The sequence below is a fragment of the Corynebacterium minutissimum genome (genome assembly GCF_000805675.1).
Classification (GTDB): Bacteria; Actinomycetota; Actinomycetes; order Mycobacteriales; family Mycobacteriaceae; genus Corynebacterium; species Corynebacterium minutissimum.
This window is the reverse complement of the sequence record NZ_JSEF01000012.1, coordinates 57,084-114,505: the sequence shown is the minus strand read 5'-3', so window position 1 is coordinate 114,505 and position 57,422 is coordinate 57,084. Positions and strand designations below refer to the sequence as shown.

Annotated in this window: 54 protein-coding genes and 3 tRNA genes (2 of these 57 cut by a window edge); 23 read left to right on the top strand and 34 right to left on the bottom strand. The window is 59.5% G+C overall.

The window, feature by feature from the left end; all coding sequences use genetic code 11:
• The 4 genes from carA to pyrR all read right to left on the bottom strand — a co-directional run.
• Positions 1 to 1,075 carry the 5' portion of a glutamine-hydrolyzing carbamoyl-phosphate synthase small subunit gene (gene carA, locus NX84_RS06855; RefSeq protein WP_174519852.1) on the bottom strand. It extends 104 nt beyond the left edge of the window, so the window shows 1,075 of its 1,179 coding nt (coding positions 1-1,075); it begins with the start codon at positions 1,073 to 1,075; the stop codon falls past the left edge of the window.
• A gap of 95 nt (positions 1,076 to 1,170) precedes the next feature.
• A complete protein-coding gene (locus NX84_RS06850) occupies positions 1,171 to 2,532 on the bottom strand; it encodes a dihydroorotase (protein ID WP_039675202.1) in 1,362 nt (453 codons plus the stop codon).
• Positions 2,533 to 2,550: 18 nt separating this feature from the next.
• On the bottom strand, positions 2,551 to 3,522 hold the full coding sequence (locus NX84_RS06845) for an aspartate carbamoyltransferase catalytic subunit (protein ID WP_039675200.1): 972 nt from the start codon (positions 3,520 to 3,522) through the stop codon (positions 2,551 to 2,553).
• Positions 3,523 to 4,119, bottom strand: a complete 597-nt coding sequence (pyrR, locus tag NX84_RS06840) for a bifunctional pyr operon transcriptional regulator/uracil phosphoribosyltransferase PyrR (RefSeq protein WP_039675198.1) — start codon at positions 4,117 to 4,119, stop codon at positions 3,523 to 3,525.
• 172 nt (positions 4,120 to 4,291) lie between these two features.
• Between pyrR and NX84_RS06835 the strand changes: the two genes are divergently transcribed.
• From NX84_RS06835 to NX84_RS06815, 5 genes are all read left to right on the top strand, one after another.
• Positions 4,292 to 5,638 (top strand): TIGR01777 family oxidoreductase, encoded by a 1,347-nt coding sequence (locus tag NX84_RS06835; protein WP_039675197.1) that lies wholly within the window; start codon positions 4,292 to 4,294, stop codon positions 5,636 to 5,638.
• An 87-nt stretch (positions 5,639 to 5,725) separates the two neighbouring features.
• Positions 5,726 to 6,241 carry a YbjN domain-containing protein gene (locus NX84_RS06830; RefSeq protein WP_039675195.1) on the top strand — a complete coding sequence of 172 codons (516 nt, stop codon included), beginning with the start codon at positions 5,726 to 5,728 and terminating at the stop codon, positions 6,239 to 6,241.
• Positions 6,234 to 6,749: a YbjN domain-containing protein gene (locus NX84_RS06825; protein WP_039675193.1), complete on the top strand. Its 516-nt coding sequence runs from the start codon at positions 6,234 to 6,236 to the stop codon at positions 6,747 to 6,749. Before NX84_RS06830 ends, NX84_RS06825 begins: the two co-directional genes overlap by 8 nt.
• Positions 6,746 to 7,333: a hypothetical protein gene (locus NX84_RS06820; protein WP_052319697.1), complete on the top strand. Its 588-nt coding sequence runs from the start codon at positions 6,746 to 6,748 to the stop codon at positions 7,331 to 7,333. Before NX84_RS06825 ends, NX84_RS06820 begins: the two co-directional genes overlap by 4 nt.
• Positions 7,334 to 7,335: 2 nt before the next feature.
• Positions 7,336 to 7,815 carry a hypothetical protein gene (locus NX84_RS06815; protein WP_231913680.1) on the top strand — a complete coding sequence of 160 codons (480 nt, stop codon included), beginning with the start codon at positions 7,336 to 7,338 and terminating at the stop codon, positions 7,813 to 7,815.
• Positions 7,816 to 7,877: 62 nt separating this feature from the next.
• Here NX84_RS06815 and NX84_RS06810 read toward each other — a convergent pair whose 3' ends face one another.
• From NX84_RS06810 to NX84_RS06775, 8 genes are all read right to left on the bottom strand, one after another.
• Entirely contained in the window at positions 7,878 to 8,732 is an 855-nt protein-coding gene (locus NX84_RS06810; protein WP_039675189.1) for a PPK2 family polyphosphate kinase, read from the bottom strand.
• A gap of 24 nt (positions 8,733 to 8,756) precedes the next feature.
• Positions 8,757 to 9,512, bottom strand: a complete 756-nt coding sequence (locus NX84_RS06805; protein ID WP_039675187.1) for a sulfite exporter TauE/SafE family protein — start codon at positions 9,510 to 9,512, stop codon at positions 8,757 to 8,759.
• Positions 9,509 to 9,994: a pantetheine-phosphate adenylyltransferase gene (gene coaD / locus NX84_RS06800; RefSeq protein ID WP_039675185.1), complete on the bottom strand. Its 486-nt coding sequence runs from the start codon at positions 9,992 to 9,994 to the stop codon at positions 9,509 to 9,511. The genes NX84_RS06805 and coaD overlap by 4 nt, the downstream gene beginning before the upstream one ends.
• 5 nt (positions 9,995 to 9,999) lie before the next feature.
• Positions 10,000 to 10,569, bottom strand: coding sequence for a 16S rRNA (guanine(966)-N(2))-methyltransferase RsmD (gene rsmD, locus NX84_RS06795; protein WP_039675183.1), 570 nt, complete (start codon positions 10,567 to 10,569; stop codon positions 10,000 to 10,002).
• A gap of 63 nt (positions 10,570 to 10,632) precedes the next feature.
• On the bottom strand, positions 10,633 to 12,729 hold the full coding sequence (locus NX84_RS06790; protein ID WP_039675181.1) for an ATP-dependent DNA helicase RecG: 2,097 nt from the start codon (positions 12,727 to 12,729) through the stop codon (positions 10,633 to 10,635).
• A gap of 3 nt (positions 12,730 to 12,732) precedes the next feature.
• Positions 12,733 to 14,124: a DAK2 domain-containing protein gene (locus NX84_RS06785; RefSeq protein WP_039675179.1), complete on the bottom strand. Its 1,392-nt coding sequence runs from the start codon at positions 14,122 to 14,124 to the stop codon at positions 12,733 to 12,735.
• Positions 14,125 to 14,134: 10 nt separating this feature from the next.
• Positions 14,135 to 14,776 (bottom strand): uracil-DNA glycosylase, encoded by a 642-nt coding sequence (locus NX84_RS06780; protein ID WP_039675177.1) that lies wholly within the window; start codon positions 14,774 to 14,776, stop codon positions 14,135 to 14,137.
• A complete protein-coding gene (locus tag NX84_RS06775; protein WP_039675175.1) occupies positions 14,773 to 15,732 on the bottom strand; it encodes a thiamine-phosphate kinase in 960 nt (319 codons plus the stop codon). Before NX84_RS06775 ends, NX84_RS06780 begins: the two co-directional genes overlap by 4 nt.
• A gap of 46 nt (positions 15,733 to 15,778) precedes the next feature.
• Between NX84_RS06775 and NX84_RS06770 the strand changes: the two genes are divergently transcribed.
• Entirely contained in the window at positions 15,779 to 16,684 is a 906-nt protein-coding gene (locus NX84_RS06770) for a DUF3515 domain-containing protein (RefSeq protein WP_039675173.1), read from the top strand.
• A 7-nt stretch (positions 16,685 to 16,691) separates the two neighbouring features.
• Here the strand turns inward: NX84_RS06770 and NX84_RS06765 are convergent, their stop codons facing one another.
• Together NX84_RS06765 and NX84_RS06760 are read right to left on the bottom strand one after the other, a co-directional pair.
• Complete coding sequence (locus NX84_RS06765; RefSeq protein ID WP_039675170.1) at positions 16,692 to 17,762, bottom strand: D-alanine--D-alanine ligase family protein; 1,071 nt, start codon at positions 17,760 to 17,762, stop codon at positions 16,692 to 16,694.
• Between the two features lie 21 nt (positions 17,763 to 17,783).
• Positions 17,784 to 18,782 carry an NAD(P)H-dependent glycerol-3-phosphate dehydrogenase gene (locus NX84_RS06760; RefSeq protein WP_039675168.1) on the bottom strand — a complete coding sequence of 333 codons (999 nt, stop codon included), beginning with the start codon at positions 18,780 to 18,782 and terminating at the stop codon, positions 17,784 to 17,786.
• Positions 18,783 to 18,930: 148 nt separating this feature from the next.
• Between NX84_RS06760 and NX84_RS06755 the strand changes: the two genes are divergently transcribed.
• On the top strand, positions 18,931 to 19,929 hold the full coding sequence (locus tag NX84_RS06755; protein WP_039675166.1) for an NUDIX hydrolase: 999 nt from the start codon (positions 18,931 to 18,933) through the stop codon (positions 19,927 to 19,929).
• 70 nt (positions 19,930 to 19,999) lie between these two features.
• On the opposite strand, the gene NX84_RS06750 is transcribed toward NX84_RS06755, so the two are convergent.
• The 4 genes from NX84_RS06750 to leuC all read right to left on the bottom strand — a co-directional run bounded on the left by NX84_RS06750 (position 20,000) and on the right by leuC (position 24,492).
• A complete protein-coding gene (locus NX84_RS06750) occupies positions 20,000 to 20,980 on the bottom strand; it encodes a hypothetical protein (protein WP_126297607.1) in 981 nt (326 codons plus the stop codon).
• A 125-nt stretch (positions 20,981 to 21,105) separates the two neighbouring features.
• A complete protein-coding gene (locus NX84_RS06745) occupies positions 21,106 to 22,308 on the bottom strand; it encodes a hypothetical protein (protein WP_052319695.1) in 1,203 nt (400 codons plus the stop codon).
• A gap of 122 nt (positions 22,309 to 22,430) precedes the next feature.
• Positions 22,431 to 23,021: a 3-isopropylmalate dehydratase small subunit gene (gene leuD, locus NX84_RS06735; RefSeq protein ID WP_039675161.1), complete on the bottom strand. Its 591-nt coding sequence runs from the start codon at positions 23,019 to 23,021 to the stop codon at positions 22,431 to 22,433.
• Between the two features lie 46 nt (positions 23,022 to 23,067).
• A complete protein-coding gene (gene leuC, locus NX84_RS06730; protein WP_039675159.1) occupies positions 23,068 to 24,492 on the bottom strand; it encodes a 3-isopropylmalate dehydratase large subunit in 1,425 nt (474 codons plus the stop codon).
• Positions 24,493 to 24,540: 48 nt separating this feature from the next.
• Between leuC and NX84_RS06725 the strand changes: the two genes are divergently transcribed.
• Positions 24,541 to 25,239: an IclR family transcriptional regulator gene (locus NX84_RS06725; protein WP_039675157.1), complete on the top strand. Its 699-nt coding sequence runs from the start codon at positions 24,541 to 24,543 to the stop codon at positions 25,237 to 25,239.
• A gap of 18 nt (positions 25,240 to 25,257) precedes the next feature.
• Here NX84_RS06725 and NX84_RS06720 read toward each other — a convergent pair whose 3' ends face one another.
• On the bottom strand, positions 25,258 to 26,043 hold the full coding sequence (locus NX84_RS06720; protein WP_039675155.1) for a chymotrypsin family serine protease: 786 nt from the start codon (positions 26,041 to 26,043) through the stop codon (positions 25,258 to 25,260).
• 103 nt (positions 26,044 to 26,146) lie between these two features.
• On the opposite strand from NX84_RS06720, the gene NX84_RS06715 reads away from it, so the two are divergent.
• Entirely contained in the window at positions 26,147 to 26,437 is a 291-nt protein-coding gene (locus tag NX84_RS06715) for a hypothetical protein (RefSeq protein ID WP_039675153.1), read from the top strand.
• 106 nt (positions 26,438 to 26,543) lie between these two features.
• The gene (locus NX84_RS06710) at positions 26,544 to 27,305 is read left to right on the top strand and encodes a hypothetical protein (protein ID WP_039675151.1); all 762 of its coding nucleotides are present in this window, start codon (positions 26,544 to 26,546) and stop codon (positions 27,303 to 27,305) included.
• 64 nt (positions 27,306 to 27,369) lie between these two features.
• Here NX84_RS06710 and NX84_RS06705 read toward each other — a convergent pair.
• A tRNA-Glu gene (locus tag NX84_RS06705) sits at positions 27,370 to 27,442 on the bottom strand.
• A gap of 669 nt (positions 27,443 to 28,111) precedes the next feature.
• Here NX84_RS06705 and NX84_RS06700 point away from each other — a divergent pair.
• Both NX84_RS06700 and NX84_RS06695 read left to right on the top strand, forming a co-directional pair.
• Positions 28,112 to 28,516, top strand: coding sequence for a hypothetical protein (locus NX84_RS06700; protein WP_039675149.1), 405 nt, complete (start codon positions 28,112 to 28,114; stop codon positions 28,514 to 28,516).
• Complete coding sequence (locus NX84_RS06695; RefSeq protein WP_039675147.1) at positions 28,509 to 28,838, top strand: transcriptional regulator; 330 nt, start codon at positions 28,509 to 28,511, stop codon at positions 28,836 to 28,838. The genes NX84_RS06700 and NX84_RS06695 overlap by 8 nt, the downstream gene beginning before the upstream one ends.
• Here the strand turns inward: NX84_RS06695 and NX84_RS06690 are convergent.
• The 4 genes from NX84_RS06690 to gltX all read right to left on the bottom strand — a co-directional run bounded on the left by NX84_RS06690 (position 28,833) and on the right by gltX (position 31,320).
• Entirely contained in the window at positions 28,833 to 29,399 is a 567-nt protein-coding gene (locus NX84_RS06690; RefSeq protein WP_039675145.1) for an RBBP9/YdeN family alpha/beta hydrolase, read from the bottom strand. The two genes, NX84_RS06695 and NX84_RS06690, sit on opposite strands and share 6 nt — an antisense overlap.
• 57 nt (positions 29,400 to 29,456) lie before the next feature.
• Positions 29,457 to 29,532 (bottom strand) — tRNA-Glu (locus NX84_RS06685).
• Between the two features lie 56 nt (positions 29,533 to 29,588).
• A tRNA-Gln gene (locus tag NX84_RS06680) sits at positions 29,589 to 29,660 on the bottom strand.
• A gap of 160 nt (positions 29,661 to 29,820) precedes the next feature.
• Entirely contained in the window at positions 29,821 to 31,320 is a 1,500-nt protein-coding gene (gene gltX / locus NX84_RS06675; RefSeq protein WP_039675142.1) for a glutamate--tRNA ligase, read from the bottom strand.
• Between the two features lie 165 nt (positions 31,321 to 31,485).
• On the opposite strand from gltX, the gene NX84_RS06670 reads away from it, so the two are divergent.
• The 8 genes from NX84_RS06670 (at position 31,486) to NX84_RS06635 (ending at position 41,537) form a co-directional block, all read left to right on the top strand.
• Positions 31,486 to 33,864 carry a choice-of-anchor M domain-containing protein gene (locus NX84_RS06670; protein WP_039675140.1) on the top strand — a complete coding sequence of 793 codons (2,379 nt, stop codon included), beginning with the start codon at positions 31,486 to 31,488 and terminating at the stop codon, positions 33,862 to 33,864.
• Between the two features lie 15 nt (positions 33,865 to 33,879).
• Complete coding sequence (locus NX84_RS06665) at positions 33,880 to 34,983, top strand: choice-of-anchor M domain-containing protein (RefSeq protein ID WP_052319694.1); 1,104 nt, start codon at positions 33,880 to 33,882, stop codon at positions 34,981 to 34,983.
• Positions 34,983 to 36,467: an anchored repeat ABC transporter, substrate-binding protein gene (locus NX84_RS06660; protein WP_052319693.1), complete on the top strand. Its 1,485-nt coding sequence runs from the start codon at positions 34,983 to 34,985 to the stop codon at positions 36,465 to 36,467. The genes NX84_RS06665 and NX84_RS06660 overlap by 1 nt, the downstream gene beginning before the upstream one ends.
• A 12-nt stretch (positions 36,468 to 36,479) precedes the next feature.
• Positions 36,480 to 37,397: a choice-of-anchor M domain-containing protein gene (locus tag NX84_RS06655; protein ID WP_082013925.1), complete on the top strand. Its 918-nt coding sequence runs from the start codon at positions 36,480 to 36,482 to the stop codon at positions 37,395 to 37,397.
• Positions 37,390 to 38,118, top strand: coding sequence for an anchored repeat-type ABC transporter ATP-binding subunit (locus NX84_RS06650; protein ID WP_039675136.1), 729 nt, complete (start codon positions 37,390 to 37,392; stop codon positions 38,116 to 38,118). The genes NX84_RS06655 and NX84_RS06650 overlap by 8 nt, the downstream gene beginning before the upstream one ends.
• Positions 38,115 to 39,002, top strand: a complete 888-nt coding sequence (locus NX84_RS06645; protein ID WP_039675134.1) for an anchored repeat-type ABC transporter permease subunit — start codon at positions 38,115 to 38,117, stop codon at positions 39,000 to 39,002. The genes NX84_RS06650 and NX84_RS06645 overlap by 4 nt, the downstream gene beginning before the upstream one ends.
• The gene (locus NX84_RS06640; protein ID WP_039675132.1) at positions 38,999 to 40,354 is read left to right on the top strand and encodes a choice-of-anchor M domain-containing protein; all 1,356 of its coding nucleotides are present in this window, start codon (positions 38,999 to 39,001) and stop codon (positions 40,352 to 40,354) included. Before NX84_RS06645 ends, NX84_RS06640 begins: the two co-directional genes overlap by 4 nt.
• Positions 40,355 to 40,433: 79 nt before the next feature.
• Complete coding sequence (locus tag NX84_RS06635) at positions 40,434 to 41,537, top strand: isochorismate synthase (protein WP_039675129.1); 1,104 nt, start codon at positions 40,434 to 40,436, stop codon at positions 41,535 to 41,537.
• A 10-nt stretch (positions 41,538 to 41,547) separates the two neighbouring features.
• On the opposite strand, the gene NX84_RS06630 is transcribed toward NX84_RS06635, so the two are convergent.
• The 10 genes from NX84_RS06630 to NX84_RS06585 form a co-directional block, all read right to left on the bottom strand.
• Positions 41,548 to 42,357, bottom strand: coding sequence for a fumarylacetoacetate hydrolase family protein (locus tag NX84_RS06630; RefSeq protein ID WP_174519847.1), 810 nt, complete (start codon positions 42,355 to 42,357; stop codon positions 41,548 to 41,550).
• Between the two features lie 87 nt (positions 42,358 to 42,444).
• Positions 42,445 to 43,071 carry an exonuclease domain-containing protein gene (locus NX84_RS06625; RefSeq protein WP_039675126.1) on the bottom strand — a complete coding sequence of 209 codons (627 nt, stop codon included), beginning with the start codon at positions 43,069 to 43,071 and terminating at the stop codon, positions 42,445 to 42,447.
• Positions 43,072 to 44,928 (bottom strand): DUF294 nucleotidyltransferase-like domain-containing protein, encoded by a 1,857-nt coding sequence (locus NX84_RS06620; protein WP_039675124.1) that lies wholly within the window; start codon positions 44,926 to 44,928, stop codon positions 43,072 to 43,074.
• A 17-nt stretch (positions 44,929 to 44,945) separates the two neighbouring features.
• The gene (locus NX84_RS06615) at positions 44,946 to 45,965 is read right to left on the bottom strand and encodes a 3-isopropylmalate dehydrogenase (protein ID WP_039675122.1); all 1,020 of its coding nucleotides are present in this window, start codon (positions 45,963 to 45,965) and stop codon (positions 44,946 to 44,948) included.
• Between the two features lie 125 nt (positions 45,966 to 46,090).
• Positions 46,091 to 47,677 carry a phosphoglycerate dehydrogenase gene (serA, locus tag NX84_RS06610; RefSeq protein WP_039675120.1) on the bottom strand — a complete coding sequence of 529 codons (1,587 nt, stop codon included), beginning with the start codon at positions 47,675 to 47,677 and terminating at the stop codon, positions 46,091 to 46,093.
• Between the two features lie 44 nt (positions 47,678 to 47,721).
• The gene (locus NX84_RS06605) at positions 47,722 to 48,507 is read right to left on the bottom strand and encodes a hypothetical protein (RefSeq protein ID WP_231913681.1); all 786 of its coding nucleotides are present in this window, start codon (positions 48,505 to 48,507) and stop codon (positions 47,722 to 47,724) included.
• A 103-nt stretch (positions 48,508 to 48,610) separates the two neighbouring features.
• Positions 48,611 to 50,404, bottom strand: a complete 1,794-nt coding sequence (locus tag NX84_RS06600) for a GmrSD restriction endonuclease domain-containing protein (protein ID WP_039675116.1) — start codon at positions 50,402 to 50,404, stop codon at positions 48,611 to 48,613.
• Positions 50,405 to 50,964: 560 nt separating this feature from the next.
• Positions 50,965 to 51,978 (bottom strand): ketol-acid reductoisomerase, encoded by a 1,014-nt coding sequence (gene ilvC, locus NX84_RS06595; RefSeq protein WP_039675114.1) that lies wholly within the window; start codon positions 51,976 to 51,978, stop codon positions 50,965 to 50,967.
• Positions 51,979 to 52,065: 87 nt separating this feature from the next.
• Positions 52,066 to 52,581, bottom strand: a complete 516-nt coding sequence (gene ilvN, locus NX84_RS06590) for an acetolactate synthase small subunit (RefSeq protein ID WP_039675112.1) — start codon at positions 52,579 to 52,581, stop codon at positions 52,066 to 52,068.
• Between the two features lie 5 nt (positions 52,582 to 52,586).
• On the bottom strand, positions 52,587 to 54,407 hold the full coding sequence (locus NX84_RS06585) for an acetolactate synthase large subunit (RefSeq protein ID WP_039675110.1): 1,821 nt from the start codon (positions 54,405 to 54,407) through the stop codon (positions 52,587 to 52,589).
• A 310-nt stretch (positions 54,408 to 54,717) separates the two neighbouring features.
• Between NX84_RS06585 and NX84_RS06580 the strand changes: the two genes are divergently transcribed.
• The 3 genes in view from NX84_RS06580 to NX84_RS06570 are tightly spaced (at most 10 nt apart) and all read left to right on the top strand, a layout consistent with a single transcriptional unit that may run on beyond the window.
• On the top strand, positions 54,718 to 55,251 hold the full coding sequence (locus NX84_RS06580) for a PH domain-containing protein (RefSeq protein ID WP_039675107.1): 534 nt from the start codon (positions 54,718 to 54,720) through the stop codon (positions 55,249 to 55,251).
• Positions 55,252 to 55,253: 2 nt separating this feature from the next.
• Positions 55,254 to 57,107 (top strand): dihydroxy-acid dehydratase, encoded by a 1,854-nt coding sequence (ilvD, locus tag NX84_RS06575; protein ID WP_039675105.1) that lies wholly within the window; start codon positions 55,254 to 55,256, stop codon positions 57,105 to 57,107.
• 10 nt (positions 57,108 to 57,117) lie between these two features.
• On the top strand, positions 57,118 to 57,422 hold the 5' portion of the coding sequence (locus NX84_RS06570; protein ID WP_039675103.1) for a glycosyltransferase family 87 protein. Its footprint extends 964 nt past the window's final position; the window shows 305 of its 1,269 coding nt (coding positions 1-305); it begins with the start codon at positions 57,118 to 57,120; the stop codon falls past the right edge of the window.

The following is a 57,422-nucleotide window of genomic DNA, read 5'->3' as shown; positions in this document are numbered from 1 at the left end:
AGGCCATGCCATTCTTAAGTGCAACGCCTTCGATGGTGTTGTCATTGAGGCAGGTGTGGGAAACTACTGCTGGGCCGAAGTCAGTATCGAATTCCTCGCCGGCAGGGTCTTCCTTGCCGGACGGGCTGGCTAGGGCAAAGCCATGATTCTGGGAGGTGATATCGATCTTGCCGGTGAGTTGGTTGCGCACCGGCACGTTGATGCCGCGGTGGCCGAATTTCAGCTTGTAGGTGTCCATGCCCAGCGCACGGCCGAGGATTTGATTGCCAAAGCAGATACCGAAGAACGGGTACTCGGCCGCGAGGATGTCGCGGACAATGCCCACCATGACGTCGGCAGTTGCCGGGTCACCCGGACCATTGGAGACGAACACGCCATCCGGGTTGTACTGTTTGATCTCCTCGAACGAGGTATTTGCGGGTACCACGACGGTTTCAATGCCGCGCTGCGCAAAGTTGTTCGGCGTTGCAGTCTTAACACCCATGTCATAGGCCACGACGGTAAAGCGCTTCTCCCCGACTGCCTCAATCGTGTACGGCTTGTCGGTGGAAACCTCCTCAGAGAGGTCAAGCCCAGCCATGGATGGCTGGTTCTTCACCTCAGCGATGAGCTCCTCGACGTCCCTCTCGGCAGCCTCGCCCGAGAAGATACCGGCCTTGATGGACCCGTGGTTGCGGAGGTGGCGCACCAGGGTGCGGGTATCGATACCGCCGATGCCGATAGTGCCCTGCTTCTCCATCTCCTCCGGCAGGGAACGCTTCGCGCGCCAGTTGGAGACGCGGCGGGAAAGGTCACGGATAACGAGGCCGGCGACCCAGATTTTATCGTCATGGGACTCGTTGTCCTCATCGTTCCAGCCGGTGTTACCGATTTGTGGTGCGGAGGTCACCACAATCTGGCGGTGGTACGACGGATCTGTCATCGTTTCCTGGTAGCCGGTCATGGCAGTGGTAAACACGGCCTCTCCCAGGGTGGTGCCGGTAGCACCGAAGCCGAAGCCGCGGAAGGTACGGCCGTCAGCCAAAACCAGGATGGCGGAAGTGGGCTTCGTGCCGGGACGCGCCTCGCTGATCAAGGTTGCAGTTGAAGTCTCTGTGGAAGTCACGGTGTGTGGTGGCCTTTCGAATAGAAAGCGTTGATTGCTCGTGGTGTCTTTATCTATTGTCCCGATTATTCGGCGGTGAGGTCGTAGGTCACCGCTCCACGCAAGATGGTGTGCGTTACGCGTGCGCCAAACTCTTCACCTTCATAGGGGTTGTTCTCCGACTTCGAAGCCAAGCGCGTGGAGTCAGAAACCCAGGAGTGCTCTGGGTCAACAATGGTGAGGTTGGCCGGCTCGCCCTCGGCGATGGGGCGACCGTGGCCCGGGAGGCGGGTAATCTCAGCTGGGCGTTCGGACATGACGCGGGCGACGAAGCGCCAGTCCGCCAAGCCTGTCGCGACAAAAAGCTTAGCGATGACAGCCAGGGAGGATTCCAAGCCCAGCATGCCGGGCTTGGCGTTTTCGAACTCCACGCACTTGTCTTCGCTGCCGTGCGGGGCGTGGTCGGTAGCGACGACGTCGATAAGCCCATCAAGCAAGGCCTGACGCAATGCCTCGGTATCGGACTGTTCGCGCAGCGGCGGGTTGACGCGGAAGACTCCGTCGTAAGACAAGAGCTTGTCATCCGTCATCAGCAGGTGGTGAGGAGTGACCTCCGCGGTGAGCGGGATGTCCTGCTCCTTGGCCCACTTGAGAAGCTCGACGGTTCCCTTCGTGGAGGCATGGCAGATGTGCATACGGTTGCCGTAGTCACGGGCCAGGAGTGCGTCGCGCGCCACGATGGATTCCTCAGCCACGCGCGGCCAGCCACGCAGGCCCAAACGTGCGGCGACCTCGCCTTCGTTGGCGCAGGCACCTTCAGTCATGCGGTGGTCCTCAGCATGCTGGGCGAGGAGCACATCGAGGCCCTTGGCGTATTCCAACGCACGGCGCATAAGCTGCGGGTCCTCAACGCACTTGCCGTCATCGGAGAACATACGGACCTTGGCGTCAGAGCGGGCCATCATGCCGAACTCCGTGAGGGTCTTGCCTTCGAGGCCCTTGGTGATGGAGCCGACCGGGTGGACATCGCACAGGCCCAGCTTTTGGGACTTGGCCCATACAGACTCGGCGATAATCGGCTGGTCAGTCACGGGCATGGTATTCGCCATGGTGAATACAGCAGTGAAGCCGCCCTTGGCAGCAGCACGGGAGCCCGTCTCAATGGTTTCAGTATCTTCACGGCCAGGTTCGCGCAGGTGAACGTGCATATCCACCAGGCCCGGCAACAGCACGTTGCCGCCAGCATCAATGGTGCGGTCTGGGGACGTGTTGCCGGACTCATCGCCCGCGGCACCCGCCCCGACGGCCCCAGCACCGATCGACGCGATAACGCCGTCTTTGATGAGGACGTCGGTGGGGTCGCCCTCACCGTAGGGACGCACGTTGGTGATGAGCAGGGTGTCTGCCGCTGGGGCGGAGAGCACGCCGGTGTCAGGATAAGTAGTCATATCTAGGTATCTCCTCGTCTAGATTCCGGCGTTCTCGCCATTGGTAAGCAGAGTGAACAAGGTAGCCATGCGCACGTGAACACCGTTGTTGACCTGCTGGAGCACAGCCGAATTATCAAAGTCTGAAACGGCGTAGTTAATTTCCATACCGCGGACCATGGGCCCTGGGTGCATGATGATGGCGTCCTTCTTCATCGCCGCAGCGCGGTCCTTCGACAGGCCATATAGCGTCGCGTATTCGCGGTGCGAAGGGAAGAAGCCGCCATTCATGCGCTCGGCCTGAACACGCAACATCATGACCACATCTGAGGCGGGAACCTCCGCATCGAAATCGTGGGATACCCGTACCGGCCAGTTCTCCACGCCGAAAGGCAGCAAGGTAGGCGGCGCCACTAGGGTGACGTCAGCACCCAGGGTGCTCAACAAGTCCACGTTGGAACGCACCACGCGGGAATGCAGGCAGTCACCCACAATGGTGACCTTGAGGCCCTCAAATCCCGTACCAGAGCCGGATCGTTCGGAGTCAAGACCTAGGCGTTGGCGCATCGTGGTGGCGTCGAGAAGCGCCTGCGTTGGGTGCTGGTGCGCCCCGTCACCGGCGTTGATAACACTCGGCCCCTGGCCTTCTGGGGCAACCCAGCCGGCCAGCTGCTGTGCCGCACCCGAAGAAGGATGGCGGATGATGATGGCATCCGCGCCAATAGAGGTCAGCGTCAAGCCTGTGTCCTTCAAAGACTCGCCCTTCTTGACCGAAGAGCTGGACGCAGAGAGATTAATGACGTCAGCAGACATCCACTTACCTGCGGTTTCGAAGGAGGAACGAGTTCGCGTGGAGTTCTCGTAGAACAGCGTGAAGACGGTGCGACCGCGCAGGGTCGGAAGCTTTTTAACCTCCCGGCCGTTGAGCGCTTCGCGGAAGCGGTCCGCCTCATCCATGAGCGCCAAGATTTCGGCAGCGCTCAAATCAGCGATATTAATGAGGTGTTTCATTTAGTCCTCCTTGCCGGGCTCGGCCGATGCGGTAGAGCGAGTGAGCACGACGGCATCGCGACCGTCAATGTCGGCGTTGTAGACGGTGACGTCCTCATCACGCGCGGTGGGGATGTTCTTGCCCACATAATCCGCGCGGATAGGAACCTGGCGGTGGCCGCGGTCCACGAGGACGGCGAGCTGGATGATGTCGGGACGGCCAATATCGGCGAGGGCATCGAGCGCAGCACGAATGGTGCGGCCAGAATAGAGCACATCATCCACGAGAATGACGGTGGCGCCATTGATGCCACCATCAGGCACCGTGGTGGGCTTGAGCGCGCGATGCGGGCGCGAATACAAGTCATCGCGGTACAAGGTGATGTCAAGGGAACCCCAGGGAACCTCCACCCCAGAGAATTCCTCAATCTTGTCAGCGAGGCGTTGTGCTAGCGGCACGCCACCAGAGGGAATGCCTAAGAGCACGACCCGAGGAGAATCACTCGAATCAAGCGCAGTTTTTTCAATGATCTGGTGCGCGATGCGTGCGACGGTACGCGCGACGTCGGACGAGCTCAATAGCTCATTGGACTCCGCGTGAATGTCGGTTTCACTCATCGTGACCTCCTTCCCCGCCTCACAGTGCGGTCTTTAAAGGATGTCGGACAAGGGTTACTTAGACTGTCTATGCTTGAAAGTCAGCACCAACCATAGCACTTTTCCCTTGCTCTTTTGAAGGCTCGCACCGAGCTTTCTTACCCCCAATCACCGTGAGGCAGGTCTTTACACAGTGAGTTTCACCACCCAGCACGTTGTTCCAGCACCGCGCGAGGAGGTGTGGCAATGGCACGAGCGCCCCGGAGCACTGACAAGGCTCAACGCACCGTTTGGGTTCATGACCCCTCTGCAGCAAGCACAATCACTGGCCACTGGCACCTCAGTGCTGGGACTGCCGGGCGGACTGAAGTGGGTTGCGCGCCATGACCTAGCTGGATACCAACCACAGAAGTCCTTCCGGGACGTCTGCATCAACGCGCCGTTCCGCGCCTTGGCCCATTGGCGCCACGACCACCTCTTTGCGGATCACCCAGAGGGCACGCTCATTACGGACAAGGTGGATACCCGAATCCCCACCGCAGTTATTGAGTCCATGTTTGCCTATCGTCAGCACCAGCTCGTGGAGGACTTCCGTTTCAAGCAGCGCTTGGGCGTGTTGAATGATAAGCCATTAACGGTGGCTCTTACTGGCTCGCACGGCACGGTGGGAAAGGCAGTGTCCGCGCAGCTAAGTACACTGGGCCACACCGTCATCCCGCTCGTTCGCTCGAACCCAGGAGTCGGCGAACGTTTGTGGCGCCCGAATCTTCCCGCCAAGGATCTCCTAGAGGGCGTCGACGTCCTCATCCACCTCGCCGGCGAGCCCATCTTTGGGCGTTTTAACTCCTCTCACAAGGACGCCATTCGGGATTCCCGCGTGGGCCCAACGCACTTGCTCGCACACGTTGCCGCCACTACGGATTCTGTGCGCGCGATGGTGTGCGCCTCCGCCATTGGTTTCTATGGCCCTGACCGCGGCGATGAAGAACTGACCGAGAACTCTGAGCGCGGTGAAGGTTTCCTTGCCGATGTCGTCGAAGCATGGGAAAACGCGTGCGCACCAGTGCGCGATGCCGGCAAGCGTTTGGTGAATATGCGCACAGGCATTGTGCAATCAGGAAATGGCGGCATGCTCCCGCTGCTGCGCGCGGTGTTTTCAACCGGCCTCGGCGGCGCGTTTGGCAAAGGTGAAATTTGGTACAGCTGGGTGGCCCAGGATGATCTGCAGGACATGTATGTTCGCGCCGCCCTTGACCCGGAGTGGGAAGGACCCATTAACGCTGTCTCCCCCACCCCAGTCCAGAATCGCGACTATGTCGACGCTTTGGGTCGCAAACTGCACCGCCCCACCGTTATTCCCATCCCGAGCCTGGGCCCCGCCTTGCTCCTTGGCAAAGAAGGCGCCCGAGAATTGGCACTAGCCAACCAGAAGGTAGTCCCCGCCAAATTGGAAGAATTGGGCCATGTTTTCCGCTATCCCGAGGTGAGCCAAGCTCTGGCGCACGAGCTGGGCGGCGAGGAGCTCTTCCAGACCCCCTAGGACGTACCCGGCCAACCTGGCTCCGGTAGGGTCGGGGCGTAAAGAAAAATGTGGTTGTTAACCAAGCGAAGTGAGTGAGACAAAAAATTGACTGACGCGAATAACCAAGGCGGTGCGCAGGAGCGCGTCCTGCTGCCCGATACCCCAGTGGAGGACGTAACGCTCGAGCGTATTGCGGAAATCTTCGATTCCGAAGGTTTGGAGTACCGCATGGAAGAGCAGCAAACTGAGAAGCAAGGCACCGTTAAGCTACTGCGCACGGGTTTCTCCAACGCGGCCATTGCCTTCCAGCTCGTCGGCTCCTCCCTCATCGTGGACTCCGTCTGGCGTGGCTCGGTACCTTCCTCCGAGGCACCGAACCTGCTCATGCACATCAACTCGTGGAACCAGGACCACTTCACACCGACGTTCCGCTTCTTTGAGGCCCCTGACAATGCCTTGGCAGTTTCTGGTGCCCGTGAACTCGACACGTCGCATGGCGCTTCCCGCAACCAGCTGGGTGCCTTCGTGATGTCCACCTTGGATGCCATCCTGCAGTCCTTCGAGTGGATTGAACAGCACTACCCGCAGCTTGTGACCTGGAAGGAGCACAACCATGACTAAGCCGGCTCAAGATCCTCATGCCTTGCCCGACGTCACCCTCGATCGCATCATCGCCGCGATGAAGACCTTCGACATTGAGCTCGAACCGGTCACCGGCCGCACCGACGCCGCCACCGCCAACCTCAACGGCCTACCGTGCATGTTCGCTGTGCTCGACAGCGTGGCCATCGTGCGCTGCGACGTGCCGACGGACGCTGAGTATGCCAAGGCAGACGCTGGGCTTTTCTTGGCTGCCAATCAGATCAACTCGGTAGCAATGGGCGCCAGCGCAGTCATTACGGACTTCGACGGAATGCTATTGGTGCGCACTGAGTCTGATATTCCGTGCGCCGCCGGCATGAATGACGAGCAGCTTGCTTCTGCCCTGCGTGCCTCTGTGGATGGCGTTATCAACGCCCAAAACGCCATGGTTGCTGCCGCTGAGGAGATGGCCAAGCTCGGTTCCGAATCCGCCGCACAGGCCGGCGAAGGCAAACCCGAAGGCAGCCCTGAAGGCGCGGAGCAGTGACCGACCTCCACGCTGTTGAACCGGTAAGCATCGATAGGCTCGCGCAGCTGTGCGAGCTTATCGACGCCGACTATGCCATCCTCGAAGCTCCCCGTTCTGCCAGCGATGCGGGTACCGATGTGGATACTCAAGCGGATCGGGCTGCCGATGATGACGCCGAGGAAAAATTCCACCGCGTTCTCCAGACTGGTATCCCTCACATTGCAGTGCACTGTGACCTCAATGAGGAAGGCGATACCTTGAGCGCCTTCGCCACCTGGGAAGGCACCCTTCCCGAGTCCGCGGAAGAAGAGGTTGCGGCCACCGTCGCTGAGCTCAACTGGGCCAGCGTTGCGCCAACGTTGAGCTACTTCGTCACAGACGGTCCAGAAGAGCCATCAGATGGCGCCGAGGTCCAGTTGTGCGCCAATCGCGCCATGGCTGTGGGCGAAGGCCTGTCCTTGGCGCAACTTGGTCACTTCTTGCTCAGCTCCCTGGCGAGCTTTGCCGAGATTTTTGAGGTTGTGGCCGAGCGTTTCCCACAGGCAGTGACATGGAATGCAGCGACGTTGAATGACATGCAAGAACAGGAAGCAGAGGACTAATCGTGAGCGCTGATCCCTACGAGATTCTGTCTGGCTCTGCCCTGCCGGCGGTCACCCGTGATCGCGTCCTGAGCCTGCTCAATGGCGCGGAACTCGACATGGCAGCTACCGCTCATCCGGAGGATGCCACCGCCGCTGTCGCTCGACTCAATGACCTGGATTGGGTCATTACCGTCGAGGAAGGCCTTGTGCGTCTGGAATGCGTTCTGCCCACTCAGCTCGGCGAAGAGGTCATTTCCCTGTTCCACGTGCTGTGCAATGAGTTCAACTCCGGTGCCTTCGATGGCCGCGCCCTCGTGGGCACCGATAACGGCAACATTGAGCTGCGTGGCGACGCCTGCTTCGTCACCACCGCGGGCTTGAGCGAGGACCAGCTTTTCCATGCCCTCAACGTGGCCATCATTAACGCCCAGGAGGCACTGCTGTCCGTCCTGGATACGTTTAACGTCACCGCCCGCGAGCTCGCAGACAGTGACGACTAAAACGCTGTCAGGTTAATAAACCGAGCCAGATTAATAAATCGGACAGAGTATAGAAACAGCACCTAGTCGGCGTTCTCAATGCGCTCGCGCTCGACTTCTGGGTCGAAGTCGGGCGCGGGCCACTCCAGGTGAAGGTGGCGCAGGAGATCTACAATCAGGAACTTCAACGCCATTCGGGCATACTTCTTGTTGTCAGTGGGGATGACATACCAGGGAGCGTAATTTTCATCCGTGCGCTGAATCGCGTCTTGGTAAGCCGCCATGTATTGGTCCCAATATGCGCGTTCCTCAACGTCTGAAGGGTCGTACTTCCAGAACTTATCTTCGCGCTCTGTACGTTCAAGCAGATTTTCCCTCTGGGCTTCCTTGGAAATGTGCAGGAAGATTTTGATCACCTTCACACCTTGAGCAGTGAGTTCTAGCTCGTAGTCACGGATAGCCTCAATGCGGCGATCGACTTCTTCTTCATCTACCCACTCGTGCACACGCTGGATGAGCACATCCTCATAGTGTGAACGGTCGAAAGCCACGATTTGGCCTGGCTTCGGATCGTGTTTGCGGATGCGCCACAGGAAGTCGTGCTTTAGCTCTTCTTCGGTAGGTTTTCCAAAGCCGACAGTCGTCGTCCCTTGCGGGTCAAAAGTGTTAAAGACGTGGCGGATAGCACCTCCTTTGCCGGAGGTGTCCATGCCTTGCAGGACGATGAGTGCGGCCGGGGCATCCTCACCGTACGCACGCCCGTTGGCAAAGAGACGTTCTTGCAGCTCGTAGAGCTCATCATCGTACTTGGAAAACCGCGCATCAAGCTCGTCTTTATCCCCGTCAAAACCCGGGGTGCTCGAGGGATCTACCGAGTCGATCTGGAAGCTTTTGCCCGCGCGTAGGTTGAGTGCGTCTTCAATCTTGAATTTAGCCATGGCGACCAGCCTACAGAAGCCTCCCTAGGCTCCTAGCGTCATGAGCCCACGAATCAGCGCGCTCAGGGAGCCAAGGCTCGCTACGGTCAGGGAGAGCTTGCGTGCGTGTTCACGGGACACTCGCCCAGCAATCTTCGTGCCCACCTGGATTCCGATAAACATTCCAATGATGCCGAAGGGCCATACTAGCCAGTGCAAGCCCTCAAAGCCGCCAGCACCTAGAAAGTACTTCGTGAGTACCGAGAACAGCCCGCCGACGAAAAAGCAGGGCTGAAGCGTAGCTGCGTAAACTGCCTGCGGCCAGCGCGCTGCTTGGGCATAAACGGTGATAACGGGGCCTGCCACGCCAGCCAGGGTATTGGTAAAGCCACCCAGAATACCGGCGGACACCGCCGGACCCGTTCCATGCAACTCGGGCACAAAGTGCCGGCCAAAAGACACTACGCCCAGTGCGGTGAGGAGCGCACCACCAACGAGGATGAGCAGCATGGCTGTATCAATCCGAGCAATGAGCAGAGCCGCCGGGATAGAGCCCAACACCATGAATGGAGCGATGCGCACCCATTTGCCCCAGTCCACGTCCTTGCGCATGGAATAAGTCGTAAGGACCGCGTTGAGGCAGGCCAGCACATTGGTAACCATGATGCCTTCCACCGGCCCCAACATAAGGGTCAAAATGGGGCCACCGATAAGCCCCAACCCCATGCCGGACACGCGCTGTAGGCACGAGCCCACAGCCACGATGAGAAGGATTGCGAGGGGAATGACCAGTGCGGTCACTGCTGCTGGTCCCGATAACGTTCCATCACTGCCTTAGCCACGTGCTCAGGGAACATGCCCGTCACATCGCCGCCGTATTTCGCCACCTGCTTGCACAACGACGATGAGATGTAGCCGTATTTCTCGTCCGTGAGAAGGAAGACGGTATCAATTCCGGACAAGCGGCGGTTCATCTGCGCCATGGGCAGCTCGTACTCATAGTCCAATGAAGAGCGCAGACCTTTAACGAGGGTATCGACGCCATGCGCGCTGGTGTAATCCACGAGCAGGCCACCCCACCAGTCCACCTCAATCTCCGGCGAGACGGTTTGGCGGATGAAGTCGACGCGTTCCTCCACGCTGAACAAGCCGGAGGGTTTATCCGGGTTCGCGGTGACGAGCACGGTGACCTTGTCAAAAAGTTCAGCCGCGCGTTTGAACACATCAACGTGTCCCAGCGTGATGGGATCAAAGGATCCAGGGCAGACTGCGTGGGTTGGCATAGTGCTTAGATCTCCTCGCTACGGTGATAAATGGCCATGTCAAAACGTGCGATACCAAACGTACGCTTCTTAAGCTTCTGCCCGGTAGGTTCAAACCCTTCGGGCCACTCCGTCTGGGGTGTATCGACGTGGCGTTCAATCACCACAAACGCATCATCATCCAGCACAGGTTCGATGGCTTCGAGCAAGCCATCAACGTCGTCGAACTCGTAGGGCGGATCCGCAAGAACGATGTCGAAGTAGCCGCGTGGTGCGGTGGCCAAGTAGGTCGAGGCTTTCATCTCCCGTACCTCGACTCGGGGGTGCTTGACCACGCCAATGTTGTGGCGAATCACCTTGACCGCGGCAGGACTATGTTCCACCAGCACCACCTCTTCGGCACCGCGACTCGCAGCTTCCAGGCCCAGCGCACCGGAACCGGCAAACAGGTCAAGCACGCGGGAATCGTTGAACCCCCACCGCACGTCAAGTGAAGAAAAAAGACCCTCACGGGCGCGGTCGGACGTCGGCCTCGTCCCCGACTCGGGCACCTTGATGCTGCGGCCGCGGGCTTCCCCAGCGATGATTCTCGTCATGGCCTCTACCCTATCGCCCTTGACCCCAGTGGCGGGACGTCTCCCCCAAAAGTTCGGTTCGGTTTAGTTCTTCTCCAGAAAGTCTTGCTCGTCGGCAGTGAGGTTGTGTGTCAGTTCTTCTGCTAGTTCAGGGTTGCGCTCGACCAGCGCGGCGGCGTCGGCGTGGGTGCGCTCGACAATCTCACGATCGTTGCTCAAGTCCAACAACTTAAGCGTGCGCTTGGTGCCTGATTGCAACGTGCCCAGGATGTCTCCCTCATGGCGCTGCTTAAGGTCGAGCTCGGCTAAGTCAAATCCTGAAGGTGTATCTGCGATAGCCGCCACACGTCGATAGGACTTAGAGTCTGGCAAAGCGGTGGTGTGCAGCAGGCAGACTGATGCATTGCCGCCGCGGCCCACACGGCCACGCAGCTGGTGAAGCTGGGAAACACCGAATTTTTCTGACTCCCGAATCAGCATGACCGTAGCATTGGGCACGTCAACGCCGACTTCGATGACGGTCGTGGACACAAGGATATCGATGTCGCCACGCGCAAAGCTCGCCATGACCTCGTCCTTATCCGGCATCTTGCCGTGGAGCATTTCTACACTCAGCCCACGGAACGGCAGGTTGCGCAGCTGCACGGAAAGCTGTTCGACCCCACCATCACCTTCGATGCGTGGGCACACGATATAGGCCTGGTGGCCCTTCTCTACCTCTTCACGGATGCGTTCGATAGCACGGCGAACCCAATCGGGTTTCCACTCCGGAACCACCGCCGACAGGATAGGTTTGCGTCCACCGGGCAGCTCCTTGAGTGTGGAGACGGCCAAGTCACCAAAGACGGTCATAGCAATGGTGCGCGGAATAGGCGTAGCCGTCATCACCAGCAGATGGGGGCTGGTGCCCTCCCTAGTCTTGGTGCGCAGGCTATCACGCTGCTCAACGCCGAATCGGTGCTGTTCGTCGACGATAACCAGGCCCAAGTCAAAGAACTCGACGGTGTCTTGAATGATGGCATGAGTGCCAATGACGATATCTGCCTCGCCGGACACGATTTCTAACAGCGCCTGGCGTTTCTCCGCAGTCTTCATCGACCCGGTCAGCACGGTGACGGTTACCCCTTCGGGAACGCTGGCGCTTATCGACGTCCCATGCTGCACCGCCAGCACCTCCGTCGGGGCCAACAGCGCTGCCTGTTTACCAGCATCCACCGCCTGCAGCATCGCGCACGTGGCAACGAGCGTCTTGCCCGATCCGACCTCGCCTTGCAGCAGGCGCATCATCGGGACGGTGCCGGAAAGATCAGCATCGATCTCCCCTATTACGCGGCGTTGACCATCCGTCAGCTGGAATGGAAGCTCTGACAGCAGCTCATCACGGTAGCCGTCAATAATGGCCGGCATCGGGGTGGCAGTACGCGCTTTGACATCGCGTTGGCGCAGCGCCATCACCAGACCAATGGACAGGGCCTCGTTGTACTTGAGGCGCTGAATGGCTCGTTCCGGCCCGGTCGGTCCCGGCTCGTGAATCTCGCGCACTGCCTGATCCAGTGTCACCATCATGCGGTAATCCAACGGCTCTGGGATCGGCGGAGTTTGCTCCAGCACTTTGTGGATAGCGCCCATGACATACCACGAGGTTGCCGACCCACTGGCTGGATATACCGGAATCCACTCGCGCTTCAGGAAGGTTTCGAGTGAGCCAAACTGCGCGAGTTTCTTCAGCGAGCCGCTGCCTTTTCCGGCAGCCTTATCCCACATCGAATCCTGGAGGCTACCGGGGTCCAGAATGAGGAAATCTGGGTGCTGCAGGCTTGGTATACCGCGGAAATACTTCAGCTTGCCGGAGAGCATAATGCGCATGCCGCTGCGGAGAATGCGCTGGACAAAGTAGGCGTTGAAGAACGCCGCCTGGATCCCGCTATCCATGTACAAGGTGAAGACCACGGTCTTGGAGGTGTGGCGAGTGCGGACATCGCGGATTACTCCGGTGATGGTGACTTGATCACCTTCCTCAGCGCCACCCAGGCCTACCTCCTTGTTGTGGCGGATGTAGTCGCGCGGATAGTGACTGAGCAGCTCACCGCACGTGGTGTAGCCAAAGGCTTTCTTGAGTGCTGATGCATCCTTCTTGTCCAGCACCTCAGTGAGTTTGCGGTCATCCTGCCACCCCAGCACGGTCTATTCCACCCCAATCTCAGTGCGCATGCCCGGCACACGTACGACGACCACATCCACGCCCAAACGGTGCGCGAGTCCCTCTTCGGAGACGTCGAGTGCTGTGAGCACGGTGACTTGTTCACCGCCGTCGGCTAACAGTGACCGGGAGGCCTGTTCGACTGCGTCCACGGTTTCTTCTGCTGGATGCCCCACGCGCATGGACCGTGCTGCATCACCCATGGCTGCAACGACCTCAGCAGTATCCGGGTTGTGTGGTTCATAGACTGACATGGCAGCTAGGCCATCCACAAGAGAGTCGGTAGGAATAACAATGGCCTCCCCCGCATCGCCTCCGTACCCATTGGGCAAGTAAAAATCACCGGCAACGGCTGCTCCCACCGTGGCACCGGGCTCGACTACCTGTACCCCAACCTTCTCAAACAACTCCTTGACCGCACCGTCCGGTACGGCAGCGAAGATTCGGCGCGCTGACTCCCCTGCGGTAGTCTTCGCCACCTTTTCTGCTGCTGGTAGCGCTTCCAGCCGCAAGTCACCGACCTTGCCCAGCGCGTAGGCCTTTTCGATCACCGCTCCCACCTCGGCGCTGTGGATGTGCACACTCGCTGTTTCATCGGTTGCGCGCGCAATGACAAGGCTATTGCCCATGGAGCTCAATTCTTCCTGGAGCACATCCAGGTCGCCTTCATAGAAGAAAATGGCTTCAATCTCGGACCCAGATGTCTCGGCCTCTACGTGTGTGCTGCGCTTGAGCTCATTGGCCTTGAGTGGTTGCACCTCGGGTTCCTCGCCGGTGACCTGAGCCAGCAAGCACTCCAGCAGGATTACCAGCCCCGCACCACCGGCGTCCACGACGCCCGCCTCCCGCAGAGCAGGCAGCTGCGATGGGGTCTCAGCAAGTGCGCGGCGGGCAGCATCGAGTGCAGCGACGAGAATGCTGTGCAGCTGCGCACCGGGCCTTTCAGACTCAGCCCGTGCAGCATCACTGGCAGCACGCAACACAGTGATGATGGTGCCTTCCACGGGAGCCGCGAGGGCACGGTCGACGAGTTCGACGGCGTGCGCAAGCGCGGCGGCCAACACCGAACCATCTACGCGCGATTGCATCGTCACCTCAGCTACACCGCGCAAAACCTGCGAGAGCACCATGCCTGAGTTACCGCGGGCTCCCCGCACGGATCCCAGCGCCAGCGCTTCGGCTACGTCCATCTCACCTTTGTCCGCCTCCGCCAGGGCGGCTTCCATGGTGTGCGCCATATTGGATCCGGTATCGGAATCGGGGACGGGAAACACGTTAAGCGCATTAATCTCAGCGCGGCGGCGTGTAAGTTCCTCCACGGTGCGCGCAGCCCAGGCATGCAGGCCACGCGCGTCCAACTCGGCGGGATACGACATGTGGGCTAGTTTACAAGCGCCAGTCCACGGGCGTGACGCCGCGGGCCTCAAGGGCTGCATTGGCACGGGAGAAAGGCTTCGAGCCAAAGAATCCGCGCCGCGCTGACAACGGTGAAGGATGCGGTGAGGTTATGCACTCAGTACCGGGAAGAAAAGCTTGGCAGCTCTGGGCATCACGTCCCCACAGTATGGCGACGATGTCACGGCCCGCCAGCGCCCGAATTGCGGCTTCCGTAATCGGCTCCCATCCAATGCGTCGGTGCGAGCCCGCTTGACCGGGTGCCACGGTTAGAACGCGGTTGAGCATGAGCACGCCCTGGTTGAACCAGGCGCGCAGGTCCCCGTCCGCACGGCCTTGAATACCCAGGTCGTCGTGGAGCTCAGCGTAAATATTCTTCAGTGACCGGGGTGCGGCCACACCTGGCCGTGTGGAGAAAGACAGGCCCATCGCATGCCCTGGGGTGGGATACGGGTCTTGGCCCACGATGAGTACGCGGACCTCATCAACTGGCAGCGACAATGCGGCGAAAACATCTTCAGCTGGCGGCAGATAACTCTGTCCAATGCGCTGTTCAATGCGCGGAAGGTTCTCCTCAAGCGCCGCACGAATGTGCGGCAACCAGGAATAGTGGATGCGCGAGGTATCAATCATGCAAAACTCTCCCAACCGCCGGTGAAGCGCGGTGCTTCGCCACCTACTGTCACGCCCGTTCCGCGCAGGACCGAACCTACTGCGCGGAAGCCAGAGGGAGCTTCCTTGAACGTCGTGGCCAGCAACGTGTGGTCCTCACCGCCAGCGAGGACCCATTCCCATGGATCCACCTCCAGCACCGCACCAGCGGCAGCCAGAAGAGGGTCAGGCGCAATAGCTGCCGGGTCCAAGTCGATGTGCACCGACGAGCGCTGCGCCATCAGTCCTACATCACGCACCAGCCCATCGGAGTTATCCGTCATTGCGGTCGAACCAGTAGCGCGCGCAATGACCCCTCGACCAGGGGTGAGGGTGGGGGAACAGTGAGCGTCGACAAGCGGCCACAAATCCTCCAACTCCTGCGGTAGTGCCCGTCCGAATCGCTCGAGCAAGGCCAGCCCGGCTGCGGAGTATCCAATCTTGCCGTGCGCCACGAGGGTTTGCCCCGCGCGCGCCTTATCCAAGGTCAACGGTGCACCACTTCCACCGAGCGAACCAAGCGCCGTGACGTTGAGCACGAAGTTATCGCTGCGGGTGAGGTCGCCTCCGACGAGCTCAGCGTTGTACATCGCACAGCGCTCGGCGATTCCCTGCGCAATGCCGCGCACAAAATTCACCGGTGTGTCCCCAGGAGCCGCAATGGCGAGGAGAGCCGCGGTCGGGCGCGCACCCATCGCCTCAATATCCGCAAAATTGCGCACAATCGCCTTCTGCCCGACCTCTGCAGCCGTCGACCAGTCTCGGCGGAAATGGCGGCCTTCCACCATCATGTCCGTCGACGCCACAGTGCGGGAATTCGGTGCTGCTGGATACAGCACCGCGGCATCGTCGCCGTTGAGAGCGCTGGGCGCAGCGGCGACGATCTCATGAATGACGTGCCTTTCCCCGGCTTGCTCGAGCGTGTGCGACAAACCCATCGTCTCCTTCTCTCTTTTCCGGCTTCGGGGGTTAGGATATGCCCCTATGGATACCCAATTTAACCGCACCGCCATCTACGTCTCACTCGGGCTAGCCATCAGCATGGTGTTTGCGGTGTTGTTGGGCGCCAAGTTCGTCTTCACCAACGCCGCGCAGCAACCGGTAGCCTTGCCTCCTACCCCCTTTGAGGCAGCGGACTCCCCCGAATGCGCGCAGCTGGTGGAAACGCTTCCTGACGAGCTCTTAGGCCACCCTCGCGCCGAACTCGCTGAGCCCGCACCTGCTGGCGCTGCCGCGTGGTCGAGCTCCTCTGAGGAGCGCGTTACTCTTCGGTGCGGCGTGGATTTGCCCCAGCAATACACGGAGTATTCACAAACCACTGACGTCGATGGTGAGGCCTGGCTCCAGGTCGTCGACGCCACCCCAGGTTCTCATCTCACCACCTGGTACACCACTAAGCGCAGCCCCGCTATCGCAGTGACGACCACAGGTGACAAGGCACCGCAAGGGCTTGGCGACGCCCTCTCGTCCCTCCCCCAAAAATCCCTACAGCCAAACCCTGCCCCGCTGTCGAAGCTTGCGTCCGGTCCGGATTCCATGTGCCCGGACCTTGAGGCGGCACTGCCAGAATCCCTCGCGGAGGGCTATACACGCCGCGAGGACGTAGGCGATGACAACACGTGGGTCTTTAGCGCACCGGGCCGCGAGGAGATCGTCGTGCGCTGTGGTGTAGCCGCCCCAGAGAATTACGCTGCCGGTGCGCAGCTGCAGCAAGTCAACGAAGTGCCGTGGTTTGAGGACACAACCTTGGGCGAGGGCACGACGGCCGGCACCTGGTTCGCCTTGGGACGCGCTGAAGACCTCGCACTTTCAGCTCCGCAGGATGCGGCGAACTCGGCACTGGTGCGGCTTAGCGACGCCCTTGCCGAGGCCACCCCGGAACAGTCATAACGCTGTATCAACCGCGCGCCAGCGCGGTCTGAACAAGCGTATCGAGAAGCTCCGCATAACTCACGCCATCGGCGGCAAAGACCTGCGGGTACATCGAAATCGGGGTAAAGCCCGGGAAGGTATTGACCTCGTTGATGTAGTAGGTGTCTTCGGTGATGAAGAAATCTACGCGGGACAAACCTGCCGCACCTAGTGCGCGGAAGGCTTCGATAGCGCGCTCGCGGATTTCGGTGGTGAGTTCCTCGCTCAGCGGTGCGGGAATTTCAGCGGAGACTCCTTCATCAAGGTACTTCGCATCGAAGCCATAGAAGCCTTCCTCGGACTCGGTGGTCCCCAGTAGCTTGGCCGGGACAGACGCTTGAAGGGTTCCGTCCGGGTGCTCAAGTACGCCGACTTCGACTTCGGCGCCGCAGATTTCAGGCTCCACGAGCACCTTATCGTCGGATTCGTAGGCCAGCTTCACGGCCGCCTCAAAGTCCTCCCAGGCCGAGACCTTGGAGACCCCGATGGAGGAACCACCACGTGCCGGCTTCACAAAAACGGGAAGGCCAAGGCGGTCTTTCTGGACGTCGTCCAGCGCCGTTTCTCCAGTAAGCACCACCTGCGGTGCCACGGGCAAGCCCTCAGCCACGAGAAGCTTCTTGGTGAATTCCTTGTCCATCCCCACAGCAGAAGCCAACACTCCGGCACCCACGTAGGGGATGCCCGAAAGCTCGAAGAGGCCCTGCACCGTGCCGTCCTCGCCGAAAGGCCCGTGAAGGACCGGCACGATGACATCAACCTCGGTGTAATGCTCGTGGCGGGTGACGTTGTGGATGCGTCCACGGGTGGCCGGGTTAAGAGAGAGCGCAAGCTCATCGTGGAGCTCAACTTCCGGCATGCGGCCATGAACAATCTCAAGCCCCTCACGGGTGCCCTGGGTCCACGTGCCATCACGGGTAATACCGATGGGCACAACGTCATACTTCGCCGGATCGAGGTGCTCCATGATGGCACCGGCAGAAATGCAGGACACCGAGTGCTCGGAGCTGCGCCCACCGTAGACAACGGCCACGCGCACAGGTTTCGCTTCAGTCATACCCGGCAACTTTACTCGGCTTTACTCCGCCTTCTTGGTGCGACCCATCAGAGCCACGATCATGTCGTCCACACTGACCCCTCGATGGCACACGCCATAGACGGCCTGGGTAATCGGCATCTCGACACCCGCGCGCTGTGCAAGGCGGAAAATCGAGTCAGAGGAAATCACGCCTTCCGCTACCTGACCGTTAGTGGCAGCCTTGGCTTCCTCCAATGTCCCGCCTTGGCCCAGGCGGTAGCCGAAGGTGCGGTTACGCGAAAGTGTTGAGCTACACGTGGCCACAAGGTCACCCATGCCAGCCAGACCGGAGAACGTAAATGGATCTGCTCCCAGCTCCACGCCAAGGCGCGTTATCTCTGCCAAGCCGCGGGTGATGATGGTGGCCATGGTGTTATTGCCCAATCCTTTGCCGGAGGCCATACCGCAGGCGAGGGCGATGACGTTCTTGCAGGCACCGCCGATTTCTGCACCGATGACATCGGTGTTCGTATAAGGGCGGAAGTACGGCGCTGCGGCCGCGTGCTGGACTTCCTGTGCACGGTTCTCGTCGGTACAGGCAATAACGGTAGCGGCTGGTTGCTCCTGGGCCACCTCTTTGGCCAGGTTCGGCCCAGAGAGTACGGCGATACGGTCTTCTTCTACGCCTGCGGCGTCGGCGATGACCTCACTCATCAGGTTCAGTGTTTCCTTCTCCACGCCCTTGGAAATAGAAACCAGCGTGGCGTCTTTAGGCAACAAGGGCGCCCACGTTGTCAGGTTGCTGCGCAAGGTCTGGGAAGGCACGCCGAAAATCACAATGGACGCACCGCTCAATGCCTGTGCGGGATCCGTCGTTGCCTCGATGCTCTCGGGCAGTGGCAGGTCCGGCAAGTAGTCAGGATTCTCGTGGCGGGTATTAATAGCTGCGGCCAGCTCCTCACGGCGTGCCCACAGACGGACCTCGTTCCCGGCGTCCGCAAAGACTTTGGCCAGCGTGGTTCCCCACGATCCAGCTCCCATCACAGCCACATTAACCATGTGCCACCTCACTTTTAGAACAGGTTTGTCGGTTTTCACCATTAAAGCACGCTCCGCTTTAGAGCACGTTCGGCGCGTAAGACTGCATCCTTGTGGTCAGTGGAGGAAAATGGGATACGCGAAAAACACCGGCGTTTGAAGGAGCAGCATGCCCAAGGCAAAAAACATGCACGAAACGGACAAGGACGTTCAGTCGGAGGTGTTTATTTCCGGCCGTCACCAGGAAGTTCCTGTGGATCCGGCCGATGAGTTCAAGCGCACCACTCTCGCTGCCGGTGCCGTTTTGTGGCGCGGCGATCCGCAAGATCCGGAGGTCGCCCTCATTCACCGCCCGCGTTATGACGACTGGTCCTTGCCCAAGGGAAAGGTTGACCCGGGCGAGTCTCTCCCCACAACAGCAGCGCGCGAAATCCTTGAGGAGACGGGCTACACGGTGCGTCTAGGCAAGCTCATTGGCAAGGTAGCCTACCCGGTCCAAGGCCGTACAAAGGTGGTGTACTACTGGATGGCTCGCGTACTGGAGGGCACCTACACTCCCAACGATGAGACCGATGAGCTGCGTTGGATGAAAATTGATGAAGCCTGCGAACTGCTCTCCTACGAAGTAGACACCCAGGTCCTCGCCAAGGCTCAGAAGCGCCTGCGCTCGGCACCCACGACGCGCGTGCTCTACGTTCGTCATGCCCATGCGCATCAGCGCCGTTCCTGGGAGGGCGACGATGACTTGCGCCCGCTCGATAAGAAGGGCCGCCGCCAGGCAGAGATGCTCGTGCCCATGCTTTCCCCGTATCACCCCACGGCCATCTACTGCGCCTTCCCGCAGCGTTGCCAGCAGACTGCTGCTCCACTTGCTGACGAGCTGGGGATGGACATTGCCATCAACAAGGCCTTCGGCGATGAAGTATTTGATGCCAATCCCGATGTCGCGCGCGCGGCTTTTCAGCGCGTCGTCGACGGCGGCGGAGTCCCCGTCATTGTCAGCCAGGGACTTACTATTCCCGGCATCATCGAGTCCTACGCCCCGAAGTTCATCACCACTCCGATTGAGGAGCTGAAGTTTAAGAAAGCCTCGGTCTGGGTTCTGTCCTTCAACGATGGCGAGCTCACCGGCGCGGACTACCTAGCTAGCCCACTACCAGTGCGCTAACTACTCACTGGAAGGTTTGCTCACGGGGAGGAATTCCGTCTTTTGGCTCATGCCTCCGCCGCCCTCACGATTATGGCCATAGCCTGCACTGCTGTTGTGAGAGGGCACGAGCGGCAATCGCGAAACCCAACGCCGTAATGGGAAAGGCGGGGATGAGGCCGATCAACGGCATCAACGAGAAGGCGAACTGTATCAGCCCGAGCAGAACGACAATGCCCAAAGAGGTACCGAAGTTCTGGCGCACCATCTGTTGGGACAGGCTCAGGCACTGCCCCACAGAAAGGGAGGGTTCTTTGGCCTTAATGACCGGTGCTGCCCAGAACAGCACCATCGCAATAATGCCGGGGATGATGAGCACAAAGCCCACGGTGACAATAAGTCCTACGCACAGAAAGACCTTCATCAGACCAGCGACGGATTTGAACTGAAAGAAGTCTCCGAAAGTGAGTTTTTCACCGTCCATCGCCTTGTTGGCGGCAAAGCAAAAGTTTGCCTGCATCCACAACATGCAGGCAAACACGCAACCAAAGATTGCGCCGAACGTCAGCAGCAAGGCGACGACACCCGCAAAATTCAAAGGTTCAGAGCCCGCGGTTGAGGAAACGCTGCCCATAACAATGGCGACGATGAAGGACACCGCCATCACGGCAAAATTGACCGCAAAATAGACAGCGGTAAGTATGCCCAGATGGGCAAGGATACCCACGATCCACTCCGCGGCAGCATCCCCGAAGGCTTTAAAAGACTGCCCAATAATATAGCCGGGCTCTGCCTGCGGCACCCCCATCATCACTGGGGGCTGCTGCGGCCATGGCCCTTGTTGATACGGGCCGGTTGCGTTGAAGTGGTTCCCATAGGAGCCCGAGTAGTTTCCGCCGCCATAGGGCCCCGGCTGATAGGGGCCACCGTGTCCTGAGTAGGGCGGCACCCCTCCTCCCTGCGCTCCATAACCAGATTGGTGTGGCCCCATGTTGGAGCTGGAGGAGCCTCCGAATCCGCCATTCCCGGCGTACCCGGATGGCCCGTCATATCCTTCGTATGGGTTGCTCATGCACTGGAGTTTATAGGGATTCTCAGTATCGGCGAGCTGAAATACGCCTTAGCTGCGATCTCTGGGTCCCATTCCCCACGCCGAGCAGACACTTACGCCGGGCAGACACTTACGCCGAGCTGCTGTTAGGCCCAGCGCATGGCCGGACGCTGACGCACAGCGCGCACGAAGAGGAACTCGCCCAAGCCCCTGAGCGGGAGAGCACAGAGTACACCAACGATGGGGATAAGCATGAACAAACTCACCACGATGGAGAACACAATATAGAACAGCAGCATTTGGCCGAAGTTGCTCGTGACGAGGTTCATCGATTCTTTGAAGCAATCACCGATGCTCTTTTCGGGATCGTCAGCCTTGATACCTGGCGCCGCCCAAAAGAGCACAGCCGCCACGATGCCCGGAATGATGAGAAAGGAACCGATGACAACGATAACGATGTAGCAGAGATGCACACCGAAGATGCCCTTTAGGTTGTCACCCTTGAAGTAGTCGACGAAAGAGACTGTTTCACCATTGGCAATCTTGCGCGACGCGGAGTAACAGCCAGCGTACATCCACGCAGTGATAAGGATCGCCGAGAGGTAGACAACAATGAGAACGAGAATGCTCAATACACCAAGACCCGCAGCACCGCCGCTGGAATAAGTATCGGTTACCGGGTCATAGGAAGTTGCGGCAGTAGACGCCGCGCCGATGCCGAAAACAAACATGGGCAAGAAAATCCCAATGCCCATTACTGCGAAGTAAGCAAGAGCGGCGAGGGCACCAGGCATAGGCTGCTTGAAATAGCCCTTAAACGCCTGACCGACGGAATCCATGGCGTCAGGCGGCGAGACAGTCAAACCATTCTGCTGCTGGTACCCCGCAGCATAAGCGCCCTGCTGCTGGTACCCCGCAGCATAAGCGCCCTGCTGCTGGTAGCCCGCGCCATAAGCGCCTTGCTGCTGGTAGCCCGCGCCATAAGCGTTGGGATCCTGGTAGCCCTGACCGTACGTATTCTGGCCGGCACCGTAGGAGTTCTCTCCATACGAATTCCCGCCGTAGGAGTTGGAATTCCCACCATACGAGTCACCGCCGTAGGCGTTGTTCCCATAGCTGTTCTGGTCGGAGCCATAGGTGTTTCCGCCATAGGAATTGTCACCGTAGGAGTTTCCTCCAGTGGTGTTGTTCCCAAAGCCGCCTTGGTTGCCGCTTTGATCGGAGCCATAGGCGTTACCGCCGTTGGAGGTTCCGCCGTTGGAACCGAAGGAACCGAAGCCGTTCTGGCCGTTGTTCCCGCCCTGCTGATTGCCGGACGGGTCTCTATTGCTATCAAAAGGGTTGGTCATGCGGAAAATACTAAAGGCACCCTGTTAAGGGTGCCACGCGAGATGGGGAATGCTACCCCTTCGTTTTCCTCAAGAGGGGTTAGCAGCGGTTAGTCCTTAGCCCTTTTCTTTCACGACGAACGCTATGACGCGCCCACACGCGGCTTGAATGAGGAACGGCCAGCTTCGAAAGCTTCAATGTCCGCCTCGTTACGCAGGGTAAGGCCAATATCGTCGAGGCCTTCCATGAGGCGCCAACGAGTGTAGTCATCGATGTCGAACGTATAGCTGTTGCCACCAACGGTCACGGTGCGTGCCTCAAGATCAACGCTCACCTGAGTTTCACCGGCCTCCAACTGCTTCCAAATAAGCTCGATATCCTCCTGTGCCATCAACCCGGTCAACAGCCCGGCTTTGCCGGAGTTGCCGCGGAAGATATCAGCAAAGCGCGAGGAAAATACGGCCTTGAAACCGTACTCCGCCAGCGCCCAGACTGCGTGCTCGCGGGAGGAGCCCGTGCCGAAGTCTGGACCGGCGAAGAGGACTGAACCATCTTTGAATTGTGGCTGGTTGAGCACAAAGTTCTCATCCGAGCGCCAATTTGAGAACAGCCCCTCAGCAAAACCCGTGCGCTTGACGGACTTGAGGTAGCGAGCCGGAATGATCTGATCTGTATCCACGTTCGAAGCGCGCAGCGGAACACCTACACCGGTGTGGTTTAAAAACTTGTCCATTGTCTTCTGCTTTCTCCGTATCTTCCTTGTACTTCCTCGTGGCTTCTTAGCCGTTGATGTCGGCCGGTGATGCCAGGTGGCCCAGAACCGCGGTGGCTGCTGCGACAGCTGGGGAGACTAGGTGGGTACGCCCGCCAGGGCCCTGACGGCCTTCGAAGTTGCGGTTGCTTGTCGACGCCGACCGTTCCCCCGGTTTCAACTGGTCCGGGTTCATGCCCAGACACATCGAACAGCCAGCCGTACGCCACTCCGCGCCAAAGTCGGTGAAGATCTTGTCCAGACCTTCTTCTTCAGCTTGGGCCTTAACTACAGCAGAAGAAGGAACAACCATCATGCGAGTATCGGCAGCAATGGTTCGACCCTTCACCACCTCGGCGGCTGCGCGCAAGTCCTCGATGCGCGCGTTGGTGCAGGAACCGAGGAATACGGTGTCGATCTGGATGTCTCGCAGCGGAGTGCCCGGAGTGAGAGCCATGTAGGCCAGAGCCTTCTCGGTCGCCGCCTTCTCACCTTCATCGCCGAACGATTCCGGATCCGGCACTGAGGCGCTCAACGGCAGGCCCTGCCCCGGGTTAGTTCCCCAGGTAACGAACGGGGTCAGAGCGGAGCCGTCGATCTCCACGACGGTATCGAACTCAGCGCCTTCATCAGTCGGCAGCGTCTTCCAGTACTCCACGGCGGCATCCCAGTCTTTACCCTTCGGGGAGAACTCACGCCCCTTGACGTACTCAAACGTGGTCTCATCTGGGGCCACCATGCCGGCACGGGCACCAGCCTCAATAGACATGTTGCAGATCGTCATGCGAGCTTCCATCGACATCTTTCGAATAGCTTCGCCGCGGTACTCAATAATGTGGCCCTGGCCGCCGCCGGTGCCGATCTTGGCAATAATGGCAAGAATCAAGTCCTTGGCAGATACTCCTTCAGCCAATTCACCAGAGACCTCAATGGCCATGGTCTTAAAGGGCTTTAGTGACAGTGTCTGGGTAGCCATGACGTGCTCGACTTCGGAGGTGCCAATGCCCATCGCGATGGAGCCGAACGCGCCGTGTGTTGAGGTGTGGGAGTCACCGCACACGATGGTCATGCCAGGTTGGGTAATGCCGAGCTGCGGGCCAACGGTGTGCACGATACCCTGCTGTTCGTCACCCATCGCATGCAGTCGTACGCCAAACTCCTCGCAGTTCTCGCGCAGGGTGGAAACCTGGGTACGGGATACCTCGTCCTTAATCTCCAGCAGGTTACCGGTCTTGATACCCACTGTAGGAACGTTATGATCTTCGGTGGCTAGGTGCAGCTCTGGGTGACGCATCGTGCGTCCAGCCAGGCGCAGCCCATCAAAGGCCTGCGGGCTGGTAACTTCATGCAGGAGCTGGAAATCGATAAAGAGGAGATCTGGCTCCCCATTCTCGCCCTTGCGCACGATGTGGTCACGCCACACCTTCTCTGCCAGTGTCAGTTTCTCAGTCATAAGCCTCTCCACTTGAAATCTCAATTAATGGGACGTAGATTTCATTGTATGGGAGAGTATAGCGCAGTATCAGGAATAAAGGTATTGGATCGCGCCGTCGCAATCATGATGGCCGCAACCAACCACCCCTCCACACTCAACGAGCTCTGCGAGACCACAGGTTTACCACGAGCCACCGCCCACCGTCTGGCGACCGCACTGGAAGCACACCGCATCCTCACCCGCACCGCTGACGGCAAGTGGGGCGCGGGCCCTGCCCTGCCGGGAAACCGAGACCGCATCATCGAAACCGCCGGCCCCATCATGGAGGAACTCCTCGAGGCCACCGGTGAATCCGTCCAACTCTACGAACTCTCTGGCACAACACGCACCTGCATCGCTACCCGCGAGCCGGAGTTTGGGCTACACAACGTAGTCCCCGTTGGCCGCCAACTACCCCTCACGTCTGGCTCGGCAGCACGCATCTTCGCCGCTTTTGGGGACGTCCATGTATCAGACGCCCTCTTCAGCGAGCGCGATGTTGAGCTCGCGCGCGAGAATGGCTACTCAGAATCTATCGAAGAGCGCGAGTCTAACCTCGCCTCCGTGTCCGCCCCCGTCTTCGATAGCGCAGGGACGTTCATTGCTGTTCTCTCTGTGTCAGGCTCAGCAGATCGCTTTCGCCCCTCCCCGGCGGAGAAGTTTGCGCCTGTGCTAGTTGACGCCGCCAAGCGCCTCACCGAAGCACTCTCCACTGATGGCGTCTAGGCAAGCCCGAAGGTCCTCCTACATACTCAAGCCGAAGTAGGCAGCAAGTCCGCGCAGCCCTTCAGGGCCCTTACTACTCGTAGAAGAGAAGGCCTCTCCCCTTTCCTGCACTGAACGCACCACGTTGGCCGGTTCACGATTCGGGCGACGCGGCACATAGCCCTGGTGCGGCAGTCGCGCGAGCTCGTCTGCATGCGGCATACGGGCATAGTTGGAAAAGGTTATCTCCTGACCATTGCGGTTGACCACGGTAATGCCCTGATAGATGCCTACAACCCCAGGACGGCCTTCAATAGAGACTGACCCGCCGCTATCGCCAGGGGCAAGCGAGAAACCTGCAGCATAGTGCATTCCCGGAAACACTCCTGGACCCCGCACGGTCGGCCCACAGTGGCGCCCCGCATAGCGGCCATCCATACACACCCTGGTGCCTTCACCTGGCGGAGTCGCCATTCCGTCACCTGTGATCGGGTTTCCGCCAGAAGAGGTTCCACCAGCGAACTGAACATAGGCCAAGTCGTGGCTTGCAGCGCCGGACGGGCTAAACCATCGCAACGTACCCACGTGTTGTCCAGAATCGGTATACACCTGCCCACCATCAAGCCCACAATGAGCCGAGGTCCAGGCGCGGGTTGGTTCAACATAGCCGACAGTGCATTCAGCGCCATCCGAGGAGATGATCTTCTGCCCCTGCGAGATCTGAACTGTGGCATCGGCGACAGCAACTGGTGCAATTAATACCGAAATCGACACGGCAAAAGTGCTGGCAGCGGCCATCAGGCTACGCGTGAGTTTCGTCGTCATGCATTTACTGTAGCACCCCCACTACCCCCGCTATTGAAATCCTAATGAAAAAGCACTTAAATGAAAACAGACTGAAAACACACGGGTTCACTAAGGAGAAGTCATGACCCACACCATCCACGAGGAACACGCCCACACCCACGGTGAAGGCTGCGGCCACGTCGCTTTCCCGCACGGCGATCACATCGACTACGTTCACGATGGCCACATCCACCGCGAGCACGAGGGCCACTGGGATGAGTGCGAGACGGCCGAGCACCACATTCACGAGGATCACGATCACGAGCACGGCGAGGGCTGCGGCCACGTCGCCATTCCGCACGGCGATCACGTCGACTACCTGCACGATGGCCACCGCCACGCCGCTCACGACGGACACTGGGACGACCACTAAATCCCAGCCGCTTTCCACACGCTGCCCGGCTACAGCACTCCACTGAGCAGGGCAGCGTTCCCCGTTTTCCCACACCATATGGCTAGGCAGGCGTTAGTGTGGGGCCATGACTTCCTCACAGACCCCCTCCTCCGCACGCCGATTCCTCACGGCACTGACCGCCGTAGCCACCGCGGGCCTCCTCGCAACTGGCTGCTCCTCTACCACCACCGAGACCGCCGCCCCAGCCACCTCCGAGGCAGCAGAGCCATCATTCAAGAACACCTACCCGGCTTTTAAACCGCTTAACGACGACGCCCACGTCGACGTACCCGCGGGACCCGAGCCCACCATTCCTGGCGGCCCCGCCCCAGAAGGACAAGCAGGCGCTCAACCGCAAGCTGCGCAGCAGCAGGGCGCACAACAACCCCAAGCAGCCCAGCAGCAGGCCCCACAGACGACACCTCCACACCTCCAGGGAGTAGAGCCCGGACAGTATGTCATGCCACCTGGAAGCCGGAAAACGATTGAATCCGCACGTATTGGTTCCCTCAACCACATACACGAGCAACTTCCAGAGAACCAGATTAACGGCGCCAAAGTCGACGTCTTTGGCACCCCTGCCACGATGTGTCAGACAGGTGATGGCTACAACATCACCTACGTCCTTGCAGGGCCAAATACCAGCTGCGATTTTGCCCGCTCGACCGCTGGCCACCTCATGAGTCTTACTATCAGCTCTTTGGAAGACCTTCGCGGATACGTTCCACCACAGATTTCCGTCACCAGTCCGGTGACCCATCAAACTTACAACCTTGCCTGCAGGACCGACGACCGCGAGATCATCCGCTGTACCGGCGGCAACAACGCCGAAATCATGATTGTCTAGAACCCTAGAAGTCGGGAAAGCGACAAAGCGCTAAGCCACATGAATGGCTTAGCGCTTTTCGTTGTACCCCGTACGGGATTTGAACCCGTGTTACCGGCGTGAGAGGCCGGCGTCCTAGGCCGCTAGACGAACGGGGCTCGTTTAGCTGTCCTTTGCGGACTTGCTAAACACTATAGGATCTCCAAAAGAATGCACAAATCGGCAGGTAATGACACTTTTAAACAGATAGAATCCCGAACCTCGTTGCCCTGTTGTGGCTGCGGTGACTACTTGAATTCTCTCGGCCTGGGTGCGGATCGAATCAGTGGTTATTCCGCTGGCTTACCGTGGGCAGCTAAGGCCGGAACACTAGTGTGCAACGCTGGAGGTTCGGGAGGACACGTGCGCTAACAGCATGTGGTGCAAGGCTCCTACTTCGCTCGAGTGTTGGCTTTAAGAAGTTATGGATTATGGCGATGCCGCCTAGTACTATCTGCTAGAGTCGCGTCGGCGATAGTGATGATTTTCAGCTTCCGCCATCCGCTCTCCTTTCTTCCGGGAATGTCCTGTACCTGCAGTGTAAGCCCGGCGCACGCACACCGGAAGCACTTAGACCAATTGGACACTGGTTTGCCCCCTGGTCCTTAAATTCAGTTCCCTTGAACCTAGGCTCTCCCCTCACCGGTATGGGGCACAACAAGACCACTGCCCTCCTAAGCCAAGAGAAGCGACCCCGTCTTTCCTGTCAATGCTTCTCACGACATCCCTTTACTTGCACCACTTGCAAGTGCTAGTCTTGCACTAGTTGCAAGTAAGGGAGCTAAACATTGAGCGACGATCTAAGAGTCATTGAGGAAGCCCAGAAACGCACCGCCTGGACTCAAAGTCCGTGGGCGGTTGCGCTTGTCGCGCTCGGCATCGGATGTGGCCTCGCGGTGACTAAGGTGTCCTGGTGGTACGGTCTCGCAGTTCTCGTACCGACCTTTATTCTGGGCTATCTCCTCAAGGACAAGATTGCGAACCCATTCGTGCGCCCCGATCCGAATATGGGGCCAAGTAACAACCGCGCGACCTGGTCACGGGTGCTGCTGCCCGGTGCAATGATCATGTCCACCACCCCAACTCCGGACTCATGGCCGTGGATGGTGGTCTGCGGCGCAGTTGTCTCTGCGGCAACGGCGTGGATGCTGTATGAGAACCGTAATGCCGCCGTAAAGGGCGTCAATGCCTAAGGAATCTACGCACCATCCAGCCGAACTGGATCCGATCATCCATCCCATTAATCGGCTCAAAATCTGCGCCACGCTATTCTCCGCAGGCGCTACTGACGGTCGGCAGATGAAATACAGTCTGCTTGCTGACCTCACGGAACTTCCCGCCGATACGCTGTCGAAGCAGTTGAAGCACCTTGAAGACAACGGCTATGTCAGCCGTACGCGCGAGTACGGCTCCACGCGGGCGAAGGATACCGTGTGGGTCACGCTTACTGAGGCAGGGGCTCAGGCCTACACGCAGCACGTGGAGGCCCTCAAAGCGATGACTAAGGGCCTATAGACTGCGCAGCCACTGCGTGAGGCGCTCCCCTAACTGTGGAAACTCGGTATAGCCGTCGCTTTCGAGGAAATGCCCCGCCTCGTGGATGGTGATGGGGGTGGCCGAGAGTGCGTCGGCAAGCTGCTGCGTTAAGACTGGGTCCACGAGGATATCGTTAGTGGACACGAAGACCTCTGTGTGAGCAATGTGGGGCTTGATAGCAGGCAGGTCGACATGTGCTTGGCCGATGAACTCGTCGAGTTCTGGAATAACGCGAAGCTTTTCCACGAACCCAGAGACGATAAAGAGCCCGGGAAGCTCCCACTCGCCTTCTAATGCCGTGAGATAGTGCAGCAGCGCGATGCCGCCCAGGCTATGCGTAATGATGCAGGTATCAGAATCTGGACGCCCAATTTCGTTGAGTATCGCCTCAACCCACTCATCCAGCTTCGGCGCATTCGGGTCTGGCAGCGCAATGGTATGAACAGCGTGTTGCCCATCGGCGGTCAGGCGTTGCTCGAGCCACGGGAACCAATGGCTATCAGGACTGGCTTGGTATCCATGAACGATATAGAAGTGCATGGTCACCGATCATAAAGAAAAAGAGTGGCAAGCACCTTATGCTTGCCACTCCTTAAGTGGTACCCCGTACGGGATTTGAACCCGTGTTACCGGCGTGAGAGGCCGGCGTCCTAGGCCGCTAGACGAACGGGGCATAGAACTGTGACGACTTACTTTAACGTGCGGTGCAGCGTTAAAGTGTTATCACTGCTGGCCTACCAGGACTCGAACCTAGAATGACGGTACCAGAAACCGTTGTGTTGCCAATTACACCATAGGCCAATATTGCGGTGAACTCGCTTAGGGCAGAACCCCTCGCTGCTCGCTGCAACGGTTTATAACTATATCCAGCGCACCCGATCCACACAAATCGCCAGGCTAGAGGGAATTTTCGGGGCGCTAAGAGTGAACTCGAACGCTCCGAAATTACACCTCTGTGAGCCTATTCAGCGCTCCACGGCGTGACTGCCTGAGCAGCCTTGAGGCGCGCCAAGGTGGACTCCTTGCCCAGCAGCTCCATCGACTCAAACAGCGGCGGGGAAACCTGCTGACCAGAAATGGCTACACGCAGGGCACCGTAGGCCTTGCGGGGTTTGAGCCCGAGGTCGTCGATAAGCGCGGTGGAGAGAACCTTCTCAATCTCTTCAGTCTTCCACTCCCCGAGTTCCTCCAGCTTGGCAATGGAGACCTCGAGTGGCTGAACCGCATCCTCCTTAAGGTTCTTGCGCGCAGCCTTCTCATCGAGCTCCAACTCTGCGTCCGGGGTCGTCAAGAAGGACATGAGGCCATAGGCATCCGAAAGGGTCTTGATGCGGGTCTGTACCAAGTCTGCGATGAAAGCAAACTTCTCCTCCGGGTAATCTGCCGGGAAGTCGGTGTACTCGCTCAGGTAGTCACGAAGGCGCTGCGCAAAGTCTTCCGGCTTGAGCAGACGAATATGATCGGCGTTGATGGCCTCCAACTTCTTCTGGTCGAAGCGAGCCGGGTTGCCCAGCACGTCGTGCACATCGAAGTTGGCAATAAGCTCATCTACCGAGAAGATATCCTGATCCGCAGACAGCGACCAGCCCAGAAGGGACAGGTAATTGAGCATGCCCTCCGGGATAATGCCGTTGTCGCGGTGATTAAACAGGTTGGACTGCGGATCGCGCTTGGAGAGCTTCTTGTTGCCCTCACCCATCACGAACGGCAGGTGGCCAAACTCCGGAATCTGCTTAGCAATACCCAGCTCGATGAGCGCTTCATAGAGGGCAAGCTGGCGCGGCGTGGAAGACAACAGATCCTCACCACGCAGGACGTGGGTCACGCCCATCAGCGCGTCATCAACCGGGTTAACCAAGGTGTAGAGCGGGGCACCATTGGAGCGAGCCACGACATAGTCCGGCTGGGTCTCCGACTTGAAGGTCATGTCGCCGCGAACCAGGTCCGTCCAGGACCAATCCTTATCCGGCATGCGCAGGCGCCACACCGGTCTGCGCCCTTCCGCCTCAAAAGCATCAATCTGCTCCTGGGTGAGGTCGCGGTCAAAGTTGTCGTAGCCCAGCTGCGGGTCGCGGCCGGCCGCCTTGTGCCGCTCCTGGACCTCCTCGTTGGTGGAGTATGCCGGGTAGACGTAGCCGCCATCCTTGAGCTTCTGCAGGACATCGGCGTAGATATCCATGCGCTGGGACTGGCGGTAGGGCTCGTCGGGCCCACCCACGTTAACGCCCTCATCCCAGCCCAGGCCGAGCCAGTTTAGGGAGTCAATGATGGCCTGGTAGGACTCCTCGGAATCACGAGCGGCATCGGTGTCCTCGATGCGGAAGATGAGCTTGCCCCCAGTGTGGCGGGCATAAGCCCAGTTGAACAGGGCCGTGCGGACCATGCCCACGTGGGGCGTGCCGGTCGGTGAAGGGCAGAAACGTACGCGGACGTCGGAAGTTTTCTCAATCATGTTCCCCATCGTAGTTCAGCCCCTCCGCATCGCACCGCCCGCCCCACTTGGGGGTAGATGAAAGCAGTTTCCACTAATTGCGTGCAGGGGTTTTCCAACAACACTATAGGGAATGATAATCATTACTTATAGTGAAAATCTCCCACTAGAACTCAAGAAAGGTTTCACTCCACCGTGGCACGACTCCGCACTGTGGCGCTTCTTACCTGCGCCACCCTCCTTGCCTCCCCCGCACCTGCGCTCGCTGGCCCTGACGACGGCAAGCACGTGGCCACACAAACCCACATCGACTCACCAAAGTCGTTCTGGGAGAACAACTCCCTCACTTTAAAGTCTCACTCGACGGATGCTGATCATGCTCTCGACGAGACTGTGGCATGGGTCGGCAAAGGCTGGGGCCAAAACGGCAAGAACCAATACCAGTTCACTGTCCCCGAGGATCCTGCCCTCTCCTTCGCAGGTCAGGCGGGAAAGACCTACTACATGGCCCCCGCCAGCGTGAACGGCACCCTCGATCCGGTCTGGATGGGTTTCGGTGCGGACACTGAGCTGCCTGTCGACGACTTCCGCGACAATATCGCCTCTCTCGACCTTCTCAGCGTCGATGGCCCGGGCGAGGTCGAAATGTTTGGTTACTACCCCGGCCCTGGCGGCCTGCAGCGTTTCTTCGGCACCTCCGAGGATGCCCCGCATGCAGCGTGGCTTACTAGCGGCACGCATACTCACAATTACACGGTCTTTTCCAAGCCGGGCCGCTACGAGCTCACCTACCGGACCACCGCTCGAAGCAAGGATGGCAAGCTCATCGCGTCCGAGCCGGTCACCACGTCTATCCAGGTCGGCGGCGAACGCCCGCTCAAAGAGGCCACGCCGTCACTGCACGAGCGCTTTGACGCGGCATCGAGCGGTGACGCCTCCGCCAAGGACTACCAGCTCACCATCGCTCCGAAGAAGGACAAGGAGAAGGATGGTGATGAGAACCTCTCCTCCATCGACTTCTCCGGCGGCACGAACGGTACCCTGACACTGCTTATCGACGGCTACTTCCTCACCGACCTCCCCGTCACTGACGGCAAAGCTCACTTTGATGAGTTCCTCGGCCCCGAGGCCTCAAAGATCCAGGCCGTCTACACCCCGGAGGATGACTCACCTCGCTGGGTATCTGAGGAGCTCGACTACGCCGAGGGCGCGAAGCTCAGCACATCATCCAAGAAATCCGCCGATTCTTGGACTGAGACCTCCAACCCTCGCGAGCTTTCCTCCGGTGAGGAAATCTCCGTGTCAGATCCGAGTATCACCGCTCGCGCTGTTCCTGAAGGTGATGATGCTACGCGCATCATCGTTGAGGCTGCCGATAAGAAGCTCGACGGTTATGTCCACGGAGGATTCTTCAGCGGGGACAGCGACTACGCTGACATTCCTTTCGACGGTGTCATCACGGGCGGCCGCGCCGAGTTTGTCGTTGGTGCCGACAAGAACTTCAACGGCAACAAGGTTCGGCTCGATATCCTCCCGCACCCGACGGTGACGCAGAACTCCGGCTCCATTACCCTGACGGATTCCTTTGACTTCGGTCAAAGCTACAAAGCTACCGGTGAGCTCGGCAAGGAATCCACCGCGCCGGATACGACACCGGGCGACAAGGGAAATGCCTCACCTGGTTCCAGCCCCCGCAGCGGAGTCTGCGCAAACAAGAAGTTTCTGGACCACGGCCACGTCGACATCACAGCCGCCCGTGACGGCGACTCCTTCGCCGCGCGTATCAAGGATGAAACCGCCATTGTGGATAAGAAGACCGTTGAGCGCCCGCTCGATGACGTCGTCCTTGCTATCCACGACAACGCTTTGCGTGCGCGCCCAGAGGTTCTCAAGGGCAAGGAGTTTGATTACTTAGGCGAGGACAAGTTCTACCTGCTGCCGCAGACTCAAGAGCAAGGCATCATCTGGCCTGGTTACAATACCCAGAGCCTGAATTATGACGATTACAAAGACGGCACGGTGACGCTCAACATCAAGCCCACCGACATGCCGGAAGGCGGCAATGTTGGTCTCTTTACTACCGAGGGACTTGGCAAGTCCTTTACCCCACTGGTGAATTCCGCTGAGGGTGACTATTCCATTGAGACCACCTTCGCTTCGCATACGCACACCAACTGGGCGTTCACCAAGCCGGGCATCTACAAACTCGAGATCACCTACACCGCCACCACGAAGGACGGCAAGGACATCACGTCTGCACCCCAGGCGCTCACCGTGGCCGCTGGCGACGCCGCGATTAAGGACTGTGTGAGCGCGAAGGGCGAGGGCGGCTCCAAAGACGAGGGCGGTTCCAAGGGCCAAGGCGGCTCCACGGGTGACGGCACGAAGCCAGAAAACTCGAGCAAGCCTGACGCTTCCTCAAAAGATTTGAAATCTTCGAAGCCGAAGCTCCAGGGACTGTGGGGCCTTGTGCTTCCCGTCGTCCTGGCCATCGTGTTCCAGGGCTTCCTCAACTTCTATAACGACCACCGCCAGGACATCACGGCCCGCCTCAACGGGCTCTTTCGCCGCTAGATAAGGAGTTTCACCGTGAACTTTATCTCTCACCGCACGGCTGCCGCCCCCGTGGCGGCAACGGCCTCGCTATCCCTCATACTCATGGCTTCCCCGGTGCCCACGGCCCTTGCAGAAGGCGAGGTCTTCGATTCCGGCCATGTCGATGCTTTCTACGTCACCGCTCCTAATGGCGAGCTCACCTTGTCTCTGAAGGAGGACGTAACCGGCAGCGGCGTTGTCCACCCCGGAGATGATGTCACCCTCAAGGTTGCCGAGGAAGCATGGAACGACGCCACTGAGCGGATCGACGGCATTGGAACACCTACTTACTACTTGCCGCAGACCCAGGACAGCTCCCTTTTGTGGCCGGGATGGGATACCCAGCCAGCGCAATCCGCAGGGTACAAGGACGTTGACCTCGAGTTCGTTGAGGTCACGGGCCCTGGAGATATCTTCGTCTTCGAAACTGCTGGTTTTGGTGACATTCAGCCAGTCACGGAGGAAGGCGCACTGGACCTAGTCAGCGGTGATGTCATCAACCAGGCCTACCCGGCGCACCGCCACGTCAACTGGGCGTTTACGGATCCGGGTATCTACACCATGACGGTTCAGGCCGTGTCCAATGGTGATGCCAGCAACCAGGTGACCTACACGTGGGACGTCGGCGATGGAGAGATGGCACCGCAGGATTCAGGTACGGCTGAGCACGGTTCTGCTGACGCCGGCGTCAGTGACAATGACGGTGACAGTGAAGAAGCTGCTCTTGGCAGCGACTCTTCCAACCCTCAATCCCCTTCCGCTTCGGGTGGCGAGTCTCGCCCGGGTACTGGCAGTTCCCAAGGCATGGCCGCCGGCCCTGCACCTGCAGCGAATGCCACGGGCACTCATAAGCCTAAGGAAACCAAAGACAGCGCGGACCGGAAAGAGCGCACTGATCGAAAGGATCGCAAGGAGCGCAGAGCTGAGCGCACTGCACACACGAGTCCTTCTGCTGAGAATGTCGACACCGTGGCCGCTACCGGCTACTACGACAGCGGACAGAGCCTCCTGCCGTGGGGTATCGGAATCTTGGGCCTCGGAATGCTGGTTCTCGGCCTGGCTGTAGCACGTCTAGCCTTGGCGAGGGGCCGCGACTGATGCCCTTGGCAACTCTACGAGCAGCGCGCCGCGGAGCTCTGCTCATCACGCTAACCACAGTGGCAGCAGTACTTACCAGCTGCGCGAGCACCGCTGCCGGCGATAATGCTTCCGATGGGGGCATGAAGGTGGTGGCGACGACGCCGATACTGGGGGACGTCGCCAAGCACATCGCCGGACCTGACGCCAAAGTGACCACGCTGATTCCTGCAGGCAAGGACCCACACACCTTCGAGCCGAGCTTGCGCACCGTCAGGGATATCGCCACCGCCGATGTTTTGCTGGCCAACGGCCTGCTCCTGGAGCCGCAGAACCTCATGAAATCCATGAACGAATCCTCCGACGTTCCCGTGACGGAGGTAGCGGACCAAGCGTCTACGCGCGGCGCCACGCTCGTGCCGCTGGTGGAAAATGTGGCACTGGATGCCATCTGGCTGGGTCTGCGCGTGCGCAACGCACCTGCCGGGCGCAACAGTGTCACAATGCAGCTCCTCGACGCCACAGGTCCCGGTGATGTGGCCGCCTACGTGGTCTCCACTTTCGGTACCCCAGAACCGTTGTTCAACACAGCCGATGGTGTCAGCGAGCGTGAGGATTCCACCACGCTGCCGGCCAACGCTCATACCCATGTCTCATGGGCATTTAGCAAGCCCGGCATTTATCGCCTGACCTTCGGCGCAACGGACTCGGCATCACAAGTCATCACGGTCGCCGTTGGCGTTACACCACCGGAGGGGATGCACTCACTGGGTGAAGGCCACGTCGACATCACCGCGGACTTAGGCACAGGCAAGCTGGGCCTTGAAGATCAGGGTGAACGCTTTGACCCCGCCACCACAGCACTCAGTGTCCCGTCCTCGACCTTGCAAGAGATTCCCCCGGATCCCTCCTACCGCTTCCTCGGTCGGCCCGGCGGCGAAACCTACCTGCTCCCCCAAGCAGTGCTGGGCAAGCACATCCACGGTGAAGTCGACCCACACCTGTGGCACAACGCTAAGAATGTCATTGCCTACGCCGAAGTTATCGCCGACCAGCTTGCCCTGGCGGATCCTTCGCATGGCGCCGAATACCGCGCCCGGGCCCAAGAATATGCCGAGAAGCTGCGAGATACGGACTCTTATGTCCGTGACCTTCTGACTGCTATTCCTGAGCGCCGCCGTCACTTGGTGACCCCACACCACGGCTACGCCTACCTCGAGCAAGGCTATGGCATTGACATCGCCGGATTTGTCACCCCGAACCCCGCCATCGAGCCTTCACCGCGCGACGTCATTGCCTTGCGCCGAACCTTGGAGAACCTACAGCTGCCCGCTGTCTTCATCGAGCCCACGCAACAGGCCAGCGCCGATGTCATCAGAGAAGCCGCGCACTCCCTAGGGATTGCGGTGTGCCCCATTTACGGCGACACTCTCGATGACGCTGTCCCCACTTACCTCGACCTCATGCGATTTAACGCCGAGTCACTCAACCGCTGTCTCTCATAAAGGAAATAAGAAATGACCATTACCGTTACCCGTTCACGCTATGCCCCGCGTCTCATGACAGCGCTGGCAGCAACTCTAACCGCTGCATGCCTAGCGATTGCCCCATCCGCCGCCTGGGCTGGAGATCTGGCGCAGGTTGTCAGCGCCGACGAAGACGTCGCTGCACCCGGTACCGAGACCACTATCGACCACGGCCACGTGGATCTAGGTCTGCAGGTCATTGACGGGCAGGCGAACTTTCTAGCCCGCGATGATTCGGCCGAGAAGCCAGTCTGGCGCGAACTCGATGACGTTGTCTTTGATGTCAGCGACGATGCCCAACTTACTCTGCCGGAGGACGAAGCCTTTTCCTTTGTTGGCGCAGACCCAGGTTCTCACGTCTGGGTAGTTCCCCAGACCGAACAAGCCGACGTTCCGTGGCTGGGCTGGAATACGCAAGCGCCGTCGCTCAACGAGAACGTTGACCGCGGCCTCACTATGGAGTTCATCGGACACCAAGGGCCAGGTGATTTCTCCCTCTTCCTGCAAAATGGAGGCTTTGAACCGCCGCAGCTGCTGTGGTCCACCGCCGACGCCGCTACCGAAGGGTTCTGGGTGGACTTGGGCACGCATACCCACGCCAATTGGGTCTTCACCGAGCCCGGTATCCACCAGGTTCGAGTGCGCATGACGGGCGAGGGCTCTGGCGATAGCGCTGGTTCTGAGGTTTCTGCGGAGGCCACATTGACGTTCGCGGTGGGCAACGACACCGACGTGACTGAAGCACAGGCCACCGAGTGGGATGACTCTGCTGCGGCCATGAATGCGAACGAATCTTCCTCCCCCGGTGCCGTCCCAGTGTGGGTATGGGCTCTTGCGGGCCTTGGTGTGCTTGTGCTCGTAGCTGCTCTCATCGCGGCCGCACGCACGAAGGGAGGACACCGTGACTAGTCCCCTCATTTCCGTAGAAGATTTAAGCGTCACGCTGGCCGGCCGCCGCGTAATCGACAATGCCTGCCTGACCGTGAACCCAGGTGAGTTTATCGGACTGCTGGGACCCAATGGTGCCGGTAAGACCACACTGTTGCGCGCTATATTGGGCCTCGTTCCATCCACTGGCACGATTGACGTCACCACCTCGCTGGGCTACGTGCCCCAACGCCATGACGTGGAGTGGGACTTTCCCATCTCGGTGGCTAAAGCCGTACTCAGCGGACGCACGGGGCTCGTGGGCTGGCTGCGCCGACCCAGCCGTGCGGACAAGGAGGCCGCTCGCCGTGCGATGGAGCTCACCAACCTACAAGATTTAGCACGCCGCCCCATTGCGCAGCTTTCCGGCGGCCAGCGCCAGCGCGTCCTCATCGCGCGTGCCCTGGCCACCGAACCGGACGTGCTGCTTCTCGACGAACCTTTTACCGGCCTCGACGCCCCCAACACCGAAGAGCTGTTGTACCTCTTTGACGAGCTCACCGACCAAGGCACCAGTGTGGTCATGTCGACGCACAATCTCTCTGAGGCGGCCCACTCCTGCTCGCGCCTCGTGCTCTTTAACAGGGGCATTGTGGCCGACGGTACTGCCGCGAAGCTTCGCTTGGACCCCAAGCCGTGGAGCGACACCTTTGGTGTATCGACCTCATCGCCACTGTTGTCTGCGATTGGGGTGGCAGCATGATCGACATTTCACTGTTTGAGTTTTTCCAAGACCTCACCAACCCGCACTTGGACTTCCTTGTCCGCGCGGTGGGTATCTCCATCCTTGCTGCCATCGTGTGTGGCGTGGTGGGATGCTATGTCGTGCTGCGCGGCATGGCGTTTATCGGGGATGCAGTCTCCCACGCGGTCTTCCCTGGCCTGGCCATCGCATTCGTACTCCAAGGTTCTGTGCTCTTGGGCGGTGCCGTCGCTGGCTGTGCGGTAGCCCTACTGATTGCCTGCTTCTCACAGCGACGCACAGTGCGAGAAGATTCCGTCATCGGCATCTTCTTTGCCGCGTCCTTTGCACTCGGCATGGTGATCATCTCCCGCGTGGAGGGATATACGGCATCCCTGACCAGCTTCCTCTTCGGCTCACTGACCGGTGTATCCCGCACGGACCTCTACACGGCACTCGTTGTCACCGTGCTCATCGTGGGTGTCATCATCCTTCTCGGCCCACAGCTCACCGCGACGTGCTTGGACAAAGAGACCGCCCGTGCCATGGGCTTGCCGGTCTTTGCTCTGGATATCGTGCTCTACCTGTGTGTGACGGGCGCGGTAGTGATTTCGGTCGGAACGATTGGCAACATCCTCGTTCTCGCATTGCTCATTACACCGGCGGCGACAGCACGTCTGCTTTGCGACTCACTAGGAACGATGATGCTGAGCTCTGCTCTCATCGGGTCACTGGGCAGCTTTTTCGGTATCTACCTAGCGTGGGCCATTGACCTTCCCGCCGGAGCCACCATCGTTTTGCTGCTCACCGCCTGCTTCCTCGTGGCATGGGTAGCGTCTCCCTTCCTGAGTTCCCGCCGCGCTACTGCTCTAACCCCTCAACCTAAGGAGTCCTTGTCCGCATGAATCGCTTCATCATCCGCCCATTGACCCTCACCACCGCCGCGGCCTTAACGCTCGCCACTCCGCTTTGCGTTGCTGCTTCCCCACTGGCCTGGGCTGCTGACTCTGCCGAAGACAACTCCACGTGCGATGCCGATTCGCAGCACGCCTTTACCCGTGGGCACCAAGACTTGGCGCTTATAGGGAATAGCGGTGATCTAGACTTCGTTGCCCGCGACGATGAATCCGGGCGTGACTATTCCTCGGGCGATTTCTACGTCGAAGTGGGATCGAACGCAGCCTTCGAAGATTCCGCCGGCGCGGACATTCCCTCCCGCGGATGGCAGATTCCTCAAACTCAAGACCCGGACATTCCCTGGCTGGGATTCAACACCAGTTACATCGACGAGGACACCGCACGGGATGCAACGCTGTCGATGACCCTGCACAGTGGGCCCGAGGGTGGGCGCGTGGTGGGTTTCCAGAACGAGCTGGGCGGTGCACCGACAGTGTTGTTCGACTCGGAGAATCCTGATGTGAGCTGGGACTATCCTGACCACTTCCACAGCCATACCGGCATCGTCTTTACCGAGCCTGGCGCTTATGCAGTTACCTTCACCTTCACGCTCAATGACGGCTCTGAGTACTCTATCGACGTGCCCTTCCTTGTCGGCGGTGCAGATTCTTCTGAGCTGTGCCAGTTGGACTGGGGGTCGGCGTCGGGAAGCGGCGAAGGCTCGGGCTCCGGTAAAGCCAAGAACCGCCCACAGCAGCTGGCCAAGGACATTAACGACACGTCGAAGGCTATTGCGCAGCTAGACAAGACGATGGACAAGACTTTCAAGGAAGCTGATGCCTTCCTCACCGGCGGCTCTCCGTCTGAGTCGAAAGCTCCGCGTGAATCGCGCCGGAGCCGAGAGTCTCGCGACTCGGAGCGCTCCAAGGCCAAGGAACCTACGCAGCAGGAGAACAAGGCGACGCAGGAAGAAAAGTCGGACAATAAGGGGAATTCTATCCGGAGGCAGGACAGTAATGCCGCTCCCCGTCCAGCATCACAGCGCCAGGAAACACAGCGCAACGCACCAGCCCACAAAGAAAGGGCACAGAGAGATTCCGCACAACGCGACCGCTCTGAACGTAACCCCAAGGACGACGATAAGAAGACTGCTCGCGACCCCCAGCGGGCACAAAACCGCGCAGCTGCAGAAGACAGCGATACCATGCCGCAGGCTGAAAACATCCAGGCTATGAGCTATGGCGCACCGATGGTGGGCTTCTGGGCGGGGTTCCTCGCCGGTATGGGAGCGCTGTCTCTTTTGCTGGGAATCGGGCTGTTTATCGCAGTGCAGTTCTTCCGGCCTCGTCGTCGTGACTAGCTTCGCAACCAAGGCTTCGCAAATATAGCTGCCGATCTCATTTTAGCAGGAACAGTTAAAGGAACTAGAATTGTTCCTCATGTGTGTTCACAGACCCTCCACCGCCCCAGATTTCCTCCTGTCCCGTGCGACGGGGTCTGTGCGTACCCAAGGATCGGTAGCCACCTTTGACGAAGTAGATGCCGCTGTGTCTGCACTGCGCAGTGGTGAGGCGGAGATGGTCGTCGGCGCCCTTCCTTTTCACAAGGGAGAGGCTGCAGCACTCACCGTGCCCGAGAGCATCATCCGGGAAGATGGTCCGCTGGAGCCGCATGCCTACTACCGTAGTGGCGCGCTCGAAGCTCGCGTTACCGGATTCGATCCGGAACCCGAAGAACACCTGCGCCGCATTGAAGCAGCCATCGCCACGATTGAAGCGTCCAAACTGGGTAAGGTCGTGCTGGCACGCGCGGTCGATATCGAGTTCTTGACCCCGGTGGATCCGCTGTTTGTTGCGGCACGCCTTATTGATCTGTCTTCGCACCGTGATGGGTTCATCGCCGATCTCAGCCCTGCAGGACGCCCAGGAGCAATGCTGGTGGGTTCCTCCCCGGAGGTGCTCATCAAGAAGCAAGGCTCGACGGTAACGGCCTTTCCCCTCGCGGGTTCTGCTCCGCGTCATGCTGACCGCGCACGCGATATCGTAGCCGGTCAGGATCTCCACAATTCTGCCAAGGATCTGCGCGAACATGCCTTTGTGGTCGACCACATTCGCCGCATCCTGCAGCCACTGTGTGAGAGTCTTGATGCACCTACCTCGCCGCAACTGACCTCCACCAACGAAATGTGGCACCTGGGTACCCCGATTGCGGGCACGCTCAATGACCCCAGCATCACAGCGCTAGAGCTGGCCGAGCTTGTGTACCCCACCCCTGCAATTTGCGGCACGCCGACCGAGGCAGCGCAGGCGCTCATCGAAACCGCTGAGACCGACCGTGGCTTCTATGCCGGCGCGGTCGGATGGTGCGATAGCTCCGGCGATGGCGAGTACATGGTGGCCATCCGCTGCGCAGAAGTCGCTGGCGATGGCCTCTCAGCACGCGCATGGGCCGGCGGCGGCATCGTCGTGGATTCCGAGCCCGAGGCCGAGCTTCAGGAAACCACGGCGAAGCTGCGCACCATCCTGCGCGCGCTTAATCTATAGCTCTACAGCTCTACGCGTGGGTCACCGGGTTGGTGAGGCTGCCGACACCCGGAATCTCAATTTCAATCGTGTCGCCCGGAACCATCGGCGCGGTACCTGCGGGCGAACCCGTAGTAATGACGTCACCCGGCAGCAGTGTATACGACTGAGAAATTTCGGCGATGATGCCGCCCATCTTCACGATCATCTGGTCGGTGTTTGAATCCTGCTTCTGCTCACGCTTGCCATCGTGAGTCAGGTAGGCATTGATCTTCTGATCATCCAGGTTGATGCAATCCAAGTCCGTCTCAATCCACGGGCCGAGCGGGCAGAAAGTATCGATGCCCTTCGCACGTGCCCACTGGCCGTCCTTAAACTGCAGGTCACGAGAGGAGACGTCGTTGCAGATGGTGTAGCCCACGACGTGGTCGCGCCAGTTTTCCGGGTCAATATTCTTCGACACCTTGGAGATGACGACAGCGAGCTCGCCTTCAAACTCAACGTTGGTAGCGAATTCCGGAATCTTAATTGGTGCACCCGGCCCAATGACAGCGGTGGAGGGCTTGATGAAGATGGTCGGCGGCAGATGCTCGGCAGACTCTTTGAAGACCTCCGCCACGTGGTCGGCATAATTGCGGCCCAAGGCCACGACCTTAGTGGGCAGAGTCGGTGCCAGGAGGCGAACCTCACTGAGCGGCCACTCACGGCCGGTGGGCTCGGGCGGGGTAAATGGGGTGCCAGCGATCTCCTTGGCTACTAGCTGCTCCAGTGGGGCATCAGCAGGGCCATCGATGATGGCGAAACAGATTCCTTCAGTATGGGCAATTCGTCCTAAACGCATAACGGACATACTACTCGTGAGGATCATTCACACCGCATCGAGGCTATGTTGTAAATCCTGTTAATGTGCCGCGCCCATGGAGAAAAGTTAACGCAGTCTCACATCTCGCAGTGTGACAGCGCGGGTAATTCCTCGCTGGGCTACATATAGCTCAGCGCACGCAAGTGCATCACTAAGCGCATTGTGGTTGCCATATCGCGGCAGGCCATAGCGTTGGCGCACGCGCGCAAGGCGCAGGTCTTCTCCGCGAGGGTAGGTTCCCATGCGCTCCATGTGGCGGCGTTCTAAGGCGAATGTGTCAACGACGGCCAGCTCCGGGCGCTCACCAAAGACCTGCTGGGATATCTTCTCAATGAACCCCACTTCGAGCTGTGCAAAGTGTGCAAGGAGTGCGCGGCCCTCCAGCGCTTGCCGCAGGTGTGTTGCCGCCTCCTCCAATTCAATGCCACCGTCCACCATGTCTTGGGTCAGCATGTGCACGTGGGCATCCTCCCCTACCTGGGCGCCACGAACGATGAAATACCCGGCGCCGGAAAGGTCGATTGTTCCGCCATTGACCGGCACCCAGCCGATAGAGACGATGTCCCCGGTACGAGGATCCAGATTCGTGGCTTCCATATCCACTGCGAGCAGAGCGAGGTCATTCACCGGAGTCGAGGAATCCGGTGCTCCCCAGTCTGCGCGGCGTCGCGCACGGCCCCATCTCCCCCACATCTAGATGTTCCTCACCGGATACTTGGTGGCCAGCGCATTCTGCATCGACTTGATGGCACGGAAGGCATCGCGCAGGCGCTCGCGCTCAAGGCGCCCAAGACTCTTTGGATCGATGTGATAGTCGGGCTGGACGCCTTCGCGCAGTTGGCGAGCTTGGTGCTGAAAGGACAGGGCGCGGAGGAAGTCGAAGGCGTCGAGAAGCTCTTGAGCGCCTTGTCTGCTCACCGCATCGCCCGCCGCTTCACGGAGACGCTGCCGCGTATCCACCACCGACGAGCCGGATGCCAAGGCAAAGAGCCGACCCATCTGCACGATGCCCGCGGTACCGCCCTTCTTGATATCAAGCGTATTGGCATAATCGCCGTCACGCTCGACGACAAGCCCGCGGAAGAAGGTCAGCGGCGGTTCGCGACGCGCAGCCAAACTAGCCAGGTGGGCATGCAAACGCGTGGCCCCCTTTCCCATTTCTACGGCAGCGGTGTGCACACCGCGCCCGAGGTGCTCACTTCCGTAGAGAACGCGGAAGTCAAAGAAGATTTGGGCATTGAGCAACGCATCCGGCTGTGGATCGCGGATCCATCGGCGGAAGGTCTCGGTCCATTCCGAGCACGTCATGCGCCACTCAGGAGTCATAGCCATCATGTCACCGGGACACAAGATTTGGCCAGCGTCAGCGAGGCCTTCGCACACGAAGGTGCTCAGGGCAGCAAAGTACTCACCGTGAACAGAAGCGTCGTAATCATCCGCAAGCACGAGGGCGTTGTCTTGGTCAGAAGCTAGGGCCATCTCACAGCGGCCCTGAGAACCTACAGCCACGAAGGCATACTCCACCGGCGGCGGCCCCAATTCCTCCTCAGCTAAGGTGCACAGGCGGCGCGCCACCGCATCGGCAGCGAGGGTCACCAAGCTAGAAGCCTCCGCTGGGGTGGAACCACGTTCCACAAAACGTCCTGCCAGATGTGTGGCCTCAGTAAACGCGCCAGTGAGTTCCTGCCGGCTGGTTCGGCGTGACAGATCTGCAGCCAGATAGACGGGATCATTGTGAAGCAACCGCGTCACATCGGACTGGGTAACGATGCCGTGAAGACGGCCATCATCCACCACCGGAAGATGGTGGATGCCGCGCTCAGCCATATGGAGCAGAGCTTCCATGGCAGGTGCATCCGTAGAAACCGTCAGCGGGTTCGGGGTCATAATTTCCCCTACAGGCTGTGCCGGATCGAGTCCGGCTGCCAGCACGCGTGAGCGCAGGTCACGGTCGGTCACAATGCCCTCGAGTTGGTTGTCCGTGCGTGTCACCAGTAAAGAGGAAACTCCGCGGTCGGTCATAAGTTGGGCCGCTTGTGCAATCGTAGTGTCCGCCGATGACGTCAGCACATCGGTGCGGGTGAGCTCAACAAGTGGCGTGCGGAGGACGTCGGTCGGGGCGGCGTCGGCAAGCTCCCGCGCCGCCGCGCGCACCTGGCGTGACTGCGCCGAGAAGAAACGCGCGATATCGGGATTGCGCTGGGCCAGAGCACTAAAGGCTTCCTGCGGAAGAGTAAAGACAAGGCTATCCTCTACCGCGACCATGTCATAGGCGGAGATTGGCTCGCCCTGCAGGGTGGAATACCCAAAGGTCAGTCCAGCTTCGCGGCGGTCCAGCAAGACCTCATCCTCACCGAGCACATCGACGGCGCCCGTACGGATGATGTGAAGCTTCTCGTTGGTTTCCCCGCGATGAACGGGTCTATCACCTCGGCGCAGGTAAACAATGCTGAGCTGGGTGGACAGTGCAGCGAGCTCCTCCTCCGGCAGGTGGGAGAAGGGCTCATGATGGGCGAGGAAGCTTACGACCTCGTCTAATTCGACGCTCATGCGCCAAGACTACAGGCTTAGGATGCTAGTGCGGAGGCGATTCGGTCACCAATCTCAACAGTGCGCACCGGAACATCGCCCCGGGAGGAGACATCCTGCGCGACTGCTTCCTCCACACGCGCTGCATTGTCTTCATCGCCAAGATGACGCAGCAACATAGCTGCGGACAGAATGGCGGCGGTGGGATCGGCAATACCCTGGCCCGCGATATCGGGAGCAGAACCATGGACGGGTTCGAACATGGACGGGTTGGTGCCAGAGGCATCGATGTTGCCGGAGGCAGCCAGTCCGATGCCACCGGTGACAGCACCGGCAAGGTCAGTGAGAATATCACCGAAAAGATTATCGGTGACGATGACGTCATAGCGAGCCGGATCGGTCACCATGTAGATGGTGGCGGCATCAATGTGGTTGTAGTCCACCGTCACCTCAGGGTATTCCTCAGCTACTTCATCCACGGTGCGCTGCCACAAACCACCAGCGTTGACCAAGACATTGGTCTTGTGCACGAGGGTGACGTGCTTGCGGCGCGACATGGCGCGCTCAAAGGCATCGCGCACGACTCGCTCCACGCCAAAGCGGGTGTTCTGGGACACTTCGGAGGCCACCTCGTACTCCGTACCTTCCCGGAGTGTGCCACCATTGCCGCAGTACAGGCCCTCGGTACCCTCGCGAACAACGACGAAGTCAATGTCGCCCGGGTTCGCCAGAGGCGAGGTGGCCGTGGGATAGAGCTTAGATGGGCGCAAGTTAACGTGGTGATCCAGCGCAAAGCGCATCTTGAGCAGAAGGCCGCGCTCCAGTACACCCGGCGGGACCTCACCAGGGGCGCCGATAGCACCAAGCAAGATGGCATCGTGCTCACGCAGGGAAGCCAGATCCTCATCGGTGAGAAGCTCGCCGTTGCGCAAATAGCGACGGGCTCCGAGGTCATAGTCGGTAACCTCAATGTCGTCGCGCACGGCACGCAGAACTTTAAGCGCCTCCGCGGTTACCTCAGGGCCGATGCCGTCGCCGCCAATCACTGCCAGTTTCATATTGTGGGAATCCTTTCTCACCTGTTGGATACATGTGAGAATACCACCGCACCGGTTATCGGACGGCGAAATCGCTCAATCGCTTCACACTGCAGACAGCACTAAGGGCCATCTGCTGCATACCTTTAGGCGCCGAAGTCGAGCTGACGGCAGCTAGCACCCAGCGCAGCGTTGATTTCTTCGATGAGCTCCTCCGGAACCTCGCGCTCAACGCGGAGGATGAGGACAGCATCATCAACTTCCTTGCCCTGAGTCAGCGCCGCAGCAACGATATTGATGCCAGCAGCTCCGAGCTTGGTGCCCACGGTGCCGAGTGCGCCCGGGGCATCCTTGTAGGAGAAGAAGAGGTTGCGGCCGGTCGCGCGCATGTCCACGCCGCGGCCGTTGATACGGACGATCTTCTCGACGCCATCAATACCAATGAGCGCACCGGTCAGCTGCGACACTTCACCGCCGGAGCCGATAATCTTCACGACGACGGAAGAACGGTGCCCCTTAGACTCAACGTTGGTCTTGACATCCACGTCGACGCCGCGGCTCTCTGCAATCTGCATGGCATTAACGAAGGTCACGGTTTCCGAGACCACACCGGAGAAGAGACCACGCACCGCAGACAGGCCCAAAGCTGAGACGTCTTCGTTGGCGAGCTCGCCGCAGGCTTCCACCTCGACAGCCACAGGAGCGGAGCCCAAGAGACTGCCAGCAACGAGTCCGAGCTTGCGGGTAAGGTCCAGCCATCCAGCGACCTCTTCGCCTACCTTGCCACCTTCCACATTGACGGCATCCGCCACGAACTCACCAGCGAGAGCCTTGAGCACAGACTCGGCAACGTCAGTACCGGCACGATCCTGGGCATCAACGGTAGAAGCGCCCAAGTGCGGGGATACTGTCACCTGTGGAAGCTCAAAGAGCGGGGAGTCCGTGCACGGTTCGGTGGCATACACGTCGAAACCAGCACCACGGTGGTGACCCGACTTGATGGACTCTGCCAGGGCTGCTTCATCCACGAGACCACCGCGGGCAGCGTTGATGATGATCTGGCCCTTCTTGGCCTTGGCTAGGAGCTCCGCGTCGAACATGCCGCTGGTCTCCGGGGTCTTGGGAAGGTGGATAGTGACGAAGTCAGCGCGCGCCATAAGCTCTTCTAGGCTCACCAGCTCCACACCAAGTGCTGCGGCACGGGCCGGATTCGCATACGGGTCGTGCGCAATGACGGTAGTTTCGAAAGCCAGCAGACGCTGGGCAAACAACTGACCAATGTGGCCGAAGCCGACGATACCAATGGTCTTGCCAAAAACTTCCACGCCCTTGAAAGAAGAGCGCTTCCACTCGCCCTGACGTAGGGACTGATCAGCGGCCGGAACCTGGCGGGCGGTAGCCAGCAGCAAAGCGATGGCCTGCTCACACGCGGAGTGAATATTTGACGTCGGCGCATTGACTACCATGACGCCGCGCTCAGTGGCAGCCGGGATGTCGACGTTATCCAGACCAACACCGGCACGGCCCACGATCTTCAACTTGCCAGCCGCACTAAGTACCTCTTCATCGACGGTCGTGGCAGAGCGCACGAGAAGCGCATCGGCGTCCGGGACCGCTGCGAGAAGCTCCTCGCGGTTTGGGCCATCGACCCAACGGACCTCTACGGTGTCTCCCAACGCGGAAACGGTGGATTCTGCAAGCTTATCGGCAATAAGTACGACCGGCTTCGACATAACTTCCTTCACTAGGCTGATGAGTGGATGCCGTGAAGTGTAGTTTATTCTTTCCAACCCTGATCTATTTTATGCGTGAATTCTGTCACTGAACCGAATTCCGGTCCGAGCGCCACGATGGGCCCATCCGCAAGTCCCGCGGTCATCGCCGCTCCGACCTTCGTCGCAGACGGATCAGGATTCGGCATCACCATAACGCTACCGCCATACGCATTAGCGTTCACCACGTTGGCCACGGGGCTATCCACGGTAGCAACGATAACTGGTGCCATTTGCGCATCGCGCCGCGCTTCCGCGGGGATTGCGGGCATCTTTTCCTTCGTCATGTACTGCGGCAGCGGTTCCCATGCCGCCTTGAGCTCAACTTTCGCGGAGGAATCCAAATGCGCAATGTTATCCACCATTCGGCTTGGATCTTTCACGACCTTTGAAGTGAATTGAAAGGCCGTGTATTCCCCTAAGGCTTTCGTATTGCCTGGGTCATGGATGACCTCCTGGAGGCCCGATTGACTAGCCCAAGGGACATTACCCACCACGAGGATTTGCTTGACCCCCAGATCCGACGCCAGTTCCGAAATCTTGCCCCGAATGGATTCGTCATAGGTCACCATGGGAACGCGCTGGGACACACTCAGCGTCGCTGCACGCAAAGCAGCGGCGTCTGTGTTTTCAGCCAAGATAAGCGCGTTGGTGTTTTTGAAAAAGAGCCGTGCGGATTCCAATCCCCAGGGGTCGTCGAGAACGACCACCATATCGGCGAATGTGGGATCAATAAGCCGCAGTCGGTTCTCTTCACTGGCACGTGCAAGGTCAATTTCAGCGTCAGGCACTGCCGTAATGTCCTGTGTGACAAGCTGTTCGCCCCGGCCCATCGACGAACAGCTAGAAGCGCTCGCAGCGAGACTTCCCACTGCGAGCGCCACCACGAGTGCTTTAGTGCGCAAAAGCCTGCGGGCCCTCCTCACCACCAGACAAGTTGGCTTCATCGACGTCACGAATGACGGCCTTATCCAAGGCATATTCTACGATGCCCACGAAACGCTCGCGGCGATTGGCAAAGAACTGATACGCCGTCTTGGACGTCAAAAGCTCCGGTTGCAGCTCATGGGAGGCCAGCACGCTATCGAACTCGGCGTCCTCCATGATGGACTTGGACTGTACGCGCGGAAGGTAGCGCTCCGGCGAATGCCCATCGAGGACAACTTCGGTGCGCTTGCCCATCGGCGTGCGGTTGAGCACAGAGTTGGCCAAGACAGCGCTGACCCCATGACGCTGGCACCAGGAGAGCGGGAAGATCGGGAAAAAGCCCGGCTTAAGATCCTCAAAGGTATGACGAGTGAAGGGCTGCCCGGTGCGCCAATCCTTCGCACCGCGAGCCATGAGCAGTGCATAAAGTCCGTGCCACACGCCGTCGTTCTCGCTGACGGATAGAAGGCGTGATTCGCGGAAAGAAGCATCGCGCACAGTCTGGGGCACGACCTCGGTCTCCCCCGCTACCCATGCGGTGACCTCGTCAACATCACGTGCGGCACGCAGCTTGACGGCCGAAGAACCATAGAGTTCACCAAAGACACCGCTCCAGAACCACTGGTTGAGGCGGTCCCAGGAGTCCTGTGTGGAGAGCACACCGTTTCGCTCGGCCAGACGCGCGAGGATGACCGCGAGCGGGATAATCTGCTCGTTGTACGGCACCTGGTCCAAGGACAAGATGCAACGCTCAGCCAAGAATTCCGCAACCTCACGGAAGGTAATAACGAGTGTCGACGAAGCCGCGCGGTACTCAGCCAGGTTCAGCTGCAGGATATCCTCGCGCTGACCGCCGGCTGTGCCTTTCTTACCCGAGACCAGCAGGGACACTGCGGAGAGGAACTCATTGCGGCCAATGCCATCGAGTGCTGGGAAGGCACGCAGTTGCTTCTCGACGTCCCCCCAATGCTCCGCCAAGTGGAAATCCGGGTCCTCGGACGCGAAAACCGCGGTGAGCAGGTCAAAGACGTCCATCTGCAATCCAGCGGAGTTCACTTGGGCAAAAATGGAACCGATACCTGCTTGTGCAGTCTCGCGGGACAAGCGAATCATGGGCACGTCATAGCCCGAAAGCGGACGCAGGATGCGGTTATTAAAGGCAGCGACAACATCGCGATTCACACCATTGTCGGCAGCAGCCAATTCGAAGAGCATGCTCGTGCCTTCTTCGCTCAGCAACGCGGAGACAGGGATGCAGCACGCATCAATAGCGGCCTCACGATTCGCCAGCGAGCCCTCAATCTCCGGAGCAAAGTGGGACTGCAGCTCGCCATGCTGATTCACCGCAAAGACAGCCTCATCCGGCATGATGTCCTCGCTCGTGGCCGTGCGCAGATCAACGTAGAACTTGCGGGAAACCTTCTTGGAGCGGAAATCCGTCGTGTCCACGAAACCATCGCCACGGAAGCAGTGGTACAGCGATGTGAGGCGCTGCTGACCATCGAGGAGAAGAAGGCCCGGGTTCACTCCGGTATCGGGTGCACCTGCGAGCGCGCGGGGACGGAAACGCATCGTCTCATTGCGAGTATCCAGCGCCAAAAAGGCACCCAGCGGATAACCGCGCAGCACAGTCACGATGAGAGAGCGGATGCGGTCCTCGTCCCAGGAGTAGGCGCGCTGGAAATCCGGAAGCTGGATATCCCCACGGTCAATGCGAGCAAAGAGGTCAGAAAGGTCATAGCTTGGCGTCGTGAAACCCATGGTTCCGAGCCTACTCGCAGATGTGAGATCGTGCCCGTTTATGAGCGAATCTCACATACTAACCCGAAACCATATCCCTACGTCGCGTTGGTCGGGTGCCCCCATGTCCAAGCCTTCTGATTTCATCACCATTGAGGAGCGAGTCATCTCAATGAACCTACCCCGGTAGTCGAGAAACTGGCCCTCCACTCTACATCGAAACTTGCAGAGTAAGAACGACGAAACAACAACGCCTCAACCTCGAATACTCGCAAAGCACAGGAAGCAAAGTTAGGATATGAACCATGAATCTTCGGACGGCACTCAGCGACATGGGAAAGATCCACATGTCTCAATCAGAAAGAGTGAGCTCAGCCGCCAACCAAGCGCGTCTTCGCAACCAGACCCGCAGAACTCGCGCATATCGGAAGACAGCATCAACGATCCGCAGACAAATAGCGATTCGCTCCCTAGGCTAGGTTTACACCTTGTAAACGCCGAAACCGCCCCTCGTGCTTGACTGTTAAAAGTCATCAGCACTAGGGACGGCAGAGTGTCATCAACCAGAGGTTGACTTATCCTTAGGCAGTTGCGTCCAGCGGATTCTTAACCCAGCTCATGAGGTCGCGCAGCTGGGAGCCGGTCTTTTCGATCGGGTGGTTGTTCACCTTCTCACGCAGCTCCTCAAGCTCCTTGTTGCCACCTTCCACGTTGGCGACGAGGCGCTTTACGAAGGTGCCATCCTGAATGTCGGTCAGGACGTCCTTCATGCGCTCCTTAACGGACGCATCGATAACGCGCGGGCCGGAGAGGTAGCCACCGAACTCAGCGGTATCAGAGCAGGAGTAGTTCATGTTCTTGATGCCGCCCTCAACGATGAGGTGCACGATGAGCTTCAGCTCGTGGCAAACCTCGAAGTAGGCCATCTCCGGCTCGTAACCGGCTTCCGTGAGGACCTCGAAACCGTTCATGATGAGGTACTCCACGCCACCACACAGGACTGCCTGCTCACCGAACAGGTCGGTTTCAGTCTCATCCTTGAAGGTGGTCGGAATGACACCGGCACGAGCGCCGCCGATAGCGGCCGCGTAGGACAAGGTCAGCTCGCGGCCTTCACCCTTCGGGTCCTGCTCGGTAGCGATGAGGCAGGGAACGCCCTTACCGTCGACAAACTGGCGGCGAACCAAGTGGCCCGGGCCCTTCGGAGCGACCATGCCGATGGTGATGTTTTCAGCCGGCTTGATCAGGTCGAAGTGAATATTGAGACCGTGGCCGAAGAACAGGGCGTTACCGTCCTCCAGATTCGGCTCGATGTCGTTGGTGAAGATGGATGCCTGGGAGGTATCGGGAGCCAAGAGCATGATGACATCAGCCCACTTGGCAGCCTCGGCGTTGGTGAGAACCGTGAAGCCAGCTTCTTCTGCCTTTGCGCGGGACTTGGAGCCTTCGCGCAGACCGATGGCAACCTCAACACCGGAGTCACGCAGGTTCATCGCGTGGGCGTGGCCCTGGGAGCCGTAGCCAATGACGGCCACCTTGCGGCCCTGGATGATGGACAGGTCGGCGTCGTCGTCGTAGAGAGTTTCAATAGCCATGATTCTTAAGTTCCTTTACTTGTGTAGGAAATCGTTCTAGTGAAGTTGTATCACATTTTGAGACAGGATGTCCACAATGTGAGATTTTTATTTCGATGGTGCCATCGCCTTCGGGCCACGGGCCAGCGCCACGTGACCAGACTGCACCAGCTCGCGGATCCCGAAGGGCTCGAGGACGTCGAGAAGCGCACGCAGCTTGCCCGGCGTGCCGGTGGCCTCAATGACCACGGATTCCGGAGCCACATCCACGATGCGAGCACGGAAGATGTTGACCGCGTCGACCACCTGGGGGCGGTTCTCGTTGTCTGCCGTCACCTTCACCAACATGATGCCGCGCGCAATCGTACTTTCCTCTTCCAGCTCCACCACCTTGAGGACGGGCACAATCTTGTTGAGCTGCTTGGTCACCTGTTCAGTGACCACCTCTGAGGCATCCACAACGATGGTAAGGCGGTTAATCCCTTCGGTCTCCGTCTTTGCAGAAACCAGGGAGATAAGGTTGTAGCCACGGCGGGTAAACATACCGGTCACGCGGGAGATGATGCCCTCGATATCCTCGACCAGTACGGACAGTGTGTGGCGGGTGATGTCGTCTTTCGCCATTGTTCTTAGGCCTCCTCGAGGGATTCGTGGATCTCGGCCGGTTCCTCGGCCGCGGACTCGTTTTCATCAAATAGCGGGCGCAGGCCCAGCGCGTACTGGATTTCCTCGTTCGAGGCACCGCCGCCAATCATCGGCCACACCTGAGCGTCCTGGCCCACGATGAAGTCGATGACGACCGGGCGATCGTTAATTTTCCGTGCACGCTCGATGGCGGGCGCGATCTCCTCTTCCGTGGTGACGCGAATCGCCTCGCATCCCAGGGCTTCTCCCAGCTTCACAAAATCGGGCACATATTCATCGTGCTCGCGCAGCTTAGTGTGGGAGTACTTGTTCTCATAGAACAGCGTCTGCCACTGGCGCACCATGCCCAAGTTTCCGTTGTTAATAACGGCAACCTTGATGGGAAAACCTTCGACCGCCGCGGTGGTGAGCTCCTGGTTGGTCATCTGGAAGCAACCATCACCGTCAATGGCCCAGACTTCGCGCTCGGGCAAGGCTGCCTTCGCACCCAGCGCTGCCGGCACGGCATAGCCCATGGTTCCCGCACCACCAGAGTTGATCCAGCTGCGTGGGTGCTCGAAATCCAAGAACTGTGCTGACCACATCTGATGCTGGCCCACGCCGGCACAGTAGATGGCCTCCGGCCCAGCAATTTCGCTGAGCTGTGAAATAACCTGTTGCGGGTTAAGCAGCCCATCTGGCGTCGGCTCGAAACCGCGCGGGAAGCGGCGCTGCATGTCAGTGAGATACTCCATCCATTCATCAATCTGCGGTGCAGAAATCTCACTGTCGTTTTCATAAGCCTTGGTCAGGCGCAGGAGCACCTCGCGGGCATCACCCACAATAGGAATGGCAACCTCACGGATCTTGCCCACCTCGGCCGGGTCAATGTCGGCGTGAATGACCTCGGCATGCGGAGCAAATGTGGCGGTATCACCAGTGACACGGTCATCGAAGCGCGCACCGATAGCGATGATGAGGTCGGAGCGCTGCAAGGCTGCAACTGCCGGCACAGTGCCGTGCATGCCCGGCATACCCATGTGCAGCGGATGCGAATCCGGGAAGGAGCCCAAGGCCATAAGGGTGGTGACCACGGGAATTCCGGTCAGCTCAGCAAACTCGCGCAGCTCGCGCGAGGCCCCAGCCTTAATAACGCCACCACCGATGTAGAGCACCGGCTTCTTCGCGCGGGCGATTCGCTTCACCGCCTGCGAGATCTGGCGTGGATGCGGCGTCGTCGTGGGCTTGTATCCCGGCAGGTCCATCATCTGTGGACCCGTGTACTCCATGTAGGAGTTTTGGACGTCCTTGGGAATATCCACAAGAACCGGGCCCGGGCGCCCAGTTGAGGCCAAATGGAAGGCGGCGGAAATGGCCGCCGGGATGTCAGCTGCATCAGTGACGATGAAGTTGTGCTTCGTAATCGGCATCGTCACACCGCGGATATCGGCTTCCTGAAAGGCATCGGTTCCCAGCAAGGAACTACCAACCTGACCGGTAATCGCGATGACGGGGACGGAGTCCAAGTTGGCGTCGGCAAGCGGCGTCACCAGGTTGGTAGCACCTGGACCCGAGGTGGCAATCATGACGCCCACCTTTCCGGAGGCCTGAGCATAGCCCTCGGCTGCATGGCCGGCACCCTGCTCGTGGCGAGTAAGCACGTGGCGCAGCTTCGTTGATTCGAAGAGTGCGTCATAGAGCGGAAGCACGGCGCCGCCCGGAATACCAAAGACGAGTTCAGTACCAAGATCTTCAAGAGTGCGAACGATGGCGTGTGCGCCCGTGATGCGCTCGGGCGCCTGATGTGGCGGAGTGGAAGCTGTCACGGTGGGTGTGCTCCTTCTATGGGGTGGATATCGGAGAGACCATTGCCTATAACTAACGCCCCCGTCTGTCCTTCTGGGTGTGAAGGTAGCGGGGGCGCTGCAGGTCGACGTCACTGTGGACTCGTTACGGCTCGCGCCGCCCGGGTACTACGAGGTGAAGTCGAATAATGATCATGCGACAAACTATACACCGATAGAAAAGCCACCGCAGGCAATTACCCCCATTTTTGGGATCGTTTTCTCATTTTGCGAGATATCACAGGTGGGGCGGTTCGCCACAGCACCACACAGTCAATTACGATGACCCACTATGACGTCCTCACACCCGCAGAACGCATCTTCCCGCCCCGACCACTCCCCGGCCGAAACCTTTAAGCCCACCCGCGAACACCTCCTCGGTATTGGGCTACTCGCCGCCATCGCGCTGCTGAGCATCGGCTGGGCGCCAAAGTACCTGTTCTGGATTCTCATTTTCCCCATACTTGGTTTCTGGTGGGTCCTACGCTCGCGCACGACGGTGGATTCTCACGGCCTCCACATCAGATACGGCTTCCGCGGCCCCAAAGACATCGCGTGGAAGGACTTCGCAGGAATCGGCTTCCAGCGTTCGCGCGCCTATGGCCGCACAACCGATGGCGAGAATCTCAGCCTCCCCGGCGTGACCTTTAACTCGCTGCCGCGTTTGGCCAAGGCGTCCCAGGGCCGTATCCCCGATGCTCTCACCGCGGGACGCAACGCCGCCGACGACAAGGTGGTCATTGTCCACCGCGACGGCCAGCAAGTCCTCCTCACCAAGGAGGAATACGCCGACTACCTCGAAGCACACCCCGAACTGAAGGAATAACTATGTACCCGCTGCGCTCTAAAGTCACCACCGTTGGCCGCCAGGCATCCGGTGCCCGCGCCCTCTGGCGAGCCACCGGCACCAAGGACACCGATTTTGGCAAGCCGATCGTCGCCATTGCCAACTCCTATACTCAGTTCGTGCCCGGCCACGTCCACCTGAAGAACGTAGGTGACATCGTGGCCGATGCCGTGCGCGAAGCGGGTGGCGTGCCCAAGGAGTTCAACACCATCGCCGTTGACGATGGCATTGCCATGGGCCACAGCGGCATGCTCTATTCCCTGCCCTCGCGAGAGATTATCTCCGATTCCATCGAATACATGGCTAACGCGCATACTGCCGACGCCCTCGTGTGTATCTCCAACTGCGACAAGATCACCCCGGGCATGCTCAACGCTGCGCTGCGTCTCAACATCCCCACCATCTTCGTCTCCGGCGGCCCGATGGAGGCCGGCAAAGCCGTCGTCGTCGATGGCGTGGCGCATGCACCGACGGATCTGATTACGGCCATCACGGCGTCGGCCAGCGAGGCCGTATCCGATGAGGGACTGGCCCAGGTGGAGGAATCCGCCTGCCCCACCTGTGGTTCCTGCTCCGGCATGTTCACTGCCAACTCCATGAACTGCCTCACCGAGGCGCTCGGCTTGGCTCTGCCAGGCAACGGCACTACCCTGGCTACCCACGCCTTCCGCCGTCGCCTCTTTGAGCAGGCGGGCCGCACCATTGTCGAGATGTGCCAGCGCTACTACGGCGAGGAAGACGACTCCGTCCTCCCACGCTCCATTGCCACCAAGGAGGCCTTCACCAACGCCATGGCCCTCGATATGGCCATGGGTGGGTCCACCAACACCATCCTCCACACCCTCGCTGCGGCGCAGGAGGGCGAGGTGGACTTCACTCTCGAGGACATCAACGAGATCTCCTACCGCGTGCCTTGTCTGTCCAAGGTGGCCCCCAACGGCACGTACCACATCGAGGACGTACACCGCGCCGGCGGCATTCCCGCCATCTTGGGCGAGCTGCGCCGCGCTGGCCACCTCAACCTCAAGGTGCACACGGCACTCTATGACAATGCCGAGGAATGGCTCGACGACTGGGATATCCGCGGTGGCAAAGCTACCGACGCCGCCCGCGAGCTCTTCTTGGCTGCCCCTGGCGGCGTGCGAACGACCGAGCCGTTCTCTCAGTCCAATCGGTGGGATGAACTCGACACGGATGCAGTTAATGGCTGCATCCACGATGCCGAGCATGCCTTCTCCTCTGATGGCGGACTCGTGGTCCTGCGCGGCAACCTGGCACCTAACGGCGCCATCGTTAAAGCCGCCGGCGTGGAGGAAGAACTGTGGACCTTCACCGGGCCTGCCCGCGTGGTGGAGTCCCAGGAAGAGGCCGTCTCCATCATCCTCAAGAAGGAAGTTCAGCCGGGCGATGTTATCGTCATCCGCTACGAGGGACCCGCGGGTGGCCCCGGCATGCAGGAGATGCTCCACCCGACGTCCTTCCTCAAGGGCTCTGGCTTGGGCAAGGCCTGCGCCTTGATTACGGATGGCCGCTTCTCCGGAGGCACCTCTGGCCTCTCCATCGGCCACATTTCCCCCGAAGCTGCGCATGGCGGTCTCATTGGCTTGGTGGAAAATGGCGACCCCATCACCATCAACATCCGCGAGCGCCAGCTCACCCTGGATGTGGATGAGGACGTGCTGGAGCGCCGCCGCGCCACCGAGGAGCAACGCGAGAAGCCCTGGACACCGAAGGACCGTAACCGCCCGGTCACCAAGGCGCTGCGTGCTTACGCCAACATGGCCACGTCTGCGGATCGTGGTGCGGTGCGCGTGGTGGATGGTCACGTCAATTAGAGTAAAGGCGATGAAATTCGCCACTAACGCCTTTGGGCGCACGCTGTTAACCGCCGCGGGGCTCATCGTGGGCCTGGTCGGCCTCATCCGCCACGTCCTCCACACGGACTTCCCAGTGGACATGATCATTTACCGCGAGGGCGTGCGCGCCTTCATGGAGGGCCGCTCGGTCTATTCGGAGCCCATGTACGCCGGTGATCTAGCGCTCCCCTTTATCTACCCACCCTTCGGCGCGCTCGTCATGGTGCCTCTCACGGTCTTTGACTGGATGAGTGATGATATGGCGGGCAACATCATGATCGTCATCTCCGACGC

Coding starts and splice junctions, on each gene's coding strand:
- NX84_RS06785 (WP_039675179.1), bottom strand. CDS start 14,124: ATGTCGTATCCCGCCGAGTTGGACGCGCGTGGCCTGCATGCCTGGGCT.
- NX84_RS06810 (WP_039675189.1), bottom strand. CDS start 8,732: ATGGCTAAATTCAAGATTGAAGACGCACTCAACCTACGCGCGGGCAAA.
- NX84_RS06615 (WP_039675122.1), bottom strand. CDS start 45,965: ATGAAACTGGCAGTGATTGGCGGCGACGGCATCGGCCCTGAGGTAACC.
- NX84_RS06725 (WP_039675157.1), top strand. CDS start 24,541: ATGGGAGAGTATAGCGCAGTATCAGGAATAAAGGTATTGGATCGCGCC.
- NX84_RS06690 (WP_039675145.1), bottom strand. CDS start 29,399: ATGCACTTCTATATCGTTCATGGATACCAAGCCAGTCCTGATAGCCAT.
- NX84_RS06745 (WP_052319695.1), bottom strand. CDS start 22,308: ATGACCAACCCTTTTGATAGCAATAGAGACCCGTCCGGCAATCAGCAG.
- NX84_RS06580 (WP_039675107.1), top strand. CDS start 54,718: ATGACGTCCTCACACCCGCAGAACGCATCTTCCCGCCCCGACCACTCC.
- leuD (WP_039675161.1), bottom strand. CDS start 23,021: ATGGACAAGTTTTTAAACCACACCGGTGTAGGTGTTCCGCTGCGCGCT.
- NX84_RS06750 (WP_126297607.1), bottom strand. CDS start 20,980: ATGAGCAACCCATACGAAGGATATGACGGGCCATCCGGGTACGCCGGG.
- leuC (WP_039675159.1), bottom strand. CDS start 24,492: ATGACTGAGAAACTGACACTGGCAGAGAAGGTGTGGCGTGACCACATC.
- NX84_RS06755 (WP_039675166.1), top strand. CDS start 18,931: ATGCCCAAGGCAAAAAACATGCACGAAACGGACAAGGACGTTCAGTCG.
- NX84_RS06695 (WP_039675147.1), top strand. CDS start 28,509: ATGCCTAAGGAATCTACGCACCATCCAGCCGAACTGGATCCGATCATC.
- NX84_RS06600 (WP_039675116.1), bottom strand. CDS start 50,404: ATGGGTTTCACGACGCCAAGCTATGACCTTTCTGACCTCTTTGCTCGC.
- NX84_RS06635 (WP_039675129.1), top strand. CDS start 40,434: ATGTGTGTTCACAGACCCTCCACCGCCCCAGATTTCCTCCTGTCCCGT.
- pyrR (WP_039675198.1), bottom strand. CDS start 4,119: ATGAGTGAAACCGACATTCACGCGGAGTCCAATGAGCTATTGAGCTCG.
- NX84_RS06760 (WP_039675168.1), bottom strand. CDS start 18,782: ATGGTTAATGTGGCTGTGATGGGAGCTGGATCGTGGGGAACCACGCTG.
- NX84_RS06780 (WP_039675177.1), bottom strand. CDS start 14,776: ATGATTGATACCTCGCGCATCCACTATTCCTGGTTGCCGCACATTCGT.
- NX84_RS06660 (WP_052319693.1), top strand. CDS start 34,983: ATGCCCTTGGCAACTCTACGAGCAGCGCGCCGCGGAGCTCTGCTCATC.
- ilvN (WP_039675112.1), bottom strand. CDS start 52,581: ATGGCGAAAGACGACATCACCCGCCACACACTGTCCGTACTGGTCGAG.
- NX84_RS06770 (WP_039675173.1), top strand. CDS start 15,779: ATGGATACCCAATTTAACCGCACCGCCATCTACGTCTCACTCGGGCTA.
- NX84_RS06845 (WP_039675200.1), bottom strand. CDS start 3,522: ATGAAACACCTCATTAATATCGCTGATTTGAGCGCTGCCGAAATCTTG.
- NX84_RS06640 (WP_039675132.1), top strand. CDS start 38,999: ATGAATCGCTTCATCATCCGCCCATTGACCCTCACCACCGCCGCGGCC.
- NX84_RS06620 (WP_039675124.1), bottom strand. CDS start 44,928: ATGAGCGTCGAATTAGACGAGGTCGTAAGCTTCCTCGCCCATCATGAG.
- NX84_RS06775 (WP_039675175.1), bottom strand. CDS start 15,732: ATGGGTTTGTCGCACACGCTCGAGCAAGCCGGGGAAAGGCACGTCATT.
- NX84_RS06850 (WP_039675202.1), bottom strand. CDS start 2,532: ATGACTACTTATCCTGACACCGGCGTGCTCTCCGCCCCAGCGGCAGAC.
- NX84_RS06765 (WP_039675170.1), bottom strand. CDS start 17,762: ATGACTGAAGCGAAACCTGTGCGCGTGGCCGTTGTCTACGGTGGGCGC.
- rsmD (WP_039675183.1), bottom strand. CDS start 10,569: ATGACGAGAATCATCGCTGGGGAAGCCCGCGGCCGCAGCATCAAGGTG.
- coaD (WP_039675185.1), bottom strand. CDS start 9,994: ATGCCAACCCACGCAGTCTGCCCTGGATCCTTTGATCCCATCACGCTG.
- ilvD (WP_039675105.1), top strand. CDS start 55,254: ATGTACCCGCTGCGCTCTAAAGTCACCACCGTTGGCCGCCAGGCATCC.
- NX84_RS06655 (WP_082013925.1), top strand. CDS start 36,480: ATGACCATTACCGTTACCCGTTCACGCTATGCCCCGCGTCTCATGACA.
- ilvC (WP_039675114.1), bottom strand. CDS start 51,978: ATGGCTATTGAAACTCTCTACGACGACGACGCCGACCTGTCCATCATC.
- NX84_RS06630 (WP_174519847.1), bottom strand. CDS start 42,357: ATGCGTTTAGGACGAATTGCCCATACTGAAGGAATCTGTTTCGCCATC.
- NX84_RS06645 (WP_039675134.1), top strand. CDS start 38,115: ATGATCGACATTTCACTGTTTGAGTTTTTCCAAGACCTCACCAACCCG.
- NX84_RS06720 (WP_039675155.1), bottom strand. CDS start 26,043: ATGACGACGAAACTCACGCGTAGCCTGATGGCCGCTGCCAGCACTTTT.
- NX84_RS06825 (WP_039675193.1), top strand. CDS start 6,234: ATGACTAAGCCGGCTCAAGATCCTCATGCCTTGCCCGACGTCACCCTC.
- NX84_RS06710 (WP_039675151.1), top strand. CDS start 26,544: ATGACTTCCTCACAGACCCCCTCCTCCGCACGCCGATTCCTCACGGCA.
- gltX (WP_039675142.1), bottom strand. CDS start 31,320: ATGGGGAACATGATTGAGAAAACTTCCGACGTCCGCGTACGTTTCTGC.
- NX84_RS06715 (WP_039675153.1), top strand. CDS start 26,147: ATGACCCACACCATCCACGAGGAACACGCCCACACCCACGGTGAAGGC.
- NX84_RS06625 (WP_039675126.1), bottom strand. CDS start 43,071: ATGTGGGGGAGATGGGGCCGTGCGCGACGCCGCGCAGACTGGGGAGCA.
- serA (WP_039675120.1), bottom strand. CDS start 47,677: ATGTCGAAGCCGGTCGTACTTATTGCCGATAAGCTTGCAGAATCCACC.